Below are 57,671 nucleotides of genomic sequence, written 5' to 3' on the forward strand. Positions count from 1 at the left end.
GAACCTTGGCGCATATACACAGTGTTTATGTTTATACCAATGGTCCGGGATTTCAAACCCTCCCCCCTTCGCTACGCTCAGGTACCTCCCTTCTCCCGATAATCATCGGGATGAAGGGAGGAGCCTTTTTAACTTTTAATAAAACACAGCACATAAGTCTTTTCAGGCTATTCTAACACTAACTAAATGACATTGCCTTAAAGGGCCGGGTAAAAATCCCGAAAGCTTTCGGGAGAGGGAAATCCACCCAGATCGAATTTTATCACATACTAAAAATAATACTGAATCAGGAGATCGTTTCCCCGTTATCTGCTGCATCGTCCGGATTCATGAAAACCAGTTTGCCCTCGCTGTTCTGTGTCATCAGTATCATTCCCTGGCTCTCCACTCCCCTGAGTTTTCTCGGGGCGAGGTTGACCAGCACGGTTACCTTTTTACCGATAATTTCCTCCGGCTTAAAACTCCCGGCTATACCGGAAACTATGGTCCGGACATCAAGACCGGTATCTACTTTCAGAATGAGCAGTTTATCGGCCTTTTTCATCTTTTCTGCCTCGATAATGGTCCCCACACGCATATCCAGTTTGGCAAAGTCTTCGTAGGATATGGTTTCTTTCTGCGGAGTTACCTCTTTATTTCCGGCTTTATTATCGAGTTTGGTCTGTTCCAGGCACTCCAGTTGCTTTTCTATTTCCGCATCTTCTATCTTGGTGAACAACAGTTCGGCCGGGTTAATACGGTGTCCTGCCGAAAGAATATCTTTCCCCTCCGTAACAGCATCCCACGGTGATTTTTCTTCGGAAACGGGGCGACCCAGCATTTTTTGCAGTTTTTTCGCAGTAAACGGCAGGAAGGGTTCGCTCAGCACACCCAGCACACCGGCTACCTGCAGTGCCACGTACATGATGGTCCGTACTCTTTCCGCATCTTCTTTTATCAACTTCCACGGCTCCTCATCTGCCAGGTACTTGTTACCCAACCGTGCTACATTCATCAACTCGCCAAGCGCTTCCCGGAAGCGGTAACGCTCCACGGAAGAAGATATGATCTCCGGATATTTCTTGAGTTCTGCCAGGGTTTCCTCGTCCCTGGGTGTGAAAGTTACCGGGACAGGGATAACCCCGTCGTAATATTTGTTGGTAAGGACGATAACCCGGTTTACAAAATTTCCGAAGATGGCCACCAGTTCGTTGTTGTTCCTGGCCTGAAAATCCTTCCAGGTAAAATCGTTGTCCTTGGTTTCAGGAGCATTGGCTGTTAACGTATACCGGAGTACATCCTGTTTTTCCGGGAAATCCTCCAGGTATTCGTGTAGCCAAACCGCCCAGTTTTTTGACGTGGATAGTTTATTCCCTTCGAGGTTCAGGAATTCATTGGCCGGAACATTATCCGGCAATATATAACTTCCTTCTGCCTTGAGCATAGCCGGGAAGATCACACAGTGGAAGACGATATTGTCTTTCCCAATAAAATGTACCAGTTTGGTGTCTTTATCTTTCCAGTAGGGCTCCCAGTCTGTCCCTTCGCGCTCCGCCCACTCTTTGGTAGACGAAATATATCCTATGGGCGCGTCGAACCACACATAAAGCACTTTCCCTTCGGCACCTTTCACCGGTACGGGGATCCCCCAGTCCAGGTCGCGGGTAACGGCACGGGGTTTAAGCCCGTCATCCAGCCACGATTTTACCTGGCCGTATACATTGGGTTTCCAGTCGTTTTTATGTCCTTCGAGTATCCATTCCCTCAAAAAGGCATCGTATTGATCTAACGGAAGAAACCAGTGCCTGGTCTCTCTCAGTACCGGTTTGGTCCCGGTTATGGTCGATTTCGGGTTGATCAGGTCCGTGGCATTCAGTGAGGTCCCGCAGTTTTCACACTGGTCCCCGTATGCCTCCTCGTTTCCGCATTTCGGACAGGTCCCCGTAACAAAACGGTCGGCCAGGAACTGCCCGGCTTTTTCATCATACAGCTGCTCGGTCACTTCTTCTATAAATTTTCCGTCATCATATAGTTTGCGGAAAAAACCGGATGCCGTTTTATGGTGTATCTCTGCAGAAGTACGGGAATAATTGTCGAATGATATCCCGAAATCCGCGAAGGATTTTTTGATGATCGTGTGATATTTGTCTATAATCTCCTGTGGCGTAACACCTTCTTTCTTCGCCCGCATGGAAATAGCCACCCCGTGTTCGTCACTTCCGCAGATAAAAGCGACATCTTTTCCCCGTAACCTGAGATAACGGGCATAAATATCGGCCGGGACATAAACCCCTGCCAGGTGACCGATGTGTATGGGCCCGTTGGTATAGGGTAATGCTGACGTGATCGTATAGCGCTTCGGGTCTTGTGGCATAGTATGTTATTTTCTTATGTTGTTTACTGTAAAAAGAGACTCATCCGGACAAATCCGTGAAGTCCTGTCCTTTAAAATCAGGCACACAGCCCGATCAGGGTGCAAAAATAAGCATTAGGATGGATTACACCTTAAAAATCGGGAAATCATGGCCCTGTTTCCCGGCTAATTTGTTATTTTGTTCCGTCGGATACTAATCATACCTGGATTACGCATGTTAAAATATACACAACACTTTGTATTTATCCTCTTTTTGGCCTTAATCACAGGAACAGGATATTCCCAAGACTCCATGATCTTTCCCCCGAACCTTAAAAAAGGAGATACCGTAGCTATTGTAGCCACGGCCCGAAGCTTTCAGCCGGAAGACCTTCAACCGGCCATAGATACCCTTCGCGGGTGGGGCTTACATGTGGTACCGGGAAAAACCATAGGACCGGAATACCATCAGCTTTCGGGAACGGACAAAGCCCGTGCCCGGGATTTACAGAACATGCTGGATAACCCGGCTATCAAAGCCATCTGGGCGGCAAGGGGAGGTTACGGCACGGTAAAAATCGTGGATATGCTAGATTTTACCAGGTTCCGTCAAAAACCCAAATGGATCATCGGTTACAGCGATGTTACCGTGCTGCACAGCCATATTCACAACCTGGGTATAGCCACCCTGCATGCTACCATGCCTATCAATGTGAAAAAGAACTCCGAAGAAACTATACAGAGCCTGAAAAAAGCCCTTTTCGGCGAAAAACTGCAATATACCATCCCCTCACGTGTACAGAATCGTACAGGTATTGCAGAAGGGAAAATGGTCGGGGGGAACTTATCTATTCTCTACAGCCTGCTCGGTTCTCCCTCGGCGATAAAAACAGACGGGAAAATACTGTTTATCGAAGATCTGGATGAATACCTCTACCACATAGACCGTATGATGATGAACCTGAAACGCAACGGGTACTTTGATAATATCAAAGCCCTGGTGGTGGGTGGTATGACCAGGATGCACGATAACAGCATTCCCTGGGGGAAAGATGCCATAGGTATTGTAAAGGAAATCGCGGACAAGTATAATTTTCCGGTATGTTTCGATTTTCCCGCAGGCCATCTCCAGGACAACCGTGCCCTGGTCCTGGGTAAAGAGGCAAAACTTACCGTTGCCCGAGATTCCGTTACACTGGAATTTGAGAAAGCAAAAAAATAATAACCGACTATTTTTCCAGTTTCACCTCAATGCTGAAATCACCGGACCACGGATCTCCGGCCATCATATTCTCTCCTACCGACAAAACATAGATGCCGGGCTTTTCCAGGTTGTATTCCAGTTCCCGGCCAAAAGGACCGTCCGCCGAGCCATCCGGAAGAAATATCTGGGTAAAGCGCAGGTTGGCCAGTGTATCTTCCGATTCCAGTCTCGCCGATACTGTTGCCGGAGCATCGGTTTTAAGGATAAAATACTTTTTGTCCCGTTCCTCTTTATACACCTTTCCCCTAACAAAGCCGTTTTCCAGCGACAATGCCAGCGTATCACGGGAAACTTCCGTTACTCCCGCCACAGGTTTTCCGGCAGGTCCGTGTTTTTCCTGTTCCTTTTTTTCCGGCCTGCCTCCGCAGGCGATCAGGAATAACGATAGTACCAACCCCAGGACAACTCCTGATTTTTCAAATCGCATATCTAAAATGTTTATACATAAAAATACGAATATAACTGCAAAACAAGGTGTGATTACCCAAAGAATCCTAGGGCAAATGCATTAAAAAAACTATAATTGCAACGTTTAATGGTTCCAGGTTTAGAATTCCAGGTTACAAGTTTGGCCTTGCCTGAATAAGGTTGCCGGTTCCGGTTTTTTATATTTTACCTCTAACCTGTAATCTGCCCTTCGGCTTTAGTTTCTGCCCATCCGGCGGATATCCTGAGCATTCTAAGGGCTCAGAGACCGGGAGAATTGGTGATTTATAGTGTTTTGTTGTGAACTTATGATGGGAACTAAGTTTGGGAGTTCCGGAGTTTGTAGGGAAGGTTTCCGTTTCAACTCCCTGACTAACCAACTCCGAACTCATCAACAACCGGAAAACCGGCAAACCGGTAACCGGACACCCCTTAAGCTTTTAACCTTAAATGAAATTACTCCATTATAATGCGTTTGTCCTGGAAAGAATCCCGGAACATAGCGGGTTTTTACGTATTTTTACGGGTAAGGGTGAAAAACAGGAACCATGGCAGCACATAACGACTTCGGCAAAAAGGGGGAAGAACTGGCTACACAACACCTGTTAGAAAACGGGTACGATATTCTGGAACGGAATTACGTCTTTGACAAAGCAGAGATAGATATTATAGCGCGAAAAGAGGACATCCTGGCCGTTGTAGAAGTAAAAGCAAGGAGTTCGATAGATTTCGGGAACCCGCAGGACGCTGTCAATAAAAAGAAAATACAGTTGCTGGTCAAAGCCATCGATCATTATATTGTTACAAACAATATGGATGCGGAGGTCCGTTTTGATATTATCACCATTACCAAAAACAATAAAATCCATACCCTCGAACATATGCAGGATGCCTTTTATCACTTTTAACCCCTGAATTGTACCCCTTCGCAAGTTATAAACACGGATTTTTCACATGACACTTGCATAAAAAACCTACTGTTCAATATTTTTATTAATTTATTTTAAATTACTATTTGTTTTAAATAAAACAATTTGTTAATTTAGCCCCGTAAACCAAAACCATTCAAGATGAAAACCATTTCTTCCGTAGTTGAGAATTACATTAAAACAAAGCCTTTTCTGCAGAGCGCTTTGGCACAGGGCATTATCAATCTCACCTCTTTATCCAGGATTATCGGACCGGAGATAGAGGAACAACTGGGAAAAGAGGTAAGAAGCGGAGCTGTTGTGATGGCACTCAAACGTTTATCCATGGACATGGAATTCCGGGCCACACACAAAATACTGAAGGTGCTTAAAAACATCGGTGAGATTACCGTACGTTCGTCACTCACGGATTACACCTTCCTGCTGTCCGATACCATCCTCAACAGCCAGGCCAGCCTGCTCAAGGAGGTAAATAAAAACAAAGATGCCTTCTACACGTCTTCCAGGGGGGTCAACGAAACCAATATTGTGGTGAGCAATTCGCTCAACCCTATGGTGGAATCCTTGTTCCGGGAAGAAAAAATGACGCAGAAAGTAGAAGACCTGGCGTCCATCACGGTAAAGCTTCCCGAAGAAAACGTGGTTATTCCCGGCATCTATTATTTTATTTTTCAGCGACTGGCATGGGAAGGGATTATTCTCCATGAGGTAATTTCCACCACCAACGAATTTACTATTATCGTAGGCGAAGGACAAATAGACAAAGCGTTTAAAGTGATCAAGGACCTGAAGAACTTATAGGCGTCATAAAGTTCCCTTCCGGACAACCTCCTCCCCTTTCTACTACCGCCCCGGTCCCTGATTTTTTAAAAGGATGACTCGCCTGCACGGAAATTTCCGTTTTGTTTTGTATTTTGCCGCAGATTCTGTCTGTATCTTCAAAATACACCCTTATGCAATTAGCGCAAGTAAACATCGCCCGTATGAAAGGAGCGATCGATAGCCCCGTGATGTCCGGTTTCGTAGCCAGCCTGGACCGCATCAATGCCCTGGCAGAAAGCAGTCCCGGGTTTGTATGGCGGCTTAAAGACGATGATAACAATGCTACCTCCATGAAAATATACGACGATGATTTTATTATCGTCAATATGTCCGTATGGGAGGATACGGATTCGCTCTTCCGTTATGTTTACCAGTCGGGCCATGTGGAAGTATTCAGGCGGAAAAAGGAATGGTTCCACAAAATGCGGGAAATGCATATGGCCCTTTGGTATGTGGAAAACGGCGTCTTCCCCTCGGTAGCCGATGCCCGTGAACGGCTGGAGCATATCCGGAAATACGGGGAAACACCTTATGCCTTTACCTTTAAAAAGAAGTATTCCCCGACGGACCTTAAAGAATATGTTCATAGGTCCGTTTAAATAAGCCGGGGCTTCGGTACATCCCGAACGGAGTTCGGGACACTCAGCCACCTCCGTTTTGGCTTAATGAATGACCCCGGAGCAAGTCCGAAAGGCATTCGGGAAAAGGATAAAGTGATAAATTAGTTATTCACGCGAATTAAAGGTTGAAATTAAACTTTTGCAGCTTTATAGTTTGTTACGATTTAATTACTGATTGTGAAGTTATTGTGTCATTCAGGCAATCCCTACAAACTCAGTAACACTGTGAAACCTGGAACCATAAAATCCCCGTCCGTCTAGCTTTTCCGTATATTGCCTGTTTCGTTCAATAACTGTATTTTTGCGCATCATTCGTGTTCTAATCAGCTAAAAAGCATTCCGTAAAAACGGTAATATCCGCATATGAAATACGATCACAACGCAATCGAAGCCAAATGGCAACAGCATTGGAAAGAAAATAAAACTTTCGAAGCAAAAAATCCCGGTTCCGAAGGGGCGGACAAACCCAAATATTACGTACTGGACATGTTCCCTTACCCGTCCGGCGCGGGACTGCATGTGGGGCACCCCCTGGGATATATTGCTTCGGACATTTACGCACGGTACAAACGCCACCGGGGATTTAATGTATTGCATCCTATGGGATACGATTCTTTCGGGCTGCCGGCAGAGCAATATGCCATTCAGACCGGGCAACACCCGGCAATTACGACGGAAACAAATATTAAACGATACCGGGAGCAACTGGACAAAATAGGGTTTTCGTTTGACTGGAGCCGCGAAGTACGTACGTCCGATCCGGACTATTACAAATGGACACAATGGATATTCACCCGGCTTTTCAACTCCTGGTACAACAACGATACGGATAAGGCCGAGGATATCGAAACCCTGATCCGGAAATTTGAAAACAGCGGGAATGCCGGAGTCCATGCGGTTTGCGACAGCGACACAGGAACCTTTACTGCCGCGCAATGGCAGGCCTTCACAGACGACGAAAAGCAAAAAATACTATTGAAATACAGGTTGACTTACCTGGCGGAAACCGAAGTAAACTGGTGCCCCGCCCTGGGTACGGTCCTGGCAAACGACGAGATCGTGAACGGCGTTTCCGAAAGAGGTGGCTATCCCGTAATCCGCAAGAAAATGACCCAGTGGAGCATGCGCATTACGGCTTACGCCCAACGCCTGCTGGAAGGACTGGACCGTGTAGACTGGCCGCAACCGCTGAAAGATGCTCAGACCAACTGGATAGGCCGTTCCGAAGGAGCCGAAGTAAGGTTCAAGGTGAAGGGCTCCGATCATGAGATCCCTGTATTTACCACCAGGCCGGATACTATTTTCGGTGTCAGTTTTATGACACTGGCCCCGGAACATGAACTGGTACCCGAAATTACCACCCCCGGACAAAAAGAAGCCGTAGAGGCATACATAGAAGCGACTGCCAGGCGGAGCGAACGCGACCGTATGTCTGACGTAAAAACCATTTCCGGTGTTTTTACCGGGGCTTATGCGGAACATCCGTTCACTAAAGAGCCTGTTCCCGTGTGGATTGGCGACTATGTTCTTGCAGGTTATGGTACAGGGGCTGTAATGGCCGTTCCCTGCGGGGATCAGCGCGACTATGATTTTGCAAGGCATTTTAATATACCCATTCCGAATATTTTCGAAAATACGGATATTTCGGAAGCTGCACACAGTGAAAAGAATGGTACGGTCATCGCCAATTCAGGTTTCCTCAGCGGGTTACCTTATGAAGAGGCTACCCAAAAGGCCATAGCCCAACTCGAAGCCATCGGTGCCGGCAAAGGCAGGATCAACTATCGCCTCCGGGATGCCGTATTCAGCCGTCAGCGTTACTGGGGAGAACCGTTCCCGGTATATTATATAAACGGGTTGCCGCAGATGATCGCAGCAGAGCATCTTCCCGTACGGTTGCCCGAAGTAGAAAAATACCTCCCCACCGAAACCGGCGAACCCCCGTTAGGAAATGCCGGAACATGGGCCTGGGATACCGAAAAGAATAAAGTGGTCAGCAATGACCTTATCGATCACAAAACCATTTTCCCCCTGGAACTGAATACCATGCCGGGCTGGGCGGGAAGTTCATGGTATTTTAACCGTTATATGGACGCCCGTAATGAAAATGTATTCGCTTCCCGCGACGCTCTTGATTACTGGAAAGATGTTGACCTTTATATCGGGGGTAGCGAGCACGCTACCGGTCACCTGCTGTATTCCCGGTTCTGGCAGAAATTCCTGTTTGACAAAGGATTACTTCCGGTAGACGAATTTGCCAGAAAGCTGATTAACCAGGGGATGATACTGGGTATGAGTGCTTTTGTTTACCGGGTAAAAGGCTCTAATACATTTGTGTCCAAAAACAGGATAGAAGACCGGGAAACAGAGCCGATACATGCCGATGTTACTTTTATAAACGCTTCCGACGAACTGGATATAGAAGCTTTTAAAAACTGGCGCCCCGAATTCCGGGATGCGGAATTTATACTGGAAGACGGTAAATATATCGTAGGCCGGGAAGTGGAAAAAATGTCCAAATCCAAGTACAATGTCGTCAATCCGGATGATATCTGCGAACAATACGGTGCGGACACTCTGCGGATGTACGAAATGTTCCTCGGTCCGCTCGACCAAGCCAAACCCTGGAATACCGCCGGCATCACCGGCGTCCACGGCTTCCTGAAAAAACTCTGGAAGCTATACCATTCCCCCCTTGAGGGGGGCCAGGGGGGTGATTTTTACGTATCGGACGAATCCGCCTCCAAAGAAAGCCTCAAAACCCTGCACAAGACCATAAAAAAGGTCATAGAAGATATTGAGAATTTCTCCTTCAATACTTCGGTCTCTTCATTTATGATCGCGGTGAACGAATTAACGGCACAGCAATGTAATTCCAGGGAGGTCCTCGAACCCCTTGCCATCATTATCTCTCCTTATGCACCGCATATAGCAGAGGAATTATGGCAAAAACTGGGACATAAAGAATCGGTAGCCTTCGCTCCTTTTCCGGAATTCGAAGAAAAGCACCTGGTGGAAAGCAGTAAGGAGTACCCGGTTTCTTTCAACGGTAAAATGCGTTTTAAGCTGGAGCTCCCTCTCGATATGCCTAAAGAAGAGATGGAAGACGCTGTAATGGCGCATGAAAAGACACAGGAGCAGCTTCAGGGAAGGACCCCGAAAAAGATCATTATCGTGCCCGGAAAGATTATTAATATCGTGGGATAACCCCATTTTTCCGGCCACATTTCCTTCCGGCGGAAGCCGGAGACAATCATGTATTTTCAATAAACAGGGAGCTTTTTTTCGTATTAACGAAATAACTCCCTTTCTTTTTGCACAAATTTTTGTACGATTATTCCTCCGAATCGTTAATTTTAAGAACTTATTTCAACTGGATTGATTGTAGCGAAAAATGATGATTTTTGTTCCATAGGAAGGCTTTTTTGAGCCGCATAACCTTAGCTATGGGGTGAAAAAAAGACGAGTATGGGGCAAAAAGAATATTTTTTAGCCTCCCGATAATCATCGGGATGAATTCAGTTGAAACAAGTTCTAAGTGCAAAACACACACATTATGAAAATAGGGGTACCAAAAGAGATCAAGAACAACGAAAACAGGGTCGGTATAACGCCCGCCGGGGTTTTCGAGCTGGTAAAACACCACCACACGGTTTACATTCAAGCCACTGCCGGAGAAGGAAGTGGCTTTTTTGATGCTGATTATGAAGCTGTAGGCGCTGAAATACTTCCTACTATCGGGGAAGTGTATGCCCAAAGTGACATGATCGTTAAAGTTAAGGAACCTATCGAAGAAGAGTATCCGCTGGTACGGGACAATCAGGTGATATTCACTTACTTCCATTTTGCTTCCAGTGAAGCCCTTACCCGGGCTATGCTGAAAAGCAATGCGGTATGTATTGCCTATGAAACCGTAGCGGAGAGCGACGGGAGCCTGCCGTTACTTATCCCCATGTCTGAAGTGGCGGGACGTATGGCCATTCAACAGGGTGCAAAGTACCTGGAAAAACCCATCAAAGGACGCGGAGTGCTCCTGGGCGGAGTTCCCGGTGTGCCGCCGGGCAAAGTGCTCATACTCGGGGCCGGGACTGTAGGTATACAGGCTGCTAAAATGGCTGCCGGCCTCGGGGCACACGTTACTATCCTGGACATCAATATGAAACGCCTGCGTTATGTCAACGATATCATGCCCAGTCATGTAGTTACCGAATTCTCCAGCGAATACAACATAAGAAAACACATAAAGACCCACGACCTCATTATAGGCGGGGTCCTCATACCGGGGGCCAAAGCGCCAAACCTCATTACACGCGACATGCTGGGGGAAATGCGTCCGGGCACCGTAATCGTGGATGTTGCCGTAGACCAGGGAGGATGTATCGAAACAACCACACCTACTACCCACGAAGCCCCTACCTACATCATAGATGATGTCGTACATTATTGTGTGGCCAATATGCCCGGGGCGGTCCCTTATACCTCTACTGTTGCCCTTACGAACGTAACACTCCCCTACGTGCTGCTACTGGCCGGCAAAGGCTGGGAAAAAGCCTGCAAGGAACATGCAGCCCTGGCAAAAGGTGTAAACATCGTAAACGGGGAACTCGTATATGAAGGCATAGCCGAAGCTTTCGGATGGGAAACTATGGTGCAATGAAATAACCTGACAAAAATTCACTGCACCCGGCAGTAAATACTAAAATATTCTTAATAACAAACCCGGTACGTTCTTTTTGGCCGGGTTTTTGTCTTTCATCTTCAAAAGCTTTCCGGTAGTAACGGAAACAGAAAAATTCGTATTTTTATAAAGTTAAAATTAAGAAAGAATGTTGGGATATTATATCATTATAGGGGGAATCGCTTTAATAAGCTGGCTGGTAAGCAACAAGCTGAAGGGCAAGTTCAAATACTATTCGAAGGTACACCTGCGCAATGGAATGAGCGGGGCAGAAATCGCCGAAAAAATGCTGGCCGATCATGGTATTTACGATGTTAAGGTAATCTCCACCCCCGGGATGCTGACGGACCATTACAACCCGTCAAATAAAACCGTTAACCTCAGTGAAGGCGTATACAATCAGCGTAACGCAGCCGCAGCGGCCGTAGCCGCCCATGAATGCGGACATGCCGTGCAGCACGCCAAGGCGTACCAATGGTTGCAACTGCGGTCCAAACTTGTACCGGTAGTAAGTGTTTCATCCGGAATGTCCCAGTGGCTTATCATCGGCGGACTTATTCTCGGTGTAGCCAACAATTTCGGGTTTCTTATAGCAGTAGCCGGACTCGTTCTGATGTCACTGGCTACCATATTCAGCCTGGTAACCCTTCCGGTGGAATACGATGCCAGTAACCGCGCCCTGGCCTGGCTGAAAAATAAAAATATGCTCAGCCCGCAGGAATATGACGGAGCCGAAGATTCGCTGAAATGGGCAGCGAGAACATACCTGGTAGCCGCTATCGGTTCCCTGGCCATGCTGCTATACTGGGCACTGCGCGTGCTTGGTTCCAGAAATTAGAAGATAATATAATCATTGCTTCATACAGAAAACGGCCCGCCTGAAATTTCAGGCGGGTTTTTTGATTAATGGGTTGATTAACAAACTGAATAACAATTCGGTAATACTGCTTATTGAAAATAAATAAGTATTTTTATAAAAAAATGTGACCTTTCCGGTACATAATGTGTCTAACCCTAAAAAAGGCTTGCTCTTTACCTGCTATGAAGAGAGATCATCAGAGAACGGATGTCGAAAACATCACCGATGAAATGCTTGTCTCACGGATAGTAGAGGTAAACGACACCTATTGGTTCGGGATATTGTATGACAGGTATGCGCGTATTGTTTATTATAAGTGCCTTTCCTTTACAAAGTCCGTAGAAGAGGCGCAGGATCTAACCCATGACATCTTTGTTTTGCTTTTTGCTAAACTGAGAACCTTCAAGGGACAATCCAGATTTTCAACATGGCTGTATTCTTTTGTCTATAATTTTTGTGTAAACCATATGCAGCGAAACCTGAATAAATACAGGCAGGTTTTTGTTCCTACGGAAGACTTCGCCGATGAAACGGCGGAAATAGAAGACGAGGTCATCCTGGAATTAAAAGAAGACACATTAAAAAAAGCCATGGAAGAAATAGATCCGGCGGATAAAATGATCCTTCTGATGAAATATCAGGATGATTTTTCGATAAAAGATATAAGCACAACGCTGCAAATCGGGCAAAGTGCTGCCAAAATGCGCCTGAAACGGGCCAAGCATCGTATTATGGAGCTGTATAATAAAATTAATTGAGCAGATCAGTGGAAAATCCCTTTAAAAAAATAATTCACGACGAGGAACTACCCCAGTCCCTCCGGAAGAAAGTAATGGATGACGTTGCCTTAATAAAACTCTCCCTGGATATGGCAGACCTCATCACCGTAAAATACCCGTTGACGGTAAATGAAATATTAAAAATCAAAGATAAACCCTATAAAAAATAATTTACTCACACCGGTAAAAGATATAATCATGGAAAATAACCTTGATTTCAATATGCTCAGCACGCTTTTTGACCAACTTTACAATGTACTTCCCACAATATTATGGGCGGTTTTCTTTATTTTCCTGGGATGGGTCGTTTATAAACTGATTATACTTCTGATTCGCAGCGTATTGAAATTATCCAAAGTAGATAGGCTCTCGGCAAAAATCAATGAAGTGGATTTTCTGGAAAAATCTTCTTTTAAAATCGATGTCGGCAAGATAATCCTCTTTTTTGTAAAGTGCTTTGTAATTCTTATCCTCCTTATTATGGGAGCCGATATGCTCGGGCTTACAGCAGTATCGGACGTTGCCGGTCAACTCATTACGTATTTACCTCGTTTTTTAAGTGGAGTAGTCATATTGGCCATAGGAATAGTAATTGCCACTTTTATTAAAAATACCATACAAGGTATGCTCAGGTCATTTGACCTGAGCGGCTCCAAATTTATAAGCGGGTTGGCTTTCTACATTATTTTAATAATAGCAACCATAACAGCCCTCAACCAGATTGGTGTAAATACCGATATCGTTACCAATAATATTCTCATTCTTCTGGGGGCATTCCTCGCAGCTTTTACCATTGCGCTCGGGCTGGGTTCAAAAGATATTGTATACCGGCTTATACTAGGTTTTTACACCCGTAAAAATTTTGAGGCCGGAATGAGAATTCGCGTAGATGGTGTAGAAGGGGTAATTGTCCTGATTGACAATATAAGCCTTGTAATAGCCATGGAAGATAAAAAAGTAGTGTTCCCCATAAAAAATATCACCAATAGAAACATCGAAATACTTCATGAGAATCCGTAGTATCGAACTACACCACTATGCGACCGGACATCCATAGGCTTTATAAGTAAAGTGTTGTTTTTTGGATATTTACCGGGTGGGTGGGATGTATAAACCCGTTACCCTGTTTCAGAAACTAAAGCGGTCCCGGGAACTCCGGAGCATTAAAGTGAACGGGGTGATCCCGGCGGAGACCCCTTAACCGGTTTCTTCCAATATAACTTTCCGTAATAACAATCTGTATATGTGATTTTTAACGAATATTTTATTACAAATGTGACTTTTCGCGATACTCTGTGTCTTAATATATAGAACAGAAGAAGTTTACAGTCCTTTAAGACTTTTCGCACTGAAGGCCAGCTTCTTCAAAATTCGAGAGATATGTTTGGATTTAAAAAAAGAGAATTAACAGAAGACGAAAAATACATTAAAGAAATTATACAGTATTTTTCCGAGAACGACAATGTGAAGAAATTGATTTCTCCGATTTCCGAAGAATACTTTCTTATTGACGATGAGAATCAAATATACATCTGTATCGGAAATGGAAATTTCTCACTTTCCAATCATAAGTTTCTATATGAAAAAGTTTTTAACCTCTCCTTTACCGAAGAGCTGAAAAAACAGGTAAGACATAACATGGAAATAGAGATGCAGGCACTGAAAAAATCATTGTTTAAAAATGAAACCGATCTTCTGGATAAAGTACTGAAGGTGGTTAACAATGCCAAAAAAGGACAGATTTTAAACCATGATTTTATTAGTGACAAGAAACTTGTGCACGGACAAGCATAGTAATTTGTATAGTTTAGGGTAATTTATGAAAAAGCTGCCGGAAATTTATCCGGCAGCTTTTTGTGTTTTAGTCGTCAACCTGGGACGGGACAGGCAAAAAAAGGCTGCCCGTTAAGGCAGCCTCAATGATCAGAAAATCAATTTCCGTATTGTTATAGTATGCTATTCCTTGATTTTCGGAATACGCTCGTCGATAAGCTTAAGAGCAATACCTTCTGTCCCCATCAGATCGAACAGGTCCAGTGCTTTGCGCATGATCTGTTCTTCTTCCATCTGTTCTTTGACGAACCACTGTAAAAAGTTCTCCGTAGCAAGGTCATTCACTTTACGGCATTTCAGGACGATATTGTGAATAGACTTGGTAATCGCTATTTCCTGTTCCAGCGCCGACTCGAAAATACCTTCGAGAGAATTGAAATCGTGGGTGATATCGGTTACTTCCGGAGAGATTGCCATTCCGCCGTTATCATTGATGAATTTAAATATTCTCATCATATGATCCCTTTCCTCTTTGGATTGGTTATAAAAAAATTCGGCACTGTTTTCCAAAGCGTTATGATCGCACCAGGAAGCCATGGCCAGATATATGGAAGACGAATGGGCCTCTTTAGCGATCTGTTCGTTTAACAGGTCCATGACATCTACATTTATACTTAATCTTTGTCTTACTAAATCTTTCATCGGTCTGATTTTAATATTACGCGCTCTTAAATCTTTTACTTATCTGATCCAAAGATACGAAAAACAAACCCTAACTCGCTCATACACAGCAAATTTGTAACCGGTCTAAGACTAAATATAAATAAGGAGGAAATAAAACTGCGGAAAGTTGTAAGACAGGGCTATACCGTAACCAGGGCGTGAAGTTCGGACATGGCAAATATTCCCTGTACAAACATTTTTAGGTCAATGACCTCCAGGGTATCCAGAATGAAAAGATGTTCCCTGTTACAGAGTGTAAGTATCTCTATACCGTGACGGTTCAACTCGGAATCAAAGTGTGCATCCAGGTCCATAGCCAATACTTTCTGCCGGAAAGCCAGTAATTGACAAAAAGACATCCTGATCTTCTTTCCCCGGATATCCACAAAAAAACAGCGCCCCTTCTCGGGTTGATATGCCGTATAATACCTAGATTTAAATAATATCGTCTCCATTACGGCAGCGAAATTAATTATTATTTAGAATAAATACAAACTGATTGGTCATTTTTAACATGGGGTGGGTTATAGGTTGCAGGTTGCATATTGTATGAATTCCGATAGATTTCTGAGCGGAGGCGGCTGAGTGACAGCCGAAGGCTGTTGTATCGAAGCCCCGGGTTACAGGTTTAGTAGTAACACAAAGCTTCACGGAGCAGACACAAAGAACAACAAAGTACAATTGCTCCGTGTTCCTCTGTGTTTTCTTAACGTGTCTCTGCGTTACAACTTTTCCACTCTTGCAACCTGAAACCTGGAACTTGTAACCTACCCCTCTTCACAGCTGTATCTGCCTGTCGATCTGCTGGTTCAGGGAAATAAATGTTTCCGTACGGGAAACCCCTTCAATGGTCTGGACCTTGTCATTGAGCAGGTACATGAGATGCTCGTTGTCTTTACAGAGTATCTTTATAAGTATACTCCAGTTCCCCGTAGTATAATGGCATTCCAGTACTTCGGGGATCTCCTTTAATTGTTTAACCGCCTCCGGGTTTCGCATGGCCTTATCCAGATATATACCAATAAAGGCCATGGTGGAATATCCCAGTACTTTCGGGTTTATAACAAACTTGGACCCGGCGATGAGGCCGGATTCGTCCAGTTTACGCAACCGCTGGTGAATGGCTGCGCCCGAAATACCGATCTTACGCGCTATTTCCAGGACAGGCTTCCGCGCATCGTTCATCAGGGAACGGAGAATCTCCTTGTCTATCCCGTCAATTTCTACCGTTTCATTAATAATCTTCATAGCACAGATATTAAATTGCAATTAAATATACGACATTTGCAATACTTTTGTGCTCCAAAACGCTATTATATTAACAAATTATAGATATTACGAGCTTTTCCGATTGTATTATTAATGGTAGCTCCGCAGCTCTTTTTTAACCTGCCACATTATGCGGATTGTATCCCATATAGGGCCCTTGTTTTTCCCGGAACACAACTCCCTGTTTTTCCAGTTCCTTTAAAATTGGCCCGTATACCTCCTTTTTCAGGGGTATCTGCACGCCCGGAGTGGTAATCCATCCTTCGAGTATTTGTAATGCAGCCATGGCAACAGGTAATCCGACAGTTTTGGACATTGCCGTAAATTTACGGTCCTCCCCTGTTACCACCATACTGGAATCGATCTGGAACTTTTTACCTTCCAGTTCATAGCCGAATTTATGGTACATTACTATCATATCCTTATCATCTTCTTCCAGGCTCCAGCGCTCTTCCAGTATCTTTTGAAGTACCTGTGCCGGTGTGGCTCTGCTGAGTTCCACTTTTTTATCACGGCTGAACAATCCCAGCTCCTCCAGTTTGTTCCACATAATATCATCCTGGTCGATCTTCAGATAGTGCCGCATTTTCAGCTCCACGGAGTCCGTCGGGGAATAGGGTAAAAACGCGTTGACAAAATCGCGATAGCTCATGTTCTCCGAATCTTCCATGACGTAGCTGTCATCGGTCATCCCCAGCTGAACGAACATATTCCACGCCCTGGAAAACCCTACCCTTCTCATGGTACCCCTGTAAAGTGTAAGTACATCTTCAAGCCCGTATGCCTCCCTGTATTTCAGTGAATCCCTGTTGGCATAGGCTTCGAATTTCCCGTAGCCTTCCACATCGAGAAATTCGGTACGGCGGAAAAGCTTGTGGTACGGGATATACTTGTAAGTGCCTTCCTGGATAAACTTCGCTGTTCCCCCTTGCCCCGCAACAACAACATTTCTTGGGTTCCATGTGAATTTATAGTTCCACAGGTTATTATCACTCTCCGGCGCAACCAACCCCCCGCAGAACGACTCAAAAAGCAATATTTTTCCACCACGCTCGCGAATACGGTCTATCACATGCATGGCACTCATGTGGTCTATGCCGGGGTCCAGGCCTATCTCGTTCATAAAAACAAGCCCCTTCTTCTTTACTTCCCCGTCCATGGCCTGCATTTCGTCACTCACATAAGATGCCGTCACCAGGTGCTTGCCGAAAGTAATACAGTCTCTGGCAACCTCAACATGAAGCCTGGCCGGCAACATGGAAATGACCAGGTCTGACGCATTCACCGCCTCCTCCCTTTGCTTCCTGTCGAAAATATCCAGACGGATACCGCGTATATGAGGATAAGACGCTTTTAACTTTTCCAGGTTACCCGCATCAATATCCCCTACTGTTAGACGTATACCTTTCTGCCGTGATTCTTTTGACAGGTAGTCGATAAGATATGATGTGGATTTTCCCACTCCGACGATCAAGATGTTTTCCATATTACTTTTCTGATGTATTTTTGTATTGGTTTAAACTACTGTTATTAATTTTTATAACACGAATGTAGTAAATTGTTATATTTATAAAAAATTACAGCGGAATTAGTTGGTTTTACCATCCGCTGTTCTCCTCAATACATACTATGAAAAAAGCTATTCTTCTTACTGCCGCACTTTTCGGTCTTCTTGCTATCATACTGGGAGCTTTCGGGGCTCATGCCTTAAAATCCGCCATCGGGACCGAGGCTATTACAACCTTCGAGACCGGCGTCAAATATCAAATGTACCACGCCTTGTTCCTGCTATTCGTAGGTAACCTGTCCGTACTGTCCGAAAAAGCCAGGAATACCATCTACCTGTTGGTGACTGCCGGGGTCATTCTCTTTTCGGGGTCCATATACGGGCTTGCGACCAATAACCTCACCTCTTTTGATTTTAAAACTATCGGTATCGTCACCCCGATAGGAGGGACATTATTGATCGTCGCCTGGGGAGTTTTGTTTTTTAACTTTCTTAAGCTCAAAACCAAATAAATATAACACTATAACGATTTCGTTTGGATTAATTTTTACTTTTGTAGTGTAAAAACACACACACTAACTATTTTGTAATGATTAACAACACACTAAACACTAAAACGATTTCGTTAGAGGCGTACGGCATTAAAGATGCCAGGGTTCGTTATCAGCTTTCTCCACAGAAGCTGCATGAGATTACTCTCCGTAAAGGACAGGGCAAAGAAGCCTCTTCCGGGGCTCTTGCCATCAATACCGGCGAATTTACCGGAAGATCCCCGAAAGATCGTTTCATCGTAAAAGACGATATTACGAAAGACAAGGTATGGTGGGGTGATATTAATATTCCGTTTGAAGAGGAGCACTTTGACCGGTTGTATAAAAAGGTGGCGCAATACCTTTCCGGAAAAGATATCTACGCGAGGGATTGCTATGCCTGCGCAGATCCTGATTACCGCACAAATATCCGTGTGATTACGGAGTGCCCGTGGAGCAATCTCTTTGCCTACAACATGTTCCTCCGGCCAACACAGGATGAACTGGAAAACTTTGAGGCCGAATGGACGGTAATCAACGCTCCCGGCTTTCATGCCAACCCTTCGGAAGATGGTACCCGGCAACACAATTTTGCCATTCTCAGCTTTTCCCGTAAAATAGTCCTTATCGGCGGTACCGGCTATACCGGTGAGATCAAAAAAGGAATCTTTTCTGCCCTTAATTTCGAATTACCCGTATTTAAGAACACGCTTCCCATGCATTGCAGTGCCAATGTGGGTAAAGACCTGCGAACAGCTATTTTCTTCGGACTTTCGGGTACCGGAAAAACAACATTATCCGCCGATCCGGAACGCAGACTTATAGGTGACGACGAACACGGATGGACTGCGGAAAATTCCGTATTCAACTTCGAAGGCGGATGTTATGCAAAGGTTATTAACCTATGCGAAGAAAACGAACCGGACATATACCGGGCCATCAGAAAAGGGGCTTTGCTGGAAAACGTTATCCTCAACGACAAGGGCGAAGTCGACTTTGACGATACCTCCATAACTCAAAACACCAGGGTAAGTTACCCGATTAACCATATCCAAAACATCCAGGAACCCTCAATCGGGTATAATCCCGGAAATATATTTTTTCTTACGGCAGACGCATTCGGTGTCCTGCCCCCTATTTCCAGGCTTACACCCGGTCAGGCGGCATATCATTTTATCTCCGGTTATACCGCCAAGGTAGCGGGTACCGAAGCGGGTATCAACGAACCCGTACCTTCCTTCTCCGCATGTTTCGGAGCTCCGTTCATGCCCTTGCATCCCACCGAATACGCAGAGATGCTCAGTGCCAAAATGAAAGAGACAGGGGTTAACGTATGGCTGGTAAATACCGGATGGACCGGCGGACCTTACGGTACAGGCTCGCGCATGAAACTGCGCTATACCAGGGCCATGATATCCGCTGCCCTTAACGGACAACTGGAAAAAGTGGCTTTTGAGAAACATCCCGTATTCGGACTGACCGTACCGCAGGTATGTCCGGAAGTACCTTCGGAGATACTCAACCCGAGAAATACATGGAAAGATGCAGCGGCCTACGACAAACAGGCAGAAGCACTCTCCGGGGCCTTCAGAAAAAACTTTTCCAGGTTTGAGGCCTATGCCAGCGAAGAAATTATGAGTGGCGCTCCTCTTTAAGGCGCATATAAACCGGCAGAATCAAAAAACCCCCGGCACACAACCGGGGGTTTTTATATTTTGAATATTCCGTCTACTTCTTATTGGCCTCCGAGATATATTTTTCCAGCGCCATTGTCATAGATGGTGTCTCCGGCGTCGGAGCCTGTATATCTATACGAAGCCCCGCATCATTGGCCGCCTTTACCGTTGTATTACCAAATACCGCTATCCGCGTATCGTTCTGCTTAAAGTCCGGAAAATTCTTGAAAAGGGACTCTATTCCCGAAGGACTGAAGAACACAAGGATGTCATAGTAAACATCCCTCAGGTCCGAAAGATCGCTGATTACGGTCTTGTAAAGAACCGCCCTTTTCCATTCTATTCCCAGCTTGTCCAGTGTTTCCGGAACATCCGGTTTCAACACATCCGAAGAAGGCAGTAAAAATTTCTCGTCCTTGTATTTTTTTATCATAGGGGCAAGATCCTGGAAAGTACGCTTCCCTACATAGATCTTGCGTTTCCGGTAAACCACATATTTCTGCAGGTAATAAGCTACCGCTTCGGACTGACAGAAATACTTCATCGTATCCGGTACTTTAAAACGCATTTCTTCCGCGATCCGGAAAAAATGGTCTACGGAATTCCTACTGGTAAGAATAATAGCAGTAAACTTGGTTAAATCTATTTTTTGCTGCCTTACCTCCTTTGCATTAACTCCCTCGACATGAATAAAAGGCCTGAAGTCTATTTTTACTTTTTGCTTTTCTACAAGCTGTAAATATGGTGAATTTTCTACTTTAGGTTCCGGCTGGGAAACCAAGATTGTTTTCACTTTCATATTAACCATTTGTTTGATATCCTTAACTGAAAAATGCCGCTCGGGCAATAATCAGATAAGGTGCTATTTCCAGTGCGCAAAGATACAAAATAAAATAAAACAACTTCTTCAACAGAAATTTTTGATGTTTTTTGAACATCCGCCCCCATGCAATGATATTTAATAAAAGAAACAGGCCGATTGTTACAAATAAGATAACCTTCTTATCCATCGGGTTGTAAATAAGCAGCGCTATGAAAGGTAGTAATATGATGGATACCAGGTTCCTGTACGTCAACTTGTAAAAATTGTACTGCTCAAGAAAGTAGTTCAGGTCAAATATGGTAGCGATGATCTTTTCCAGATAAAACTTGAACAGAACAAACAATCCCAGCCCCGTAATAATTAACAATAAATTGATATTGCCAGGAACAAAACCGAGATATTCCAGTGTAAGTTTAAGGAGCATACCAAAAACAATCAGCTGCACGATAAAAAGCAGAATGTTGAACCTGTTGATACTGGGTTCCTGTTCTTTTCCGTATAGCTTTAAATACTTATCCGAGAAAAAGGTTTCCAGAAAACGCTGAAATTTTATTTCATGGGTAATTTTGGCAAAAGTGATCAGGGCAATACAACCGATGAGCAAAATAGTCTCCACAGTGTATTTATCTACCTCCCTGTACAGTATTTCCATATCCATGATCTCTGCTTTTATCGCTTAGGCATTCCCTTACTGATTTTCTATCGGAATTATATCTCCCTGGAACCCCGAAGGATATCCGTATTCGGATACGGATATCCTAAAAAATACGCCGTCGTTCAGATTCCGGGTACTGTCCATCACGCCATTGAGCCGTATGCTGCTCTCCCCGCTCAGCACTTTGGTCTTTCCGGTATTCCCCAGGGAAATATTCACCGTATCCTTGATCCGTCGTTTTTCATCGAGCACGAGGCCGTAAAGTTTCAGGTCCTGGAATGCCACTCCCTCGTTATAGGGGTTTATCAGGGTCAGGGAGAGCGTATCTTTTCCCCGAACCACTTTTTCATTGTCCACCCGGCATATCAGTTTGCGGAAAGACCGGAAATCTTTTACAAACTTTCCTCTCCATACATGTCCTTTCCCCTTTCCGATACGCACCTTTATTACAGAGTCATAATCCTTGCGCCCGGTAATATAGGCTACCTTTCTATGCTGGAACTTGTATTCGGAACTATCTATATCGTACTGGTTCTGCCTGTGCTTTACACTGTTCAGCGAATACACCGGTACCCGTGAGTAGAAACCATACATACTGGCACTGCGGTAAGAATCTTCAAAAACAACCGGGAGGCCTCCCGTCTTTTCATAGAGCTTCTGCGCCCATCTTTTATTTCCGTGACTCTCATACTTTATCGGGGAGATGTTTTCATTGACCAGTATCACCCTGGCCATAGACAATACTACCAGCGAGATAATACTTGTAATTCGCAGCCACTTCCTGAATCCCGGCCGGTCCAAAGCATACCGGAAAGCGAAAATAATCAGTGGTAAAACCGTGAGAAGCGGCCATTGTGCCTGTGTTTTCCGGTTAAAGGAAGACAGGAAGAAAAATGCGATAATCCCCCAGGCGGTAAAAACAAGTGCCCTGTCAAAAGCGTGATTTTTCAGGGAAGCGAAACGGGTGAATTTATATAATGCCCAGTATATCAACGGGAAGGAAAACCCGAGAACCACCAGTACGTTTACCAGATAATTCAGCGTAAATTTAATCTTATAGTTGCTGTTTGCCCTTCCGGACAAATGGTATTTTAAAGAAACAAAATCGGTTTCGTTCAACCAGTAAAAATGCGGGATATAAAGGACCAGGGCGAAAACCGCTGCCATCCAGAAACGATATCTCATAAGGATTTTCGGATTGGACAGTATAACAAACCCGATAAGAAGGATCGCATGATATTTACTGTACATCATAGCCGCCATGGAAAAACCCAGTACAAGTATGATACGTATATCCGGCCGTTGCAGGAACTTTTTATACGCATACAGGAACAAAGCGCCGAAAAACAGCAGCGGTGTATCCGGGAGCATAAAAAAACCATAGGCGTTAAACAAGGCAACCGAAGCAGAAAGCAGGATAAAGATCCACATATGGGCATACTTTCTGGGGTCGTCTATCGCCTTCCAGAGCAGGAAAATAGTCCCGGAAAACAGAAACGGCGCAAAGAAACGCACCCCCAGCTCATTGTCGAATAACGCTGTTCCCACAGCTGCAAAAAAAGCAACCATCGGCGGATGATCGAAATAGCCCCAGGCGAGATTCCGGGAAAAATACCAGTAATAAGCCTCGTCATATATCAGTTGGGTAGTCCCGCTCTGGACCAGGTTTATGAAGGTCAGTATTCCTAAAAAAAGCAGTAATAATTGGTCTTTTCTTTGCGCAATGCTCATACTTCCGGAAAATTTCAAGCAAAAATACTTAATAATATATGAGAATAATACACTATTTTAGCCTTAAAACAGTTCTGTATATCAAATATTCTCCAGCCATAATAGTTAAAAACGAAGGAAATTCTATTTTTGCATCTCAGTTAAAAATTTTATGCGAACGGACGGCCTGGTGATTATCCCTACATATAACGAAATTGAGAACATAGAAGCCATTATCAGGGAAGTTCTTCTGCTGAAAAAAAATTTTCACGTCCTGATCGTGGACGATAATTCCCCGGACGGCACGGCAGCAAAGGTCGAAGAACTCCAACAGGAATTCCCGGCACGTCTTTTTCTCGAGGAACGAAAAGAAAAATCCGGCCTGGGAACAGCGTATATCCACGGTTTTAAGTGGGCACTACGCAGGGGATATCCGTACATCTTTGAAATGGATGCCGATTTTTCCCATAATCCCCGGGACCTGGTGCGCCTGTTCAATGCCTGTTCTCTTCACGGGGCCGATGTTGCCATAGGCTCGAGGTATGTAAAAGGGGTAAACGTAGTAAACTGGCCCATGAAACGGATACTCCTCTCTTACGGGGCATCATTTTACGTAAAATTTATAACGGGAATGCGTATCCATGACCCCACGGCAGGTTTTATCTGTTATAAAAAAGAGGTCATCGAAAGCATTGCCCTCGACAATATACGGTTTGTAGGTTATGCGTTCCAGATAGAAATGAAGTTTCGTGCCTTCCTGCAAAAATTCCATATCGTAGAAGTCCCTATTATTTTTAAAGACAGAGAAAAAGGCAATTCCAAGATGAGCGGTAAGATTATCAATGAAGCTGTTTTCGGCGTATTGTCCATGAAACTGCGTAGCCTGTTCAAAAGGAAGGGATTTTAACAGAATAAAAAGCATAAGTACGCTAAATATTCCATAACTTATTATTCGTGAATCAAAGAGCGGCTTAAAACAACATTTTTATAAAAGTGCAGCCGTTTTCCGGGCCGTTTCCCGGAAAGTTGTAAAACAGAGACTCCATGAAAACACTGATCAAGAACGCCGTTGCGGTAAATGAATTCCGGAAATTCGAAACGGATATTTTAATTGAAAACGAGATCATTGCCAAAATCGATAAAAATATCTCCGCTACGGATTGTACGGTAATTGATGCCGGGGGAAAATATCTTTTTCCCGGTGCCATTGATGACCAGGTGCATTTTCGCGAACCGGGCCTTACCCATAAGGCAACCATAGAAACCGAAAGCAGGGCTGCCATTGCGGGAGGAATAACCTCCTTCATAGAAATGCCCAATACCAGTCCGCAGACCACAACCATAGAAAAACTGGAAGAAAAGTTCGGTATTGCTGCCAATACCTCTTCCGCCAATTACTCGTTTATGTTTGGCGGTACGAATGACAACCTGGAGGAAATACTCCGGGTTGATCCGAAATCCTGTGCGGGACTGAAGCTTTTCCTGGGGTCTTCTACCGGGAACATGCTGGTGGATGACGAAAAAGTGCTGGAAAATATCTTTTCCAACACCGATCTGCTGATCTCTGCCCATTGTGAAGACGAGACCACCATAAAGCACAACCTGGAGAAGTATAAAGCCGCTTACGGCGACGACATACCTATCAAATACCACCCTGCCATACGCAGTGAAGAAGCCTGCTACCTGTCTTCTTCCCGTGCTGTTGCACTCGCCGAAAAAACCGGTGCCAGACTGCACGTTTTTCACCTCTCTACGGCGAAAGAAACCGGACTTTTCCGCAATGACATCCCACTTCGCAAAAAAAAGATCACCGCCGAAGTATGTATACACCACCTCTGGTTTTGTGATGACGATTACGACAGAAAAGGGACCTTTATCAAGTGGAACCCCGCTGTAAAAACACCTGCGGACCGCAAAGGTTTGTGGCAGGCATTGCTGGACGATCGTATTGACGTTATCGCAACGGACCACGCACCTCATACCCTCAAAGAAAAGCAAAACATCTATACCCAGGCTCCTTCCGGTGGCCCGCTGGTACAACACGCCATGGTTGCCATGCTGGAAGCCTGTAACAAGGGAAAGATCTCACTGGAAAAGATGGTCGAAAAAATGAGCCATAATCCGGCTATCCTTTTCCGGATAAAACAGAGAGGGTTTATCAGGGAAGGGTATTTCGCAGACCTGGTACTGGCGGACCTCAACAGCCCGCAAACCGTAAGCAGGGATAATGTCTTATATAAATGCGGCTGGTCTCCCTTTGAAGGAACTACCTTCCAGTCGGCAATAACACATACTTTTGTAAACGGTAACCTGGCATATAACAACGGAAAATTCTCCGCGTACCGGAATGTAAAGCGGCTGGAATTCAATCGCTAGAAAAAGAGAAAAAAATGAAGCCAAGGCATATATTCATCTTTACGATCATGCTACTGAGCGTTGCATCGTGCAAAAAAAGATCCGTGGAAAAACCGGAAAATCTCATCCCCAAAAGCCAAATGACGGAGATCCTGCTGGATGTGGCCCTGGTCAATGCCGCCAGGGGTATTGGTATGGATGTGCTCAAAGAAAACAAGGTTATTCCGGATACTTACATTTATCAAAAACACCAGGTAGACAGTCTTCAGTTTGCGGAAAGCAATACCTATTACGCTTCAAAACCCGCCGAGTATGCGGCCATGTACAAAGAAGTGGAAAAGAAGCTGAAGGAAATGAAAGAGGCACAGGATAAAGCCCGGGAAGAAGAGAGAAAAACCGGAAATTCCGGGGAAGCAAAACGAGCCAAAGAAGAAGAAACACAATAAAAAAAGCGTCGTATTTATTACCTACAACGCTTTTATATGGCTATAAGCCTTATTATTTCTTTTTCAGGATAAACATTTCCGAAAGATCACTTTCTATTTCATTTCCTTCCAGGTCAAGGAGCTTAATAAAACCTTCCCCGACAAAGTATTTATGAGGATTTCCTGCCTCGGGCGTAAAGGTGATGGTACTTTCCTCTATATCCCATGTTCCTTCATTCGAAAAAGTGTTTTCTTCTGCTACTCCCAGGTATTCGTTCTCCTCTTTAAATGTACCGTCTTCATTGATGGTAACAGTGAGTTTTATTCCTTCACAGTCCGCACAGGGAATAACACCCTCGTAGACGCCTTCGAAATCCAGGGAATTTGCCGCATTGTGCATATCCGGAACTTCGGGTTCTTCTTCTGTTACCTGTTCTGTCCCCACGCTTTCTGAAGACTGTTTTTCCTTATCCTTGCAGGATACCAGGAGCACCATTACCCCCATAATAACCACAGCACTTAAAACTACTTTTTTCATGTTCAGTGAATTTGCGTTGTTAATTGATATAAACACTACTTTCGGGAAACCGGGGTCGGGTTTCCCGAAAAAACTATAGGTCAAATTTAATTCCCTGGGCAAGTGGAAGTTCGGTGGTGTAATTGATGGTGTTGGTTTGTCTCCGCATATATACTTTCCATGCATCCGAACCCGATTCGCGTCCGCCTCCGGTTTCTTTTTCGCCTCCGAAAGCACCTCCTATTTCCGCACCGCTGGTCCCTATATTTACGTTGGCAATACCACAGTCGGATCCTTCCACGGACAAAAATCTTTCCGCTTCACGCAGGTTATTGGTCATTATAGCCGATGATAACCCTTGTTTTACTCCATTCTGCAAACGGATGGCATTTTCCAGGTCACCGCTGTATTTCAACAGGTAAAGTACGGGAGCAAAGGTTTCCTGCTGAACAATTTCAAAATGGTTTTCCGCTTCCGCAATAGCAGGTTTTACATAACATCCGCTCTCATAACCTTCTCCTTTCAGTACGCCTCCCTCTACCAGGATTTTACCTCCTTCTTCCTCCACTTTTTTAAGCGCGTGAAGGTAATTGGCTACGGCATCTTTATCGATAAGCGGCCCTACATGGTTTTTCTCGTCCAACGGATTTCCTATACGGAGCTGCTTATAGGCATCTGTAATAGCGTTTTTAACCTTATCATAAACTTTTTCATGAACGATCAGGCGACGTGTAGAAGTACATCGCTGTCCACAGGTACCTACAGCGCCGAAAACCGCTCCTATAACCGTATTCCTGATGTTTGCATCCGGGGTTACGATAATGGCATTATTACCTCCGAGCTCCAGCAGGGATTTTCCGAGACGTGCCGCCACGGCCTGCGCTACTATTTTGCCCATACGAATAGATCCTGTGGCAGAAATAAGCGGAACGCGCTCGTCGTGTGTCATCATCTCACCCACGGTATAGTCGCCCGTAATCAGACAGGATATGCCCTCGGGAAGCCCGTTTTCGGCAAATACCCTCGCTGCAATATTCTGACATGCTACCGAGGTCAAGGGTGTTTTTTCGGAACCTTTCCAGATACAGGTATCACCACATACCCAAGCCAGGGCCGTGTTCCAGCTCCATACGGCAACAGGGAAATTAAATGCGGAAATAATACCTACTACCCCCAGAGGATGATACTGCTCATACATCCGGTGGCCCGGCCTTTCGGAATGCATGGTAAGCCCGTGTAACTGTCGGGATAATCCCACCGCAAAATCACAGATATCTATCATTTCCTGAACCTCGCCCAGGCCTTCCTGGTAGGATTTTCCCATTTCGTAGGACACAAGCTTTCCGAGGGGCTCTTTCAAACGGCGTAATTCATCATTAAACTGGCGTACGATCTCGCCTCGTTGTGGTGAAGGCATTGTCCGCCAGATTTTAAAACCTTCAGTAGCAGCGGTAATCACTTTTTCGTAATCTTCACGTGTGGTGGTACTTATTTTACCAATAAGCGCCCCATCAACCGGAGAGTACGAAGCTATGAGATCCCCGCTTCCGAAAAAGTTCTTTCCCGTAGAAGTTCCGTTATTAACATCGGTCAATCCCAATGCCCTGAGGCTTTTATCTATTCCAAAATCGGTAGCAACTAATGACATTTATAACTTTTTTTACTTGGTTTGTTAAATTTTCACGAAGTTACAAATTATTATTTTCTCCGTAAGAAGTTAAAAAATAAAATCCTGTGTGCAAAATCCCTTCTTATCGGAACCTGTTTTTGCAAAATTTACACCGTTACCGGCAAAAGACAGAGGTCCTCAGGCGCTTTGAAAAGAGAAACACCCGGGCAATCCAGGATATAAAACAAACAGACAGCGGGGGATCATTATAACTATTTCTCTGTTTTATGTGTAATTTTTTATTAACTTTATAACATACAGACACAAAAACATCCGATTATGAAAAAAGTCATTGCAATTATTCTTATCGTTGCCGGGCTCGCGGCAGGATATATGGGTATAAATAAACTGGGAGATAGCGAAAGCGGCCTCGAAATCGGCGATTTTGAAATCAAAGCGGAAGACACTTCTACCAAAAATACCGCTTATGCCTATCTGGGCGGAGGCGTAATTTGTCTTATCGCCGGAATTGTAATGATAAGCCGGAAAACCACATAAATCATCCCGTAAATCGCGGGTCGGTATCCATTACAGTACCGCACTGCTCACAGGTACGCAGTTCTTCGGAATTGTAAAACTTTCTGAAATGCGGCAGGAAATCCTTTTCTATGTCATGCAGTTCAAAATATACTTCGTGAAGTTTATGGTTACAGTTATCGCAGTACCATAACAGTCCGTCCGTGAAATTTTTCCCTGCCCGTTTTCGTTCTATAACGAGGCCGATGGACCCTTCGCTGCGGACAGGACTGTGCGGTACCCCAGCCGGGTTCAGGTAAATATCTCCTGCTCGCAGTTCCATTTCCTTCCGCTGACCGTCTTCCTGAACGATAATTTTTATACTCCCTTCTATCTGGTAAAAGAACTCTTCGGTTTCATTGTAGTGATAATCTTTACGCGCATTGGGCCCCGCAACGACCATCACGATATAATCATCCGAATCCACATACAGGTTTTTATTCCCTACCGGGGGTTTTAAAAGTTCCCTGTGATCTTCTATCCACTGCAAAAGGTTAAAAGGCTTTTTGATGCTCATCTCCGGTTTATTTGTATTTTACTATGGCATAAATTCATGCGGTTGAAAAAAGTATGTTCACGGAAAGCCATTGCAAAATGGCTTCCTGCTTGTCCGTTTTCGGTCCCGCTCCTAACAAAGCCTTAAATTTAAGGATTTCCATTGTTATGAAAGAACATCTTCTTCTGATTTTTCCGACATGAAAAATACCCGATTCCCGGGATTTCCCCGAACCGGGCGCTGTCGTAGTTTTGGGTAAGGGTTTTGTTTTTCCGTAAACCGGTATTCCCGGAATACAGGATTAGTTAGTCAGGCTTTCCGAAAACCTGTCTGCACCACGTAGGCAGGTTTAACGGAAAGTGCTTTATTTTTAACATTAGCCGGGTATTTTTATTAAATTTATTTTCTAAAACTAACTATTCAGGAAATGATCAGAAAAACCATTACCCGTACAATCTTTTATTTCTTAGGGTTGTTATGTTTTGCCACAGCATGCAAAGAGTCCCCGGAGACCACGGTAAAAAATCCGGAGACCGCTTCCAGGCCAGAAGGAGAGCATTTTGCTATAGTCATACATGGCGGGGCAGGGACCATTCTGAAAAAAAACATGACCCCGGAAAGGGAAGCGGAATATCGCAAAGTCCTGGAAAAAGCCATAAGGACTGGCTATGACATCCTCAAAAACGGCGGTTCCGGACTGGATGCCGTACAGAAGACCGTCAACGTCATGGAAAATTCCCCCTTGTTCAATGCGGGAAAAGGAGCGGTTTTTACCAACGAAGGGAAGAATGAACTCGATGCTTCCATAATGGATGGAAAAACACGAAATGCAGGTGCCGTTGCCGGGGTCACTACCGTAAAAAACCCCATTGACCTCGCTCGTGCCGTAATGGAAAAATCCGAACATGTCATGCTGGCACGCAAAGGAGCAGAATCCTTTGCCAGGGAACAGGGACTTGAAATCGTAGACCCCTCCTATTTTTATACGGAACAACGTATGAAGGCACTGGAACGGATAAAAGACAAGGAAAAAACCGAACTGGATCACGATGAAAAAACGGCTTTTTACGACCCTTACATCAGGGATTCCAAGTTCGGAACAGTCGGTTGCGTAGCCCTGGATAAAAATGGCAACCTGGCAGCAGCCACTTCCACGGGAGGAATGACCAATAAACGATGGGGGCGTGTCGGAGATTCGCCTATCATAGGGGCGGGCACTTATGCCAATAACCAGACCTGTGCCGTATCTTCCACAGGATGGGGAGAGTTCTTTATAAGGGGAATGGTTGCCTATGATATTTCCGCGCTTATGGAATACAAAGGCCTTTCCCTTCAGGAAGCTTCCCGGGAAGTTATCCAGGAAAAACTGCCGGAACTTGGTGGAGACGGTGGCATTATTGCCGTGGATCGCGATGGTAATATGGTTATGGAATTTAATACGGCCGGAATGTACCGGGCAAGTATGAACGCCAATGGAGACCTGTACATAGGGATCTACAATAACTAAACGCTTGTGCCATTGTCATGTAATTGCCTGATTATAAAGTAATAATAGGATATACACACCCATTATAACTTTATAGAAGTAAAAAGCAGGAAAACAGGAAAAGGAACCATCCCAAGTATTGAAGATAGTTTTACGGAATCCTTTCGTACGATAAAAATAATGCCGTCACGGGCAGCCAAACCTAATAAGAGACCAGTATGCGATTAAAAAGATTATTCTTACCCGCTATCGTCCTTCTTTTCTTGTTCTCCTGCAAGGATAAGGACCAGAAACAGGACATACAGGAACAAATATCCAACCTGCATAAATACCGGGAATACATTTCGGATGTTTCGCAAGGGATCATTTCCGCACATTCCGATGTGAAAATAATGCTCCGCGAACCGGTTTCCGGGTGGGATGTCAACAAAGAACTCCCGGACGATCTCATACGGGTATCTCCCAAAACCAACGGTAAGGTAGTAGCCCTGAACAACCAGACCATAGCTTTTGTCCCGGACTCCCCGTTAAAACAGGACACGGAATACGAAGTTACCCTGCGCCTGGAAGATATCGTTGACGATGTTCCCAAAGAGCTTCGCCTCTTCCGTTTTAAAGTAAAAACCATCAAACAACAATTCAACGTTACTACAGAACAGATACAATCCTACGACCGCAGCTGGCAATATGTGGAAGGTACGATTCGCAGCAGCGACCAGTTATCGGCCGAAACTGCCGGAAAACTGGTACAGGCTTCCCAGGAAGGTAAACCCCTTTCTGTTAAGTTCTACAACACTACGGAGACCAACACGCTTTTCCGCTTTAAGGTTGACAGCATACGGCGAATGGAAGAAGACTCCAAGGTGAAGCTAAACTGGAACGGAAGAAGCAATGGCATAGATTCCGAAGGTGAAGGAGAAATCCTCATTCCCGGCAAAAACAACTTTACCGTTATGGAAGTGAATGTCGCCGGAACGGAAAAGCCATACGTAGAGATCAATTTTTCCGATCCGCTGAAGAAAAACCAGAACTTTAACGGGCTGGTAAGCATTCAGGATGCGGGAAGTCTTAAATTTTCGATAGAAGGAAACGTCCTGAAAGTATACCCCCAGAACGAACTTAAGGGTGTAAAATCTCTCGAAGTATTCCAGGGAATCCAGAATGTGGATGATTACAAGCTGAAGCAGGTTTTCTCGGAACAGATCGCCTTCGAACAACTGAAGCCGGAAGTAAGAATGCTGCAAAGCGGTACCATTCTGCCGTCTTCCAACAACCTGAAAATAAATTTCGAAGCGGTAAACCTCAATGCCGTGGATGTATCGGTTATCAAAATATTCCAGAACAACATCTTACAGTTTCTCCAGTACCAGAACCTCAGCGGGGAAGGCGACCTGCGTACGGTTGCCCGTCCCATTGCCAAAAAGACCATTAATCTTAGCGGCAGCCTTACTGCAGCAGATGGTAAATGGCATGCTTATGCCCTGGACCTTCGCGAACTGATCAATCCCGATCCGGGTGCCATATACCGGGTGGAATTCCGCTACAAGCCTTCTTACAGTACTTTCAAATGCGACCAGACCAACTTTCCGGAAGAAGAAACGGATGCGGAAGAAGATTATGACGAAGAGAAGGAAACCAGTTACTGGGATAATGCAGAAGGATATTATTATTATGAAGATTACTACTACGATTACACCTACGACTGGCGCGAAAGGGAAAATCCATGCCACACGTCCTACTACAGGGACAAGAAAGTGGCTGTTAACGTACTGGCTTCCGACCTGGGGGTAACAGTTAAAAAAGGGGATAACGAATCGTATTTTGTCAGTGTCACCAACCTTATCTCCGCCAAACCGGAAGGAGAGACCAAAGTTACCTTCTACAATTTCCAGCAACAGGAAGTAGCTACGGTGGTAACCGACAAGAACGGATTTGCCATGTACGATGCTACCCTTCCTGCTTATTTTGCCATTGCCGAAAAAGGCAAGCAGAAAACCTATGTCAAACTGAATGACGGCAATGTACTTTCGGTAAGTAAATTCGATGTTTCCGGCGTGAAACTGCAAAAAGGCATCAAGGGATACATCTACGGCGAACGCGGTGTATGGCGTCCCGGAGACACCTTATTCCTGTCCTTCATCCTGAACGATAAGGCCAATAAACTCCCTGCCGGGCACCCCGTGAAATTCGAACTGCGCGACCCCTACGGAAAAATTACCCGTAAAGAAGTGCACAACAGCGGAGTGAATAATTTCTATACCTTCATAACCCCCACCGACCAGAATGCCCCCACCGGGAACTGGCAGGCACAGGTATCTGTAGGTGGTGCCGTTTTCAGCAAAAGCATACGTATAGAAACCATCAAGCCCAACCGGCTGAAGATCAAAGCCGACTTTGCCGAAGACATACTCTCCGGCTCCAAACCGGTAAACGGCACTCTCGAAGTCGCCTGGCTGCACGGGGCGGTTGCCAGGAACCTGAAAGCGGACATCCAGGCCAGGTTCCAGCCGCAAAATACCAGTTTCAAACAGTTCCCGGGATATACTTTTAACGATCCTTCCAGGTCTTTCGGGTCTGAAGAACAAACGGTTTTTGACGGTAAGATCGATACGGAAGGGAAAGCCTCTTTTTCGCTGAAACCCCAACTGGAAAAACAGGCTCCGGGAATGTTACAGGCTTCTTTTATTACCAAAGTATACGAAACGGGAGGCGATTTCAGTACGGATGTCTTTACGAAGACCTATTCCCCTTACAGCACTTATATAGGGCTCAATACACCGAAAGGAGACAAAACCCGCGGAATGCTACTCACGGATACCAAACACCGTTTTGAGGTGGTTTCGGTTGACGAAAAGGGAAATCCCAAAGCCGTAAAAGGGCTGAAGGTTAATATTTACAAGGTCAGCTGGCGCTGGTGGTGGGATACCTCAGAAGACAACCTTTCTTCATATACGGGGAGCAACCAGCGGGAAAATGTGTTTTCCCGGACCCTTAATACCGGTACCGACGGAAAAGCCGCTTTCGAGTTCGAGCTGAAATACCCGGAATGGGGCCGTTACCTGGTTCATGTAGAAGATCCGGACGGAGGCCATGCCACCGGAAAGACTGTTTATATCGACTGGCCGGGATGGGCGGGAAAATCTATGAAAAACGATCCTTCTTCCGCCACCATGCTGGTGTTCTCTACCGATAAGAAAAACTACGAAGTCGGCGAAAAAGCCGTTGTTACTTTCCCCGGAAGTGCCGGCGGACGTGCCCTGGTTACCGTAGAAAACGGTACCGAAGTATTGCATTCCATGTGGGTGGAAGCCCAGGACGGGGAAACCCGTTTCGAACTGCCCATAGAGGCCCTTTATACACCGAATGTGTATATTCACATTTCCCTGTTACAACCTCATGCCTCCACGGCTAACGATCTTCCCATACGTTTATATGGCGTGGTGCCCGTTACCGTAGAAGATCCGGCAACCAAACTGGAACCACAGGTTGCCATGCCCGATGTATTGCGGCCGGAAGAGACCGTTACAGTTAAAGTAAGGGAAAAACAAGGCAAACCCATGACCTATACTATAGCGGTTGTTGACGATGGGCTCCTGGACCTTACGCGTTTTAAAACCCCGGATGCCCGGGAATCTTTCTTTGCAAGGGAAGCATTGGGTGTAAAGACATGGGATATCTATGACGATGTCATAGGTGCTTTCGGAGGGCGGATAGACCAGGTATTCAGCATAGGGGGTGATGAAGAACTGGCCGGGGCCAAAAACAAAAAGGCCAACCGGTTTAAGCCCATGGTAGTCTACCTCGGACCCTTTACCCTCAATAAAACACAAACGCGTTCTCACGAAATACACATCCCGAAATATATCGGTTCCGTAAGAACAATGATCGTGGCCGGAGATGCGGATACCGGAGCTTACGGCAGCACGGAAAAGACCACACCGGTGCGTAAACCGCTCATGGTACTGGCATCACTGCCAAGAAAAATAACGCCGGGAGAGAAGGTGACGTTGCCCGTCACCGTATTTGCCATGGAAGACAAGGTGAAGAACGTAACCGTACAGGTAAAGGACAACAAGGCCTTCCGCGTTGTAGGTGCGTCTTCACAAACCGTCTCTTTTGACCGTCCAGATGAAAAAATGGCTTATTTCGAATTGGAAATATCGGATTTTGAAGGCATCGGCAAAGTAGAGGTTGCTGCTTCGGGCAATGGCGAAAAAGCTTCTTATGGCGTTGAAATAGATGTGGTAAACCCTAACCCGGTAACCACTTCTGTCCGGGACCTGGTACTGGAACCGGGAAGTTCCGGTGAAATATCTCTGGAAACTTTCGGTGTAGCCGGCAGCAATACGGCAAATATCGAATTTTCCACCCTGCCGCCGATAAACTTCAACGGCCGTATGCAATACCTCATTCGTTACCCGCACGGATGTGTGGAACAGGTTACCTCAGCCGTTTTCCCGCAGTTGTTCCTGTCCGACATCTTTGATCTTACGGCAAACAAAAAACAGGAGATCCAGAAAAATGTGGAACGGGCGATACGGCGTCTCGGGGGCTATCAGTTACCGAATGGCGGCTTTTCCTATTGGAGCGGCCAGAACTATGCGAACGACTGGGGGTCTTCCTATGCCGGGCATTTCCTTCTGGAAGCCGAGAAAAAAGGGTATGTACTACCCATTGGTTTTAAGAACAGCTGGATAAATTACCAGAAACAGGCCGCGAAACAATGGCGGCAGTCCGGCCAAAGTTCCGATCTTGCCCAGGCCTACAGGCTCTATACCCTGGCCCTCGCCGAAAATGCGGATGTCTCTTCCATGAACAGGCTACGCGAAACACCCGACATCTCTAATGAGGCGAAACACCGCCTGGCGGCTGCCTATGCGCTTATCGGCCAGAAAAATGCGGCAAAAGATATATTTGCAGGGGCCAATATAGATTTCAAGCCGGTGAAATACGATTACCATACGTACGGATCTACCGAAAGAAACCGTGCCCTGGCCCTGGAAACCCTGTTATTGCTCGACGATAAGGTGCGGGCACAGGAAATGGCTGGCGTTATCGCAAAAAGCCTGAACACAGACCGATGGATGAGTACACAGAGTACGGCATACAGCCTGTTGGCCATGGCCAAATTCGCCGGCTACATCGGAGGTAAAGGTATCGATGTAAGCTACGAGGTAAACGGAAAATCTTCTTCGTTGAATACCGCTCTTACCCTGGCAGAAAGAAATCTCGGTATTAAGGAAGGAAACAATCTCATTCATCTCAAAAACAACAAGGAAAACACCGTTTTTGTACGGGTGCTGAACAACGGTATTTTACCGGTGGGACAGGAACTCGCCGAGCAGCAGAACTTCTCCGCAAAAATTACTTATAAAGGCAGGGACGGAAAAGTACTGGATGTTTCTACGCTACCCCAGGGAACCAATTTTATTGCCGAAGTGAGCATTACCAATCAAAAAGGAGAAAACCTTAAGAACATAGCACTCTCTCACATATTCCCGAGCGGTTGGGAAATTGTGAATACCCGTTTTACCGATTTCGGAGGCTTTCAGAGTACGGCGAATGAAGCAACCTATACCGATCTGCGGGATGACAGGGCCAATTTCTATTTTGATCTGGACGCGCATAAGACCAAGACTTTCCGTGTATTGGTCAATGCCTCCTATCTCGGCAGGTATTACCTGCCCGGAATACAATGCGAAGCCATGTATGACAACGATTACCGGGTAAGGACAAAAGGACAGTGGGTTGAGGTTGTGCAATAACAGCCTCAACGCTTTCTTTTTAGTGGTTTTTCCTTATATTTCTAACCAAATCCAATTGCGAAAATGCAGGCAAAGACCATTACCGGACAATTCGTAGATATCCCGGACAGGAATATATTTCCGGCGGAAATACGCATACGGGACAAAGAAATTATCTCAGTAAAGAAAATAGAAACAGCCCCGGAAGTCTATATTCTTCCGGGCTTCATAGATGCTCATGTACATATAGAATCTTCCATGCTGATCCCTTCGGAATTTGCCCGTATTGCCGTAGTACATGGTACGGTAGCCACAGTATCCGATCCGCATGAGATAGCGAATGTATGTGGTATGAACGGAATACAATACATGATTGCCAACGGACAGAAAGTCCCTTTCAAATTTTATTTCGGCGCACCTTCCTGTGTCCCTGCCACACCTTTTGAGACCACAGGGGCGGAAATAACCGCAAAAGACATTGATACGCTGCTGGCCAGGGAAGATATTGTTTACCTGGCCGAAATGATGAACTGGCCGGGGGTCGTACAACGCGACCCCGAGGTCATGCAGAAAATAGCTGTGGCGCAAAAATACGGCAAGCCCGTAGACGGGCACGCCCCCGGTCTTCGGGGAGAACTCGCGGAAAAATACATCTCCGCAGGTATTTCCACCGACCATGAATGCTTCACTGCCCCGGAAGCCCTGGACAAATTAAGGCACGGTATGAAAATAGCCATACGCGAAGGCAGTGCCGCCAAAAACTTCGAAGCTCTTATAGACCTGATCGATACGCATGCCGACCATATTATGTTCTGTTCGGACGACAAGCATCCGGATAACCTGGTAGACGGACATATAAACCGGCTTGTAGCACGTGCCATAGCTAAGGGGAAAGACCTTTTCCACGTACTGAAAGCAGCATGCCTGAACCCTGTTGACCATTACCATATGCGGGTAGGAAAGTTAAGGGAGGGGGATCCCGCCGATTTTATTGTAGTGAAAGACCTGGAAACATTCGAAGTACTGGAAACTTATATCGATGGAGAAATAGTAGCCAAAAACGGAAAGACCCTGATTCCGCGTGCGGAAAACAGTACTATAAATAACTTCCGGTCCTCCTTGAAAACTCCTGTCGATTTTGCCGTAAAAGCGAAAGGACAACACATCCGTATCATCGAGGCCAGGGACGGGGAACTCATTACTTCCGAAACGGTTTTTCCCGCAAAAGTAAAAGAGGGCTACGTCATCCCGGACACAGAAAACGACATACTGAAAATTGCAGTGGTAAACCGTTATGAAGAAGCTTCTCCTGCCGTGGCCTTCATCCGGAACTTCGGTCTGAAAGAAGGTGCTATAGCCTCTTCCGTCGCCCATGATTCACATAATATTATTGCTGTCGGAACGGATGATGCTTCCCTGGCAAAAGCGGTAAACCTCATCATGGAAAGTAAAGGAGGAATATCTGCTGTCCGAACAGGGGAACACCTGCTCCTTCCCCTTGCTGTCGGGGGAATTATGTCCGCGGATGACGGATATGAAGTTGCAAAAGCCTATACCGCTATTGATACCATGGCAAAATCCATGGGAGCCTCGCTGCAATCACCATTTATGACCCTGAGTTTTATGGCCTTGCTTGTTATCCCCGACCTGAAACTGAGCGATAAAGGGTTGTTTGACGGGCAGAAATTTGCATTTACCGGATTATTTATTCCCTGATCGCGGAAAGATATTCTTTCCCTGCATGCTCTATGGTCCGGGAAAGCGGTTTGAATTCCAGCACGAGCTCTTCCCTGATCTTTGCACTGCTATACAGGTTTTTTGCTGTTGCCGTCGCAGCCATCAGCCTGCTTAACTTCCTTTTTCGGCCTGTGATTTTACTTTTCAGCCAGTCCAGCCGCCATAACCATTTGAAGGCCCATGCGGGCACTTCTTTGCGGGGAGCCTTTTTACCTACCGAAGCCGCAACCATGGTCAGCACTTCTTTAAAACTGAGATTTTCAGCCACAGCTATGAACCTTTCATTTTTCACCCCGCTGTCCATGAGTCCAATCAGAATGGCAACCACATCTTCAACATCCACATAACCGGTAACACCGTGTGTATAATAATCTATGCCCTTGTATACCTGCCGGAAGAGTTTTCCGCTTCCTTTCTCCCACCCTTTTTTACCCGGCGGCACCCCCAGTACGATGCCCGGGTTTACGATCACTACTTCCAGGCCTTCCTGGCTTCCCCGCCATACTTCCATTTCCGCTCCGTATTTGGTGATCGCATAGACGTTGTTTTCCGACTCGGTATTCCAATGGGTTTCTTCCGTAATCAGGGCTCCTCCAATACTCTTTCCCAGGGTGGCTACGGAACTGACATAGCACATTTTTTTCACCCCGTGCACCAGGCACAGGTTTACCACATTGGCCGTCCCTTCCGTATTGATCTTCTTCAGAGCCGTATAGTCCGACGGGTCAAAGGAAATGAGTGCCGCCGCATGATATACATGACTAATGCCGCTAAAGGCATCCGAAAATGCAGGAACATCGATGATATCGGCTTCCACCCACTCGATACGGTCAAACCGTACCCTGTCTTCTGCAGAACCGGAAAACATGGCGGCCACAGCATCAACATCACTGCCTTTCCTGTAAACGGCCCGTATTTTCTCTTCCTTTCGGGTTAATGCGTATAACAAACGGGACCCGACAAGCCCCGTTCCTCCGGTGACTAAAATCATAGCTTCAAAGATATATATTTTACGGAGACCTCATCCGGATACGGCGCTACAAAATCAGGACAAACGCATCATAAAATTATAAATGACGTACGGTTCAGATTGCAGGTTAGCTCTCTCCTTCTCACATTCCCCTCCTTCCCCCCCATAATCCCATTTTCCTTACACAGATGAGGTTTGCCCCATCTACAAAATAGTCGGTATGGCATCCTCAATTGCCTATTTATTGTAAATTTGCGCTTGTTTACCAAAAAAGGAAGAAGACATGGTCAAAAATTTTGTTGAAGAACTGCGTTGGAGAGGGATGATCCACGATATTATGCCGGGAACGGAAGAACAGCTTAACAAGGAACCTGCCTCTGCTTACGTGGGTATAGACCCAACTGCGGATTCCCTGCACATAGGGCACCTGGTGAGCGTTATGATGCTCCGTCACTTTCAGCTTGCAGGCCATCGCCCCGTTGTTCTTATGGGTGGTGCCACCGGAATGATCGGTGACCCTTCCATGAAATCCGAAGAGCGCAATCTTCTGGATGAAGACACGCTGCAAAATAATATCGCAGGTATCAAGGCACAATTATCCAAATTACTGGATTTTAATCCGGACCTGCCCAATGCGGCTTTACTGGTAAACAATTATGACTGGATGAAGGACTTTTCCTTTATCGGTTTTGCCCGTGATGTAGGTAAGCGCATTACCGTCAACTACATGATGGCTAAAGATTCCGTTAAAAAACGGTTGAGTTCGGATTCCGGCGCAGGCATGTCGTTTACGGAATTCACCTACCAGCTCATCCAGGGATACGATTTTTACCATTTATACAAGACCCATAACTGCCTGTTGCAAATGGGTGGCTCCGACCAGTGGGGAAATATTACCACCGGTACGGAACTGATCCGCAGAATGAGTGATGACAGCGCCAAGGCTTATGCGCTGACCTGTCCGCTTATTACCAAGGCAGACGGCTCCAAATTCGGAAAAACAGAAGGTGGGAACGTTTGGCTCGACCCTGAAAAAACTTCGCCTTACAAGTTCTACCAGTTCTGGCTGAACACCTCGGATGAAGATGCGGAAAAGTACATCAGGATATTTACGTTTCTGGATAAAGAAACCATAGACGGACTTATTGCCGAGCATAAAGAAGCGCCTCATACGCGTGTTTTACAGCGCAGGCTGGCGGAAGAGATCACCACCTTTGTACACGGAAAGGAAGAACTGGAAAAAGCCATAAAAGCCTCGGAAATACTTTTTGGCAAAAGTTCTTCGGAAGATTTGAAAGCCCTCGACGAAAAAACCTTTCTCGACGTATTTGACGGGGTCCCTCAGGCAGAAATCGCGGCTTCTGTCATAGAAGCGGGACTGGACATCATCGGTGCGCTAAGCGAAAAGTCCGGCTTTTTGAAATCCAACGGCGAAGCGAGGCGTGCACTCAAGGAAAATTCCATCTCCCTGAACAAAGAAAAGGTAAACGAAGGCTACACGATTACGGATAAAGACCTCATCAACGATAAGTTTGTTTTACTTCAGCGTGGTAAGAAGAACTATTTTGTGTTGGTTAAGGTTTAGATGTTAGATACGGTAATTAAAAAAGGGGGCTTTCTGCCCCTGTTTTTTTTGATGGTTTTACGGTCTTGGATATGCCACTATGCCAACTCCAAAACTACCGGACTTCAAAACTATAGCTACATTACCATAAGGTTGCACCCCCGTATATCTGAATTATCAAATCTGCCCAATACTTCAAAAGTGCCGTCAGCATGTATTTTGCCCAGGTCCTGTGTGGCAATAAAGGAACAGGAATTTATATTGGCAAGGTCTATAATATTGATCCCCCCTGTTTTATCCACGGGCTGCAAAGAAAGCGCATCTTCCGGGTCCCTGATAATGACCTTCATCCAGGGAGGACACTTAAAACTGCCGTTTCCGGAGGAATATGCCTGCGATAACAACTCGGTCATCCCGTATTCGCTGTGTATTGCCGACACGCCAAAGCCCCGGCACAATATCCGGTGCAACTCCTCGCGGATGAGTTCTTTTCTCCTGCCTTTCATTCCTCCCGTCTCCATGATAACCGTATTTTTCAGTCGAAATTCACGGCTTTCCACAAGGTCCAGCAAAGCAAACGAAACACCTATAAGCAGTATTTTTTTGCCGGTTTTATCCAGTTCTTCCAGTTTACTACCCAAAGCATCCAGGTCATGCAGGTAAAAACCACTGTCTTTGTCGGCTGACCTTTGTATAAGATCGTCTACCATATAGATCAGGGAAGAGCCCTGACGCTCCAGATAAGACGGTAACAGGGCAAGTATCACATAATCCTTAACGTTCCCGTAAAAGCCCTCAAATGCACTTAAAAAACTTCGTTCGTATACACTCCTGTCGGTAACATAATGTTTGCTGGTACTCATCCCGGTAGTACCGCTGCTGGTAAATATTTCTTCGGGAGTGTCTTCGGAAGCGACTATGGAATGCGTTTTAAAAAATGATATGGGCAGAAAAGGGATTTCTTCCACCGATAGTATCTTTCCGGGTTTACGACCCAAAAGATCACAGAATTTCCGGTACACCGCATTATTCAGGTACTGATGCCGGAACACGCGAAGTGTAACTGCTTCGAAATCCGCATCATCGGTTATATTAAAAACAGCATTATCTTCCATTCTGCGACATTGTACTTTACCTGCAAAAACCGGATAAGCAGGCACAGAACATATACATTATTCTTCGGTGGCTATTTCCTTCATCTTCCTGAAGAGGAAGATCAGCAGAAATATGCCGGAAAACGCTATGAACAATACCAGAGGGAACAACCATTTTTTGGATGAGGTAATCCCTTTTTTAGGAATATTGATCTTTACGGATACATCTTTTATCACCTTATCCGCATCCGTAGCTTTAACCGTGAGTTTGTCAATCTCTTCGAACAGTTCCTGCTGGGAGTTCACCAATCCGCCCATAGAGCCTATCTGCGGCTCTGACCTGAAGAAGAACAGGTTATCCTCCGGGCTTAATCCCTCGGGCTTTGCATTTCCCTGGGCTTTCAGTATATCATTGATATACTGCACGGCATTTTTGTTCGTTTCTATACGCGACAACAGGTTTTGGCTAAGACTGTTTTTAACTGTGTTGTAATAGTCGTTATCATTCAGAAACTCCAGGATCTTTGAAACGACTTTCGAAGAGTTCTTCCTGGTTTTGGTATAAATGGTTATCCTGTGAAACTTATAATTTTTGGCAGTTTCCATAGCCCCTACTGTCGAAGCATCTCCTTTTAGTGCCTTGAATGCTTCGAGGTTGGTGCGGTTTTCACCTAAAAAGCTGTAAATATCCACTATGGGTTCTATTTCTATCCCGGAAAAATAATTCACGGAGTCTATACCCATTTCCTTGAAAAAACTGATATCCCCTATCTGCCTTTTCGCTTCGAGTTCCTGTATGCTGGTATACAGGTAATCAACACTACCAAAATTGGGTACGACGATAACTTCATTCTTGAAGGTCTTGGAACCGGAAGAATCCATAAAATAACCGGCAACAAATCCCACCACTATAAGGATAAGCAACAGTATGGCAAATTTCTTATAGAATAGAAAAACAGTATAGATCCCTCTGATGATCCATTTGAAGAAATCTTTGATCTTCTGAAGTAAAACGCCCAGGTCTATCTCGTCGGAAGTATGGTTTTGTCGTGTGTTTTCACTCATAATATCATATATAGTTTTTTCAGGAGCCGGATAGTTTCCTGTTACCCGGCCGGGGTGTCCCGTTTCAACCTTTGTTAAGTATTTGTTCCAGGATTCTCCGGGTTATCAGGTAAGTGGGTTTCACTCCTGTGGTTCCCAGACCTCCGGAGGCCAGTGTGCTTCCTGTTTCCAGCGGATTATCGGAAGCGTAATACGCATAACGTACCTCAACGTCTTCAGCTATGCTTTTTCTTATTCTCGATGCGGACTGAATGGCTTTCTGATAATGTGCTCCTTCCATCTCCAGCCCGACTACGTTCCAGGTGGAATCATGGAAGAACTTCAGCAGATCTTTATTTTGCAGGGACGTTCCCAGTACGGTAATCATGGTCCCTTCGAACACTTTCAGTCCGTATCCTTCGAAATCCTCTTTACAAAGTTCATTCTTAAAAGGATAGTTGTCTGCCGTCCCCTCAAAAATATGGGCAGAGGGGATCATCAGGTCACCTTTTCCTCCTTCCAGGATCCCGGCTTTCCCCATCACGGATACGGAAACCACATTCAGGAAATGGAGTTTACCTTTCTTTTCCGTTCCTTTTCCGGATTTGTTCTTATCCTTATACGGTTTTAAAAGCTCATCTATCGTTTCGTATGCCTGCTCGCCGAAGGCATAGTCCATCACAAAAAGTACCGGTCTTTCCTCCTCGGGAAGTGTGGCTCCGAAATCGTAATCTGCGTGACGGAAGTTTATCTTTGCCGTGTCCAGTATCTGAACATCTATATTTGTCCCGGAAGTGTCGTCTATGGAGATCATGCCGTTCTTATGGGCAAATGTTTTTACCTTATCGCGCAGGGCGCCGTTTCCGGGAAGGCTCAGGGTTTCATACAGTTCCAGCTGTTCTTTGCCAGAAGCCTCTTTTTTCAGGGCTTCGGCAGCAAAAACAGAATTCATTACACTGTGCATATTGGCACTGATAATATGAAGAGGGCGATGCAGCAGGTTGTTTTTCTGCAATACCTTCTTTATGTTATTGGCCCATGCCTCGCCATGGATATGGTGTCCTAAGCGTTCCCGGAGTATGGGGCTAAACGTAATGGTCCTCTTATTGTTGTCCCGCTCTTCTTCTATAGCGAGTTTACCCATCCAGTAAACGATATGCAGAAAGCGTTCCGGCATCTGCTTGGTGGCAAATGCCTGATGTGCATCAAGGGCCTCTTCAAAAGTCCTTCCCAATATGTTGGCTACATGTATAAGGGCTATTTCTCTTTCGGCCCGGGTAAGTTTTCCTTTTTGTACGGCATTTTCCAGTTTAAACCAATCCCTGTTGGTCTCTCCGGTCTCATCCAGATAAACGCGCCTGCATATCTTCTGCGATTCAATATACAGGAAAGTAAGATGCGTAAGAATATCGTAAATATCCGAGCGTCCGCGGGTAATTTCAATATTCATCTGCTCGTCATCTACCCGGTAACAGTTTCTCCTCCTTTTCGGCGGAATAATCGGATGAAAATGCGATTTTTTATAGCCCTCGTCCGAAGTCAGGTTTATGTAACGGCACTCTTCGATGCCTGTGGGAAGCCTGTCCAGGATATACATCAGCCCGTTCAGCTCTACCTTGTCTTCGGCAATGGAGCCATAGATTTCGGGGCGAAGCTGCAAAAGGGACTGCCGAAGTGTTTCCCCGGAAATTCCCATAGGCTTATAGAACCCCCGGTTGAACAGATGCCGCATGGTAATGTACATCCGCTCAATAGCGCTGGTGGATTCCTGTGCCCGTGTCCTTCCTTGAATTTTGCTCATATCTTATTTTCCGCACAAAAATACGGGATTTTATATTATCTGCGCATGTAATTCTTGCAGGGAAGAAATCAGAAGTTACCGCATGACCCTTTTTCAGGTCTTTGTTTGCTATGTAACCTCCCCTGTGCAACTTCCTTACTACTTTACGCCAGGTTATTATTTATAGCCCTGTAACCGGCATAGAAGTCTCCGGAAACCCGTAGACAGCATCCATACATTTTTTTCGAAGCCATGTCCGGGAGATATAATGGGTTTTGTTGTTTTTCGATGGCAGGGTATAACTCCTCTTATCGAAGGATGGCCAGACAACCAGAATCATCGGCTCCCTCGAGGTTTAAGTTTTATATTTATATAATTCTTCAGCCAGTTTACGGTCATTAGACAGACGCTGTACTTTATTCTGTCCGCCAAGTTTTCCTATGCTCCTCATATAATCTGCAAAGCCGTCTTTTTTTATTTTTGTTATTTTCAGGGGTTGCAGTATGTTGCCTGCAATAAGGTCATAATAATAGCTGTTTTGTTTCCGGAGGGCTTCATCTATTTTGAGGGCAAATCCTTCGGGATCTTCCGGTTCTTCTCCAAATTCCACCAACCATTCATGATAAGGGAGTTCTCCTTCTCCGGGATCGGTTTGCGGGGCTACGGTGAACTCGTTTATACTTCCCCCGAAATTTTCGATACCCTGTCGCATTGCTTCTTCCACTTCCTTGGCAATAACATGTTCGCCAAAGGCGGATGTAAAGTGTTTTATCCTTCCGGAAACAATTAAACGATAGGGTTTCAGTGAAGTAAATTGTACGGTATCTCCCAGGTTGTATGCCCATAGACCGGCATTGGTAGATATGATCATCACATAATTCACCCCAGTTTCCACATCTTTGATGGTAATCCTGTCCGGGTTTTCTTCAAAAAAGGCATCGGCACGAATGAATTCATAGAAAATGCCGGAATTCAGCTGAAGCAACATCCCTTTTTCCTTTTGGGAGTCCTGATAGGCAAAAAAACCTTCACTGGCGGGAAAGAGCTCTATACTGTCTACCTTTCTTCCTATAAGGTTTTCAAACCTGGCCCTGTAGGGTTCGTAATTCACCCCGCCATAGATAAAAAGCTGGAAATTCCTGAAAATATCGCCCACCTTTTTGCCTGTCCTGGCATGCAACTTTTCGAAGTACATCTGTACCCACGAAGGTATTCCGCTTATAACCGACATATCTTCCCTGAGGGTTTCCTCTACAATGGCATTGACCTTGGTTTCCCAATCCTCAATACAATTGGTTTCCCAGCTTGGCATCCGGTTTTTCTGAAGATATTGAGGTACATAGTGTGCTACGATACCGGACAACCTGCCGAGTTTTATACCGTTCTTGTCCCGGAGTACGGGGCTCCCCTGTAAAAAAATCATTTTCCCGTCTACAAAGGAGGCGTTCCCGGTTTCGTGAATGTAACACAGTATGGCATTTCGTGCCGCCCTGATATGGTGGGGCATGGAATCGGCGGTTATGGGTATGTATTTCGCCCCGGAAGTGGTGCCGGAAGTCTTGGCAAAATACAGGGGTTTGCCTTTCCACAACACATTTTCCTCACCTCCTACCACTCGTTCTACATAGGGTTTCAGGGCTTCGTAGTCGCGTACAGGGACCCGCTTCGTAAAATCGTGGTGATTCCGGATATGTCCGAAGTCGTGATCTTTTCCGAAAGCCGTTGCAGAGGCGGAATTTATAAGTTCCCGGAATACTTTTTCCTGGGTTTCTACCGGGCGGTTCGCCCATTGCCGGATCTTCCTGTATGTAATTCCGGCAAATATTTTTGCGGCAAAGGATTTTAAAGACATATGCTGAACTTGACAAATCACCGCGAGTTGCCCCGGTGATGGCGAAAGCGGTTTCCCGTTTTTTTATTTTAATCAAAATCTATATAGTCGGTGGGGTTCACCGGATAGCCGTTACTCCACAATTCGAAGTGGAGGTGCGGGCCTGTGGAGAGTTCGCCGGTATTACCCATAGTAGCTATTACTTCCCCGGCTTTTACGAGTTCTCCCTGCGATTTGGTAAGGGACCCGTTGTGCTTATATACGGATATAAGGCCGAAAGAGTGCTCTATGATACAGACATAACCGGTTTCTACGGTCCACTCCGCAAATATAACAATCCCATCGGCAACTGCTTTAACCGGGGTACCGGAAACACCGGTTATATCTACGGCAAAATGTTTGCCTTCGAGATTGTAAGTATTGGAGATAACTCCGGAAACCGGTGGAAACAGTACAAAATTTACTTTGGAAAGAGCGCTTCCCACCAGGTTGTACTTGTCTTCCATAGCTACTTCTTCCCTGAGGGCCATATCTTCTTTACCGGGACTGAGATCTACTCCGGAAAGATCCGGACGTTCTCCTTTGGCCAGCGAATCCGCAGGTGCTTCGGCTTCCATATCTGCCGGACTTACCTCTCCCGTCAGGACCTTTTTAACATTATCTATATACCTGTCGTTGTAATCCAGGACAGATACCAGGGAATCTGTCTTATAGGTAAGTTCTGCGACCTGTCTCTTTAAGGCGGTAGAAGAATATCCGGGAATGTATTCGCGCAAAGGGGTAAATGCGATCAGAATAGTGGTGATGGCTATGAGAAATACGGCAAAAGACGTCCCTACGACAAATACATTGAGCCTGTTAAGCCGGAAGGAAAGCCGCTCTTCAAAAGTATCTTCGTTCAGAATAACCAGCCGATACTTATGCAAAAGCTTTTTTGCAAGTTTCTTTCTTTTGGGTTTATTTTCTGCCATAATTCCTGCAAATATAGCGTTCTAAACAGAGCTCAGTTCTTAAAAATATAATAATTAACGCCTCGATTAAACTTTTCTTATTACCTTTGTTACAGTAAATTTAAGTAAAAATGATGTCATTGAATATTTTTTTAGGAATGATCGGCCCTTGGCAGATAGTATTGGTAGTAGTAGTACTTCTGTTGCTTTTCGGCGGTAGAAAAATACCGGAACTGATGCGGGGACTTGGAAGTGGGATAAAAGAATTTAAAGACGCTACGAAAGAGGACGAACCTTCTCCCGAAAGCAACAAGAAAGAATAGTTTTATACTACTATAGACAATCTAACGACCTTTATCCCAAGCGGGATAAGGGTCTTTTTTGTTTAAGCCGATACCCCAAACTTCATAAAAAATATCTATATCAGTCTGTCATAGAGAGTTGTATACGCTTTCTTTCCAGGTCCACATCTATAACTTTTACCATAACGTGCTGATGTAGTTTCACCACACTGTTTACATCACTTACAAACTCGTTGCTGAGTCTGGAGATATGAACGAGCCCGCTTTCTTTCACCCCGATATCCACAAAACAGCCAAAATTGGTGATGTTGTTCACTATACCCGGGACCGTAGTTCCCGGTTTCACATCTTCAATAGTCTTCAGGTCTTTGCTGAACTCAAAGACCCCTGCCTTTTTCCTCGGGTCCAGGCCCGGTTTTTCGAGTTCTTTCAGAATATCCGTCAATGTGGGTAAACCTATGGTTCCGGTACAATATTTTTCCGGACGTATCCTGGCAATATTCTCTTTGTTCCCTATCAGTTCCGAAACTTCAAGTTGCAGGTCTGCCGCCATTTTCTCCACTACGGCATAGCTTTCGGGATGAATGGCAGAATTGTCAAGCGGATTGTCGCTTTGTAACACACGGAAAAAAGCGGCACTCTGTTCAAAGGCTTTATTTCCCAGTCTCGGTACTTTCAGCAATTCTTTCCTGGAGCGTATCTCTCCGTTATTACTGCGATATTCCACGATCTTTTCGGCCAGGGCAGGCCCTATCCCCGAAACATAGCTCAAAAGACTCGGGCTGGCGGTATTTACATTTACCCCTACACTGTTTACGCAGCTCATTACCACGGCATCCAGACCGGTTTTTAACCTACCCTGGTCCACATCATGCTGGTATTGCCCCACCCCTATGGATTTAGGGTCCAGCTTCACCAGCTCGGCCAGGGGGTCCGCCAGGCGCCTTCCTATGGAAACCGCTCCTCTTACGGTAACGTCGTAATCCGGAAATTCCTGCCTTGCGATACTTGAAGCGGAATATACCGAAGCCCCGCTCTCGTTCACCACAAAAACCATTACATCACGATCAAAAGCTATTTTCTTTACCAGGGCTTCCGTTTCTCTTGATGCGGTACCATTACCGATGGCAATGGCCTCGATACGATAGGCATTGACCAATGATCGGATCTTCTTCATCCCCTGTGCGGACTCTCTTTGTGGCGGATGGGGATATATGTTCTCATTATGCAGAAGGTCTCCCCTTTCATCCAGGCATACGATCTTACAGCCGCTTTTATATCCCGGATCTATGGCGAGGATACGTTTTTCTCCCAAAGGAGGGGCCAGCAAAAGCTGCCGGAGATTTTCGGAAAATACTCTGATGGAAGCTTCATCGGCCTTTTCTTTGGCTTCTTTAAGTACTTCATTGGACACTGCGGGGTATAATAGGCGTTCGTAAGCCTCTTTTGCAGCTTTTCGGATATATTCCGAAGCCGGGGAAAATTCGTTCCGTATAACGGCTTTTTCGATGTTTTCCAGGACCGTGTCCTTGTCTACACCTATCTTTACCCGGATAACTTCTTCCTTTTCTGCACGGAGCATGGCCAGCAGGCGATGCGAAGGACACCTGTACAGCGGTTCGTTCCAGTCGAAATACTGGCGGTATTTCTGGGCATGCTCTTCCTTTTCCTTACCTTTAACCGCCACCGCGGAGATTTCGGCATTCCTGCGAAACATTCGCCTTACGGTGTGTCTCACCCTGCCGTTTTCGCTTATCCATTCCGCAATGATATCTACTGCTCCCTGCAGTGCATCTTCCACCTCTTCGACTTTATCGTTCAGAAACCGTAGCGCGGTAGTTTCCGGATCGGTTCCTCCGGACTGTGCCATCAATATTTTGGCCAATGGCTCCAGCCCTTTTTCACGTGCTGCCCCTGCCCTGGTATTGCGTTTGCGTTTAAAGGGCAGGTACAGGTCCTCCACTTCGGTCAGGTAATCCGCCTTTTCTATTTTCTGCTTCAGCTCCGGGGAGAGTGCTTCCTGTTCTTCTATGGACTTAAGCACCGATTCCTTTCTTTTCTGCAGCTCTTCAAAAGCATTCTTCAACCTTTGTATCTCAAAAATCTGCACCTCATCAAGGTTTCCCGTCATTTCCTTACGATACCGGGCAATAAAAGGGACAGTACTGTCTTCTTCCAGTAATTTTAATGTGTTTACAATACTTTTTTCGGGAAGGTCCGTATGGCTGGAAACGTAATTTAAAATATTCACGGCAAAAGAATGATTAAATGCAAAAGTTTTTCAGGCGGAATTACCCGCTGTTATCATTACAAGTAGTTGTTCGGTATAGGTTCTTCTGGTTTTATTCCGGTTTCTTTTCGGAAGTAAATTTTACGCTCTTCAATATGGATTCCAGTTCAAACATATAATCGCGTTTGTCTTCGGAGGGGGCAAAGGTAAGTCCTTCCAGCACCAGCAACCGGTCGTTTTCTTCGTCACGGATCAGGTAGCACAGGAAAGGTCCTGCCATGGCAAAATTTTTCATTTCCCACATCCCCTTGACCTCTATGGTAGGTTTTTTGGCCAGCGTAATATCAAAAATATAAGGCGCGTATGCTTTCTGGGTTATCATGTACATCCCTTCTTCACGTCCGGGTACGTATTTTTTACCGATAGAATCGTGCATTTTTATAAAGGCATCTACCCTGGAAGAATCGCCGGGAATGCTGTTCAAAGGAAGTTCGTACACGAAGATGTGCATGGTTCCTTTGGGAATAACCCGCTCTATCCAGATAAAATTATCTTCCTGTTTTGAGGTTTTGTATACGGAAGGCATGGTAAGGCTAATACCGAACTTCTGTTGTACATAGGGCTCTTTATTCAGTGCAGTATGAAATCTTTTCTGGTTTTCCCTGATATCATTGTCTTTGAATTCCTGAATGTACTGTTCCGAAGTCTTTCCGATAAGATCGATCAGCGAACCGTTGTCAGGTGCCCGGACAATACCTATTTTTTGCGGACGTGCATAAGTATCGGTCTTTATCCCCGAATTCACCGCCGAATCTCTTTGAACGAAAAGGATGTTCCGGCTCTTGGTTGTGGACCCCTTAAAGACCGGAAGGGGTATCTGGTGGAGGGTAAAAACAGGCTCTTCCCACGGAAGGCCATCTACCGGAGCGGCATAATATTCGCGTATCTCATCGCCCACTTCACCCTTCCACATCTCGTTATCTATAACTACAGCGAGAGAATTGATAGCCCCTACGGACTCGGGCAGATAGCTTTTTTTATCTTTTTTATTCTCCTGGCAGGAGGCAAAAACCAATAGAATACCGGCCAAAAGAACGGTAAATAATCCGTGACGCTGCAGGCCTTTACCTGCATGGTCTTTCTTCCGGTCGTTTTTCAACATCCTGTCTGCCTTATAACGGGCAGGCGCATTGTGTGTCATTTTGTTTTAGATTTAGTGGTTCGTTCTAACAGTTACAAAGCTTCAGCTTCATTCCCGGTTTTAAATTATTCCCACTAATATCGTTCCAATCTCGAATATTTTTTACAGAAATTCCCTGAAATTTTTTGGAGATCGTCCAGAGCGAGTCTCCTTTTTTTACCGTATACACCTTATTTCCGGAAGAAACGGGGGTAGCCGAAGCTGTTTTTGTCATCGGCTTCAGGACAGATTTCTTTGGGTATATGGTAAGGCGCTGACCTATTTTCAGGCGATTGTTTCTCAGACCATTCCACTGTTTCAGGTCGCTGACACGAACGCCGTAATGATTTGCTATTCTTCCCAGGTAATCACCTTTTTTCACCCGGTATGTTATCCTGCTGTTCTTTTCAAAAAACTGGGGCAGGGGTTTTTCTTTTTTGGCTTCTTCGGCTTCTATATGTGCATAAATAGCCCCTTCGTTGGCTACGAATTTTCCCAGAGCAGCACTCGGAAGCCGTAAGGGGTGTATTTCGTCCTTGATAAAAGGGACAACATCCAGTTTATATGAAGGGTTTAAAAACTGTAACTGGTCCACATCTACATTGATGAGTTCGGAGATCTGGTCGAAACTTACGGACCGCTTTACGTGAACCGTATCGGTTTCAAAATAAGCCACTTCCGGTCTTTGTACATGCAATCCGTGTTCTCCGGCATATTCGAATATATACATCATGGCGAGGAAAGAAGGCACATAGCCCGCTGTTTCCCTGGGCAGAAAAGGCCTCAGGTTCCAGTAGTTCTGATACCCCCCGGAACGGCGGATCGCCTTCGATACGTTGCCCGGGCCGGAGTTATAGGCTGCCAGGGCCAGGTCCCAGTCACCAAATATTTCGTAGAGTTTGGCCAGGTATTTACACGCCGCTTTGGTAGATTTTACAGGGTCGCTCCGTTCATCTACATAAGAACTCACTTCCAGATCGTATATTTTTCCGGTACTGTACATAAACTGCCATATACCGGTAGCGCCCACCCATGATTTCGCCCTAGGATTCAATGCAGACTCTATAACCGCCAGATATTTCATTTCCAAAGGGATGTCATTGTTATCCAGCTCCTGTTCGAACATGGGGAAATAGTACTGGCTTTTTAACATCGTTCTCTCCAGAAAACCCCTTTTGTTCTTCAGGAAGTTTTTAATAACACTCTCCAGTTCGGGATTGTATTCCACATTGAAAGGCGTTTTTTCATTCAATTCTGCCAGTCGCGCTTTCAGGATGTTGGTAGGTAATTCCTTATACTCAATTTTTTCATAGTCCAGTTCGGTAACGGTCTGCACAATGGTATCGTATAAACTGTTATCGTATAATTCCTTAAGCCAAAGACTGTCTATCTTCGCTGCCAGGGAATGATCGCGTAACCTGTACTTCCCATCAATTTTTTCAATGGTTACTTTTGGTAATAAGGAGTCTTTCTTTTCGATCGTAAATTCTGTCCCATCCGGAGATGCCTGATTTTCATCGATTTCTGCAACTTCCTGCGCGTAGCCCCATGTGGTGACCGTGGCTAAGAATAGGGTGGCAAAATAGCGTTTCATCTGGTTTAGGTTCTTTTTTGGATTAACGGAAATCCCGTAAAAATCGTATTTTTTATTTAAATAACGCTTTTAAAACGTGTTAAAATAAACAATCCCCGCTTCGGGTTTACCAAAGCGGGGATGTATTCTGTATTATTAACCAAGTAAAAACTTACCCTATTCTAAAATAGCGGCAATTCCCGGCAGTGTTTTTCCTTCCAGGCTTTCGAGCATAGCCCCGCCCCCGGTAGATACGTAACTCACTTTATTTTCAAAACCGAACTGCTTTACAGCTGCTACGGAATCTCCTCCTCCAACAAGGGAAAAAGCTCCGTTTTTGGTCGCTTCTTCTATAGCATAACCGATGGCTTTGGTTCCGTTCTGGAAATTCTCCATTTCAAAAACCCCGACAGGACCATTCCACAATATGGTTCTGGATTGTAGAATAACTCCTTTGAAATTCTCCAGAGTTTTAGGCCCGGCATCCAGTCCCTGCCACCCGTCAGGGATTTCATTTACGGCAACTTCCTGCGTATTGGCATCATTATTAAAGCCGTCCGCAGCAATAACATCTACAGGCAAATGTACTTTCACCCCTTTTTCTTCGGCCTTTTTCAGTATTTCCATAGCCAGATCCTGTTTGTCATCTTCGCAGATAGAATCTCCTATCTTACCTCCCTGTGCTTTGATAAACGTATAGGTCATCCCTCCGCCTATGATAAGGTGGTCTATTTTATCCAGAATATTTTCAATGATCGTAATCTTAGAAGACACTTTAGACCCCCCGAGTATGGCAGTAACGGGTTTTTCCCCGGTTTTCATCACTTTATCTATGCTTTCTATTTCTTTTGCCAGCAAATACCCGAAACATTTACGGTCTTCGAAAAATTTTGCCACTATAGTAGTAGATGCATGGGCCCTGTGCGCAGTGCCGAAAGCGTCGTTTACATAAACATCCCCGAGTCTGGACAACTGTTCTGCAAAGGCCTCGTCCCCTTTTTCTTCTTCTCCGTGAAACCTCAGGTTTTCCAGCAGGAGTATTTCTCCGCTTTTCAGACTGGCCACAGCTTCCTCTGCTTTTTTCCCGACGCAGTCTTCCACAAAATTCACTTTAACACTAAGTATGTCAGACACCGCATTTACGATATGCTTTAAAGACATGGAATCCTGCCGTTGTCCTTTCGGCCGGCCGAGATGGCTCATCAATACGGCACTTCCTCCATCTTCAAGAATTTTAATAACCGTAGGTTTTGCAGCTTCTATACGGGTAGTATCGGTCACGTTAAATTCCGCATCGAGGGGCACGTTAAAATCCACACGGATCAATGCTTTTTTTCCTTTAAAGTCAAAATCATCTATTGTCTTCATAAAAGTATGTGTTTACGTATTTTTAAAGGGTTTTCCGCACCTTTGGATATATGTAGAGCCGGTACGAAAGCACAAATGTAAATAAATATTGGCTTGTAAAAATAGCGGTTTTATTAGAATAATGTTAAATCGGCATGGGATAGTACAGCAAATACATCGTCTGTTATCCTGTGACAGGACCGTAACCTGACGTCTGTAATTTATTACACCCGCATAAGAGACTATTTATATTCTTATAAACCCTTTATATTTGCCGTATGCTATTCAAAGACATCCTTGGACAGGAACATATCAAAAAACATCTGACCGTTAGTGCGGAACAGGACAGAATACCGCATGCCCAATTGTTTGTAGGGGCGGAAGGAAGCGGCGTACTGCCCATGGCCATCGCCTATGCACAGTATATACTGTGTGGCAATACGGGAGGGGAAAACAATACGGGATCGGAATCCTGTAACCTCAAATTTGATAATCTCGGCCACCCGGACCTTCACTTTGCCTTTCCGGTCGCAGCCAACGGCAAGATAAAATCGCGCCCGGTAAGCAACAACTTCCTGGAGGAATGGCGACAGTTTGTCAAGGAACATCCTTACGGAACCCTGTTCGAATGGTACCAGATGCTCGGCATTGAAAACAAGCAGGGACAGATTGGCGTGGATGAAGCCCAGGAAATCGTAAAATCACTTTCGCTCAAACCATACGAAGGCGGTTACAAGGTAATGATCATCTGGATGGCTGAAAAACTGAATACTTCTGCCGCCAACAAATTGCTGAAGCTCATTGAGGAGCCGCCAAACAAAACCCTGTTTATACTCATTGCGAAAGAGGAGGAACAGATTATACAAACCATCCTTTCGAGATGCCAGATCCTGCACTTTCCTCCGCTGGCAGAGGTTGCCGTCCGGGAAAGGCTTATAATTCAAGGTATTCCGGAAACCGATGCGCTAAAAATAGCACATCAGGCCAACGGGGATTACAACCGGGCCATGGTGCTGGCAGACAGGGATAACAGTGACCTTACTTTCGAAACCTGGTTTGTACAATGGGTACGGTCTGCATTCCGGGCCAAGGGAAATAAGGCAGCAATACACGATCTGATAGCCTGGGGGGAGCAAATAGCCGCTACGGGAAGGGAAACACAGAAACTCTTTCTCAATTATTGCCTGGACGTATTCCGGCAGGCCCTTTTGCTCAATTATAATGCCGGTTCACTGGTTTTTATGGAATTTCGTGTAGAAAATTTCAAGCTGGAAAAATTCGCTCCTTTCATAAGCGGTAATAACATCAACGAAATTACACGTGAACTGCAGGATGCCATTTACCATATTGAACGCAACGGAAATTCGAAGATCGTACTTACGGACCTGTCCATAAAACTTACCCGTTTATTGCACAAATACTGATATTCTCAAAAACAAGGCCATGGAAAACCTCAGGGACAACAGCACCGAAATCCTCTTACTTCTGATCCTCATCGTAACTTTCGTGCAAAGCGGATTGGATAAAATAACGGACTGGAAAGGCAATATTGCATGGCTTCGCGAACACTTTGCCCGGACTTTCCTGAAAAATATGATACCGTTTTCCGTAGCGGTGATACTTATACTGGAGATCATTGCCGGATTGCTTTGTATATTGGGGCTAATCCGCATACTTACGGATAACGACACGACTTTTGGTTTTTACGGTGCCGTTCTTTGCTGTGTCACTTTATTGCTCCTCCTTTTGGGACAACGGATCGCCAAAGATTATGAGGGTGCCCGGGGTATCGTCATCTATTTCATCCCGGCCATTTTTGCTGTTTACCTACTACAATAACCGGCACCGTCTGCACCCGCTCATTTTTCAGCTACTTCTCCTTTCAGAAAGGTATCCAGGAAACTGCGTATTTCCCCGTATCCCCTGATTTCATTTTCTTTTTTAACAAACCCATGGCCTTCATCGGGAAATACGATATACTCCACAGGAATATTATTCTGTTCCATCGCCTCTACGATCTCATCGGATTCTACCTGCAGCACGCGGGGGTCGTTGGCCCCCTGTAAAACCATTACCGGGTTTTTGATCTGGTCTGCATGAAAAAGCGGTGATATTGCACGTAGTCGTACGGAATCGGCGGTATTAGGGTCTCCCAGTTCTTCGTAGAGTGCCGTACGGAAGGATTCCCAGTACGGGGGAATAGACCTCAGCGTCCGCAACCAGTTGGTCACTCCGAAAATATTAACTCCTGCTTTAAATTCTTCCGGTTCAAAAGTCATTGCTGCCATGGTCATATACCCGCCATAGCTTCCTCCGATAATCCCTATTTTATCCGCATCTATATAGGGTTGTTCCTGCAACCACTTTTTACCCCATATACAGTCCTTGAGGTCTTTATCCCCGTGATTTTTGTCATCCTTTTTGTAGAATGTTTTTCCATAGCCACTGCTCCCCCTGTTATTTACGGCAAGTATGGCGTAACCACTGTTCACAAGATATTGTATCAGTGAGGAATACCCTGTCCTGGACTGTCCCCCCGGTCCTCCGTGTACCCATACCAGGGCAGGTACCTTGTTTTCTTCTGTTGCGGTGTGGGGCTTGTAGTAAATTGCCGGTATTTCGAGGCCGTCAAAAGATTTGAAACGCACTACTTCTGCAGCAACTAGGTCATCCTTGTTAATTTGCGGGTTGAGCGTTTCTGTGAGCTTCTTCATTTCCCCGGTGTTAAAATCATAGATATACAGGTTATTGGGAGATTTTGAAGTCCCTACGGTCAGACGCATTTTATCTTCGCTTTCCGAAATACTTACCGCCACGATGTCACCGTCCGGTATTTCGGGGAAATCCACCTCCTTTTCTGTCGTATTATCCAGTATTATCAGCGTATTCTTCCCGTCTTCATTAATGGCAACAACCCTGTATTTTTCATTTTCACTTACATAGCTGTACATCACGTCCCAATCTGTTTTATACAAGGTAGTCCTGTTTCCTGTAGCCAGATCGTATTTAACGAGATAGGAAAATTCGGCGTCGGCATCCGTGATATAGAAAAAATCTTTTCCGTCTTTACTGAAACCGGAACCGGAATAACTTCCGGGCTTTTCCGGATCGGATATTTCCTTCATGTCCCCGGAATCCCTGTAATAGAGGAACAAGCGGTTTTCGCTGGTAGTCACGGACTTGCTCAATGCCATTATTTTCTCATCTTCGGACATTCCGGAAAATTCGTAACCTTTCGTATTTTCATACAGCATTTCCTGTTTTTTGTCGGCCATCCTCATTTTATAAAGGTCAAAGTAGCGGGGATCTCGTTTATTGGACAGGAAATACATGGATTTTTTGTCTTCACTCCACCCGGCAAAACCGGATTTGGCCTTTTCTCCCGGCGTAAGATCGGTCGTGGTACCTTCGGAATCCAACAGGTAAATGTGGTTGATTTCGTTTCCTCCTTTGTCCGCAGAATATAACATCTCCCCTGTTCCGGGC

Annotated in this window: 47 protein-coding genes (1 of these 47 running past the window's edge); 24 read left to right on the top strand and 23 right to left on the bottom strand. The window is 45.3% G+C overall.

Annotated features, from left to right (window positions below; translation table 11 throughout):
• Positions 1 to 286: 286 nt before the first annotated feature.
• On the bottom strand, positions 287 to 2,353 hold the full coding sequence (gene metG / locus ED312_RS15005; RefSeq protein ID WP_123216838.1) for a methionine--tRNA ligase: 2,067 nt from the start codon (positions 2,351 to 2,353) through the stop codon (positions 287 to 289).
• Positions 2,354 to 2,567: 214 nt separating this feature from the next.
• Between metG and ED312_RS15010 the strand changes: the two genes are divergently transcribed.
• Positions 2,568 to 3,554 (top strand): S66 peptidase family protein, encoded by a 987-nt coding sequence (locus ED312_RS15010; RefSeq protein ID WP_317125686.1) that lies wholly within the window; start codon positions 2,568 to 2,570, stop codon positions 3,552 to 3,554.
• A 7-nt stretch (positions 3,555 to 3,561) separates the two neighbouring features.
• On the opposite strand, the gene ED312_RS15015 is transcribed toward ED312_RS15010, so the two are convergent.
• Positions 3,562 to 4,023, bottom strand: a complete 462-nt coding sequence (locus ED312_RS15015; protein WP_123216839.1) for a hypothetical protein — start codon at positions 4,021 to 4,023, stop codon at positions 3,562 to 3,564.
• 547 nt (positions 4,024 to 4,570) lie between these two features.
• Here ED312_RS15015 and ED312_RS15020 point away from each other — a divergent pair.
• The 10 genes from ED312_RS15020 (at position 4,571) to ED312_RS15065 (ending at position 14,503) form a co-directional block, all read left to right on the top strand.
• Positions 4,571 to 4,930, top strand: a complete 360-nt coding sequence (locus tag ED312_RS15020) for a YraN family protein (RefSeq protein WP_123216840.1) — start codon at positions 4,571 to 4,573, stop codon at positions 4,928 to 4,930.
• A 162-nt stretch (positions 4,931 to 5,092) separates the two neighbouring features.
• On the top strand, positions 5,093 to 5,752 hold the full coding sequence (locus tag ED312_RS15025; RefSeq protein WP_123216841.1) for an aspartate kinase: 660 nt from the start codon (positions 5,093 to 5,095) through the stop codon (positions 5,750 to 5,752).
• A 152-nt stretch (positions 5,753 to 5,904) separates the two neighbouring features.
• The gene (locus ED312_RS15030) at positions 5,905 to 6,372 is read left to right on the top strand and encodes a DUF3291 domain-containing protein (protein WP_123216842.1); all 468 of its coding nucleotides are present in this window, start codon (positions 5,905 to 5,907) and stop codon (positions 6,370 to 6,372) included.
• 384 nt (positions 6,373 to 6,756) lie between these two features.
• Positions 6,757 to 9,600, top strand: coding sequence for a leucine--tRNA ligase (leuS, locus tag ED312_RS15035; RefSeq protein ID WP_123216843.1), 2,844 nt, complete (start codon positions 6,757 to 6,759; stop codon positions 9,598 to 9,600).
• 349 nt (positions 9,601 to 9,949) lie between these two features.
• Positions 9,950 to 11,050, top strand: coding sequence for an alanine dehydrogenase (gene ald / locus ED312_RS15040; RefSeq protein WP_123216844.1), 1,101 nt, complete (start codon positions 9,950 to 9,952; stop codon positions 11,048 to 11,050).
• A 169-nt stretch (positions 11,051 to 11,219) separates the two neighbouring features.
• Entirely contained in the window at positions 11,220 to 11,909 is a 690-nt protein-coding gene (locus ED312_RS15045) for a zinc metallopeptidase (protein WP_123216845.1), read from the top strand.
• A gap of 203 nt (positions 11,910 to 12,112) precedes the next feature.
• A complete protein-coding gene (locus ED312_RS15050) occupies positions 12,113 to 12,688 on the top strand; it encodes an RNA polymerase sigma factor (protein ID WP_123216846.1) in 576 nt (191 codons plus the stop codon).
• Complete coding sequence (locus ED312_RS15055) at positions 12,685 to 12,879, top strand: hypothetical protein (protein WP_240643118.1); 195 nt, start codon at positions 12,685 to 12,687, stop codon at positions 12,877 to 12,879. The genes ED312_RS15050 and ED312_RS15055 overlap by 4 nt, the downstream gene beginning before the upstream one ends.
• 28 nt (positions 12,880 to 12,907) lie before the next feature.
• Positions 12,908 to 13,729, top strand: a complete 822-nt coding sequence (locus tag ED312_RS15060; protein ID WP_123216848.1) for a mechanosensitive ion channel family protein — start codon at positions 12,908 to 12,910, stop codon at positions 13,727 to 13,729.
• Between the two features lie 360 nt (positions 13,730 to 14,089).
• Positions 14,090 to 14,503, top strand: coding sequence for a hypothetical protein (locus ED312_RS15065; protein ID WP_123216849.1), 414 nt, complete (start codon positions 14,090 to 14,092; stop codon positions 14,501 to 14,503).
• Between the two features lie 162 nt (positions 14,504 to 14,665).
• On the opposite strand, the gene ED312_RS15070 is transcribed toward ED312_RS15065, so the two are convergent.
• From ED312_RS15070 to ED312_RS15085, 4 genes are all read right to left on the bottom strand, one after another.
• A complete protein-coding gene (locus tag ED312_RS15070; RefSeq protein ID WP_123216850.1) occupies positions 14,666 to 15,184 on the bottom strand; it encodes a ferritin in 519 nt (172 codons plus the stop codon).
• Positions 15,185 to 15,345: 161 nt separating this feature from the next.
• The gene (locus tag ED312_RS15075; RefSeq protein ID WP_123216851.1) at positions 15,346 to 15,660 is read right to left on the bottom strand and encodes a hypothetical protein; all 315 of its coding nucleotides are present in this window, start codon (positions 15,658 to 15,660) and stop codon (positions 15,346 to 15,348) included.
• 322 nt (positions 15,661 to 15,982) lie between these two features.
• Entirely contained in the window at positions 15,983 to 16,453 is a 471-nt protein-coding gene (locus ED312_RS15080; protein WP_123216852.1) for an Lrp/AsnC ligand binding domain-containing protein, read from the bottom strand.
• A gap of 136 nt (positions 16,454 to 16,589) precedes the next feature.
• Entirely contained in the window at positions 16,590 to 17,960 is a 1,371-nt protein-coding gene (locus ED312_RS15085; RefSeq protein ID WP_123216853.1) for a saccharopine dehydrogenase family protein, read from the bottom strand.
• 143 nt (positions 17,961 to 18,103) lie between these two features.
• Between ED312_RS15085 and ED312_RS15090 the strand changes: the two genes are divergently transcribed.
• Both ED312_RS15090 and pckA read left to right on the top strand, forming a co-directional pair.
• A complete protein-coding gene (locus ED312_RS15090) occupies positions 18,104 to 18,493 on the top strand; it encodes a DUF423 domain-containing protein (RefSeq protein WP_123216854.1) in 390 nt (129 codons plus the stop codon).
• A 77-nt stretch (positions 18,494 to 18,570) separates the two neighbouring features.
• Positions 18,571 to 20,166 carry a phosphoenolpyruvate carboxykinase (ATP) gene (pckA, locus tag ED312_RS15095; RefSeq protein WP_123216855.1) on the top strand — a complete coding sequence of 532 codons (1,596 nt, stop codon included), beginning with the start codon at positions 18,571 to 18,573 and terminating at the stop codon, positions 20,164 to 20,166.
• 73 nt (positions 20,167 to 20,239) lie between these two features.
• Here pckA and ED312_RS15100 read toward each other — a convergent pair whose 3' ends face one another.
• Genes ED312_RS15100 through ED312_RS15110 form a run of 3 tightly spaced genes read right to left on the bottom strand, consistent with a single transcriptional unit; the run spans position 20,240 to position 23,396 of the window.
• Positions 20,240 to 20,986, bottom strand: a complete 747-nt coding sequence (locus ED312_RS15100) for a uroporphyrinogen-III synthase (RefSeq protein ID WP_123216856.1) — start codon at positions 20,984 to 20,986, stop codon at positions 20,240 to 20,242.
• A 22-nt stretch (positions 20,987 to 21,008) separates the two neighbouring features.
• Positions 21,009 to 21,668, bottom strand: a complete 660-nt coding sequence (locus ED312_RS15105; protein ID WP_123216857.1) for a DUF4271 domain-containing protein — start codon at positions 21,666 to 21,668, stop codon at positions 21,009 to 21,011.
• Between the two features lie 30 nt (positions 21,669 to 21,698).
• Complete coding sequence (locus ED312_RS15110) at positions 21,699 to 23,396, bottom strand: ArnT family glycosyltransferase (protein ID WP_123216858.1); 1,698 nt, start codon at positions 23,394 to 23,396, stop codon at positions 21,699 to 21,701.
• A gap of 151 nt (positions 23,397 to 23,547) precedes the next feature.
• Between ED312_RS15110 and ED312_RS15115 the strand changes: the two genes are divergently transcribed.
• The 3 genes from ED312_RS15115 (at position 23,548) to ED312_RS15125 (ending at position 26,176) form a co-directional block, all read left to right on the top strand.
• A complete protein-coding gene (locus ED312_RS15115) occupies positions 23,548 to 24,282 on the top strand; it encodes a polyprenol monophosphomannose synthase (protein ID WP_123216859.1) in 735 nt (244 codons plus the stop codon).
• A gap of 137 nt (positions 24,283 to 24,419) precedes the next feature.
• The gene (locus ED312_RS15120) at positions 24,420 to 25,751 is read left to right on the top strand and encodes a dihydroorotase (protein ID WP_123216860.1); all 1,332 of its coding nucleotides are present in this window, start codon (positions 24,420 to 24,422) and stop codon (positions 25,749 to 25,751) included.
• A 14-nt stretch (positions 25,752 to 25,765) separates the two neighbouring features.
• A complete protein-coding gene (locus ED312_RS15125) occupies positions 25,766 to 26,176 on the top strand; it encodes a DUF4296 domain-containing protein (protein ID WP_123216861.1) in 411 nt (136 codons plus the stop codon).
• 52 nt (positions 26,177 to 26,228) lie between these two features.
• On the opposite strand, the gene ED312_RS15130 is transcribed toward ED312_RS15125, so the two are convergent.
• Positions 26,229 to 26,693: a copper resistance protein NlpE gene (locus tag ED312_RS15130; RefSeq protein WP_170164532.1), complete on the bottom strand. Its 465-nt coding sequence runs from the start codon at positions 26,691 to 26,693 to the stop codon at positions 26,229 to 26,231.
• 73 nt (positions 26,694 to 26,766) lie between these two features.
• A complete protein-coding gene (amaB, locus tag ED312_RS15135) occupies positions 26,767 to 28,320 on the bottom strand; it encodes an L-piperidine-6-carboxylate dehydrogenase (protein ID WP_123216863.1) in 1,554 nt (517 codons plus the stop codon).
• Positions 28,321 to 28,620: 300 nt separating this feature from the next.
• Between amaB and ED312_RS15140 the strand changes: the two genes are divergently transcribed.
• Complete coding sequence (locus tag ED312_RS15140; RefSeq protein ID WP_123216864.1) at positions 28,621 to 28,839, top strand: hypothetical protein; 219 nt, start codon at positions 28,621 to 28,623, stop codon at positions 28,837 to 28,839.
• 1 nt (position 28,840) lies between these two features.
• Here the strand turns inward: ED312_RS15140 and ED312_RS15145 are convergent, their stop codons facing one another.
• Entirely contained in the window at positions 28,841 to 29,374 is a 534-nt protein-coding gene (locus tag ED312_RS15145; RefSeq protein ID WP_123216865.1) for a 3-hydroxyanthranilate 3,4-dioxygenase, read from the bottom strand.
• A 406-nt stretch (positions 29,375 to 29,780) separates the two neighbouring features.
• Here ED312_RS15145 and ED312_RS15150 point away from each other — a divergent pair, with 406 nt between their 5' ends.
• The 3 genes from ED312_RS15150 to ade all read left to right on the top strand — a co-directional run bounded on the left by ED312_RS15150 (position 29,781) and on the right by ade (position 38,299).
• Positions 29,781 to 30,860 carry an isoaspartyl peptidase/L-asparaginase family protein gene (locus tag ED312_RS15150; protein ID WP_123216866.1) on the top strand — a complete coding sequence of 360 codons (1,080 nt, stop codon included), beginning with the start codon at positions 29,781 to 29,783 and terminating at the stop codon, positions 30,858 to 30,860.
• Positions 30,861 to 31,057: 197 nt separating this feature from the next.
• Positions 31,058 to 36,604, top strand: a complete 5,547-nt coding sequence (locus tag ED312_RS15155) for an alpha-2-macroglobulin family protein (RefSeq protein ID WP_123216867.1) — start codon at positions 31,058 to 31,060, stop codon at positions 36,602 to 36,604.
• 63 nt (positions 36,605 to 36,667) lie between these two features.
• Complete coding sequence (gene ade, locus ED312_RS15160) at positions 36,668 to 38,299, top strand: adenine deaminase (protein ID WP_123216868.1); 1,632 nt, start codon at positions 36,668 to 36,670, stop codon at positions 38,297 to 38,299.
• On the opposite strand, the gene ED312_RS15165 is transcribed toward ade, so the two are convergent.
• Positions 38,289 to 39,311: an NAD-dependent epimerase/dehydratase family protein gene (locus tag ED312_RS15165; RefSeq protein WP_123216869.1), complete on the bottom strand. Its 1,023-nt coding sequence runs from the start codon at positions 39,309 to 39,311 to the stop codon at positions 38,289 to 38,291. The two genes, ade and ED312_RS15165, sit on opposite strands and share 11 nt — an antisense overlap.
• Positions 39,312 to 39,573: 262 nt before the next feature.
• Between ED312_RS15165 and tyrS the strand changes: the two genes are divergently transcribed.
• The gene (tyrS, locus tag ED312_RS15170; protein ID WP_123216870.1) at positions 39,574 to 40,875 is read left to right on the top strand and encodes a tyrosine--tRNA ligase; all 1,302 of its coding nucleotides are present in this window, start codon (positions 39,574 to 39,576) and stop codon (positions 40,873 to 40,875) included.
• Positions 40,876 to 40,991: 116 nt separating this feature from the next.
• On the opposite strand, the gene ED312_RS15175 is transcribed toward tyrS, so the two are convergent.
• The 5 genes from ED312_RS15175 to ED312_RS15195 form a co-directional block, all read right to left on the bottom strand.
• Positions 40,992 to 41,969: a LuxE/PaaK family acyltransferase gene (locus tag ED312_RS15175; RefSeq protein WP_123216871.1), complete on the bottom strand. Its 978-nt coding sequence runs from the start codon at positions 41,967 to 41,969 to the stop codon at positions 40,992 to 40,994.
• Positions 41,970 to 42,026: 57 nt separating this feature from the next.
• Complete coding sequence (locus ED312_RS15180; protein ID WP_123216872.1) at positions 42,027 to 43,013, bottom strand: hypothetical protein; 987 nt, start codon at positions 43,011 to 43,013, stop codon at positions 42,027 to 42,029.
• Between the two features lie 64 nt (positions 43,014 to 43,077).
• A complete protein-coding gene (locus ED312_RS15185; protein ID WP_123216873.1) occupies positions 43,078 to 44,793 on the bottom strand; it encodes a DUF6909 family protein in 1,716 nt (571 codons plus the stop codon).
• Positions 44,794 to 45,127: 334 nt separating this feature from the next.
• Positions 45,128 to 46,624: a GH3 family domain-containing protein gene (locus ED312_RS15190; RefSeq protein ID WP_123216874.1), complete on the bottom strand. Its 1,497-nt coding sequence runs from the start codon at positions 46,622 to 46,624 to the stop codon at positions 45,128 to 45,130.
• Positions 46,625 to 46,692: 68 nt separating this feature from the next.
• Positions 46,693 to 47,574, bottom strand: a complete 882-nt coding sequence (locus tag ED312_RS15195; protein WP_123216875.1) for a M23 family metallopeptidase — start codon at positions 47,572 to 47,574, stop codon at positions 46,693 to 46,695.
• A 110-nt stretch (positions 47,575 to 47,684) separates the two neighbouring features.
• Between ED312_RS15195 and tatA the strand changes: the two genes are divergently transcribed.
• On the top strand, positions 47,685 to 47,876 hold the full coding sequence (gene tatA / locus ED312_RS15200) for a twin-arginine translocase TatA/TatE family subunit (RefSeq protein WP_123216876.1): 192 nt from the start codon (positions 47,685 to 47,687) through the stop codon (positions 47,874 to 47,876).
• A gap of 100 nt (positions 47,877 to 47,976) precedes the next feature.
• Here the strand turns inward: tatA and ED312_RS15205 are convergent, their stop codons facing one another.
• The 4 genes from ED312_RS15205 to ED312_RS15220 form a co-directional block, all read right to left on the bottom strand.
• Positions 47,977 to 50,106, bottom strand: a complete 2,130-nt coding sequence (locus ED312_RS15205; protein ID WP_123216877.1) for a Tex family protein — start codon at positions 50,104 to 50,106, stop codon at positions 47,977 to 47,979.
• A 91-nt stretch (positions 50,107 to 50,197) separates the two neighbouring features.
• Positions 50,198 to 51,286 (bottom strand): DUF4837 family protein, encoded by a 1,089-nt coding sequence (locus ED312_RS15210; RefSeq protein WP_240643119.1) that lies wholly within the window; start codon positions 51,284 to 51,286, stop codon positions 50,198 to 50,200.
• Positions 51,287 to 51,311: 25 nt separating this feature from the next.
• Entirely contained in the window at positions 51,312 to 52,859 is a 1,548-nt protein-coding gene (locus ED312_RS15215; protein WP_123216878.1) for a LysM peptidoglycan-binding domain-containing protein, read from the bottom strand.
• A gap of 156 nt (positions 52,860 to 53,015) precedes the next feature.
• The gene (locus ED312_RS15220) at positions 53,016 to 54,206 is read right to left on the bottom strand and encodes a phosphoglycerate kinase (protein ID WP_123216879.1); all 1,191 of its coding nucleotides are present in this window, start codon (positions 54,204 to 54,206) and stop codon (positions 53,016 to 53,018) included.
• A gap of 257 nt (positions 54,207 to 54,463) precedes the next feature.
• Here ED312_RS15220 and ED312_RS15225 point away from each other — a divergent pair, with 257 nt between their 5' ends.
• Together ED312_RS15225 and ED312_RS15230 are read left to right on the top strand one after the other, a co-directional pair.
• A complete protein-coding gene (locus ED312_RS15225; RefSeq protein WP_123216880.1) occupies positions 54,464 to 55,609 on the top strand; it encodes a DNA polymerase III subunit in 1,146 nt (381 codons plus the stop codon).
• Positions 55,610 to 55,628: 19 nt separating this feature from the next.
• On the top strand, positions 55,629 to 56,024 hold the full coding sequence (locus ED312_RS15230; protein ID WP_123216881.1) for a DoxX family membrane protein: 396 nt from the start codon (positions 55,629 to 55,631) through the stop codon (positions 56,022 to 56,024).
• A gap of 20 nt (positions 56,025 to 56,044) precedes the next feature.
• Here ED312_RS15230 and ED312_RS15235 read toward each other — a convergent pair whose 3' ends face one another.
• Positions 56,045 to 57,671, bottom strand: the 3' portion of a protein-coding gene (locus ED312_RS15235; RefSeq protein WP_123216882.1) for a S9 family peptidase. Its footprint extends 281 nt past the window's final position; the window shows 1,627 of its 1,908 coding nt (coding positions 282-1,908); the start codon falls outside the window, past its right edge; its stop codon occupies positions 56,045 to 56,047.

It is taken from the genome of Sinomicrobium pectinilyticum, assembly GCF_003725735.1.
Taxonomy (GTDB): Bacteria; Bacteroidota; Bacteroidia; order Flavobacteriales; family Flavobacteriaceae; genus Sinomicrobium; species Sinomicrobium pectinilyticum.

What these genes read in the sequence shown, in the direction of transcription:
- metG (WP_123216838.1), bottom strand. Translation starts at nt 2,353, where the DNA reads ATGCCACAAGACCCGAAGCGCTATACGATCACGTCAGCATTACCCTAT.
- ED312_RS15010 (WP_317125686.1), top strand. Translation starts at nt 2,568, where the DNA reads ATGTTAAAATATACACAACACTTTGTATTTATCCTCTTTTTGGCCTTA.
- ED312_RS15015 (WP_123216839.1), bottom strand. Translation starts at nt 4,023, where the DNA reads ATGCGATTTGAAAAATCAGGAGTTGTCCTGGGGTTGGTACTATCGTTA.
- ED312_RS15020 (WP_123216840.1), top strand. Translation starts at nt 4,571, where the DNA reads ATGGCAGCACATAACGACTTCGGCAAAAAGGGGGAAGAACTGGCTACA.
- ED312_RS15025 (WP_123216841.1), top strand. Translation starts at nt 5,093, where the DNA reads ATGAAAACCATTTCTTCCGTAGTTGAGAATTACATTAAAACAAAGCCT.
- ED312_RS15030 (WP_123216842.1), top strand. Translation starts at nt 5,905, where the DNA reads ATGCAATTAGCGCAAGTAAACATCGCCCGTATGAAAGGAGCGATCGAT.
- leuS (WP_123216843.1), top strand. Translation starts at nt 6,757, where the DNA reads ATGAAATACGATCACAACGCAATCGAAGCCAAATGGCAACAGCATTGG.
- ald (WP_123216844.1), top strand. Translation starts at nt 9,950, where the DNA reads ATGAAAATAGGGGTACCAAAAGAGATCAAGAACAACGAAAACAGGGTC.
- ED312_RS15045 (WP_123216845.1), top strand. Translation starts at nt 11,220, where the DNA reads ATGTTGGGATATTATATCATTATAGGGGGAATCGCTTTAATAAGCTGG.
- ED312_RS15050 (WP_123216846.1), top strand. Translation starts at nt 12,113, where the DNA reads ATGAAGAGAGATCATCAGAGAACGGATGTCGAAAACATCACCGATGAA.
- ED312_RS15060 (WP_123216848.1), top strand. Translation starts at nt 12,908, where the DNA reads ATGGAAAATAACCTTGATTTCAATATGCTCAGCACGCTTTTTGACCAA.
- ED312_RS15065 (WP_123216849.1), top strand. Translation starts at nt 14,090, where the DNA reads ATGTTTGGATTTAAAAAAAGAGAATTAACAGAAGACGAAAAATACATT.
- ED312_RS15070 (WP_123216850.1), bottom strand. Translation starts at nt 15,184, where the DNA reads ATGAAAGATTTAGTAAGACAAAGATTAAGTATAAATGTAGATGTCATG.
- ED312_RS15075 (WP_123216851.1), bottom strand. Translation starts at nt 15,660, where the DNA reads ATGGAGACGATATTATTTAAATCTAGGTATTATACGGCATATCAACCC.
- ED312_RS15080 (WP_123216852.1), bottom strand. Translation starts at nt 16,453, where the DNA reads ATGAAGATTATTAATGAAACGGTAGAAATTGACGGGATAGACAAGGAG.
- ED312_RS15085 (WP_123216853.1), bottom strand. Translation starts at nt 17,960, where the DNA reads ATGGAAAACATCTTGATCGTCGGAGTGGGAAAATCCACATCATATCTT.
- ED312_RS15090 (WP_123216854.1), top strand. Translation starts at nt 18,104, where the DNA reads ATGAAAAAAGCTATTCTTCTTACTGCCGCACTTTTCGGTCTTCTTGCT.
- pckA (WP_123216855.1), top strand. Translation starts at nt 18,571, where the DNA reads ATGATTAACAACACACTAAACACTAAAACGATTTCGTTAGAGGCGTAC.
- ED312_RS15100 (WP_123216856.1), bottom strand. Translation starts at nt 20,986, where the DNA reads ATGAAAGTGAAAACAATCTTGGTTTCCCAGCCGGAACCTAAAGTAGAA.
- ED312_RS15105 (WP_123216857.1), bottom strand. Translation starts at nt 21,668, where the DNA reads ATGGATATGGAAATACTGTACAGGGAGGTAGATAAATACACTGTGGAG.
- ED312_RS15110 (WP_123216858.1), bottom strand. Translation starts at nt 23,396, where the DNA reads ATGAGCATTGCGCAAAGAAAAGACCAATTATTACTGCTTTTTTTAGGA.
- ED312_RS15115 (WP_123216859.1), top strand. Translation starts at nt 23,548, where the DNA reads ATGCGAACGGACGGCCTGGTGATTATCCCTACATATAACGAAATTGAG.
- ED312_RS15120 (WP_123216860.1), top strand. Translation starts at nt 24,420, where the DNA reads ATGAAAACACTGATCAAGAACGCCGTTGCGGTAAATGAATTCCGGAAA.
- ED312_RS15125 (WP_123216861.1), top strand. Translation starts at nt 25,766, where the DNA reads ATGAAGCCAAGGCATATATTCATCTTTACGATCATGCTACTGAGCGTT.
- ED312_RS15130 (WP_170164532.1), bottom strand. Translation starts at nt 26,693, where the DNA reads ATGAAAAAAGTAGTTTTAAGTGCTGTGGTTATTATGGGGGTAATGGTG.
- amaB (WP_123216863.1), bottom strand. Translation starts at nt 28,320, where the DNA reads ATGTCATTAGTTGCTACCGATTTTGGAATAGATAAAAGCCTCAGGGCA.
- ED312_RS15140 (WP_123216864.1), top strand. Translation starts at nt 28,621, where the DNA reads ATGAAAAAAGTCATTGCAATTATTCTTATCGTTGCCGGGCTCGCGGCA.
- ED312_RS15145 (WP_123216865.1), bottom strand. Translation starts at nt 29,374, where the DNA reads ATGAGCATCAAAAAGCCTTTTAACCTTTTGCAGTGGATAGAAGATCAC.
- ED312_RS15150 (WP_123216866.1), top strand. Translation starts at nt 29,781, where the DNA reads ATGATCAGAAAAACCATTACCCGTACAATCTTTTATTTCTTAGGGTTG.
- ED312_RS15155 (WP_123216867.1), top strand. Translation starts at nt 31,058, where the DNA reads ATGCGATTAAAAAGATTATTCTTACCCGCTATCGTCCTTCTTTTCTTG.
- ade (WP_123216868.1), top strand. Translation starts at nt 36,668, where the DNA reads ATGCAGGCAAAGACCATTACCGGACAATTCGTAGATATCCCGGACAGG.
- ED312_RS15165 (WP_123216869.1), bottom strand. Translation starts at nt 39,311, where the DNA reads ATGATTTTAGTCACCGGAGGAACGGGGCTTGTCGGGTCCCGTTTGTTA.
- tyrS (WP_123216870.1), top strand. Translation starts at nt 39,574, where the DNA reads ATGGTCAAAAATTTTGTTGAAGAACTGCGTTGGAGAGGGATGATCCAC.
- ED312_RS15175 (WP_123216871.1), bottom strand. Translation starts at nt 41,969, where the DNA reads ATGGAAGATAATGCTGTTTTTAATATAACCGATGATGCGGATTTCGAA.
- ED312_RS15180 (WP_123216872.1), bottom strand. Translation starts at nt 43,013, where the DNA reads ATGAGTGAAAACACACGACAAAACCATACTTCCGACGAGATAGACCTG.
- ED312_RS15185 (WP_123216873.1), bottom strand. Translation starts at nt 44,793, where the DNA reads ATGAGCAAAATTCAAGGAAGGACACGGGCACAGGAATCCACCAGCGCT.
- ED312_RS15190 (WP_123216874.1), bottom strand. Translation starts at nt 46,624, where the DNA reads ATGTCTTTAAAATCCTTTGCCGCAAAAATATTTGCCGGAATTACATAC.
- ED312_RS15195 (WP_123216875.1), bottom strand. Translation starts at nt 47,574, where the DNA reads ATGGCAGAAAATAAACCCAAAAGAAAGAAACTTGCAAAAAAGCTTTTG.
- tatA (WP_123216876.1), top strand. Translation starts at nt 47,685, where the DNA reads ATGATGTCATTGAATATTTTTTTAGGAATGATCGGCCCTTGGCAGATA.
- ED312_RS15210 (WP_240643119.1), bottom strand. Translation starts at nt 51,286, where the DNA reads ATGACACACAATGCGCCTGCCCGTTATAAGGCAGACAGGATGTTGAAA.
- ED312_RS15215 (WP_123216878.1), bottom strand. Translation starts at nt 52,859, where the DNA reads ATGAAACGCTATTTTGCCACCCTATTCTTAGCCACGGTCACCACATGG.
- ED312_RS15220 (WP_123216879.1), bottom strand. Translation starts at nt 54,206, where the DNA reads ATGAAGACAATAGATGATTTTGACTTTAAAGGAAAAAAAGCATTGATC.
- ED312_RS15225 (WP_123216880.1), top strand. Translation starts at nt 54,464, where the DNA reads ATGCTATTCAAAGACATCCTTGGACAGGAACATATCAAAAAACATCTG.
- ED312_RS15230 (WP_123216881.1), top strand. Translation starts at nt 55,629, where the DNA reads ATGGAAAACCTCAGGGACAACAGCACCGAAATCCTCTTACTTCTGATC.